Raw genomic sequence first — 57,671 nt, forward strand, 5'->3', positions numbered from 1 at the left:
ACCTGCTATAAATATGGCTGTAAGCTCGATCATTCCATGTGGTACGATAAATGCCCAAAACTCATACGATTTATCGTAATGAAAGAATATAGCAGCTAAGGCTCCGACCAAAATACCATTATAAATAAGGACGTATACAGTTATTAGCCCGAATGTGATACCCCCGGCAAAAGCGAGTATCCCTACTTGAATATTGTTTGTCATAATACTGGAAGACATTACAGAAGAATTCACTTCCATCTCATCGCCGCCAAGCTGATCGGGATTAACTCCTTGTGCTATTTCTGCAGGAAGTATCGAATACATCGTTTGAGGGTCGTTGAGAACAGCAAAGAAACTACCTAAAGTACCTAGTGTAAACAAAAGAAATGCGACAAGAATAAACTTCCATTGTTCTAAAAACAAACGAATAAATGTTGTACTTAAAAAATTACCAACTTGTTTCATGCTCGATATTTGGTCTTTATATAACAAATTATGTGATTTGGATACAAGTTCATTTAAGTACATCGTTACTTCTTCATTTGGAAAGTATGTTTGAGCGTAGGAAAGATTCTGAGCAGACTTTTGATAGAATTCATAAAACTGGTCAATTCTTTCACCTGTTAAATTGGATTTACCTTTATGCAATTCAGACCCTAGGTTTTCAAGTTTACTCCAATCTTCACGATGCAGTTTCACAAATTGATTGATGTTCATTTTTACACCTTCTTCATGTAGTATGAGTGCAATTTTACGTGTGTTCCGAATATACAGTATAGCAGATACTTAGAAATTTATGGATGAAACTACATATTGAAAGTGGTGAAATACTATGAATGACGAAAGAATTGGTATCAAAACACCAGAATTCGTAACTCTTCAGTTTCAGCTCGCAGGACTCGGTAGCAGAAGCGCGGCATTTATTATTGATCAACTAATTTTAATGGTTGTTAATATTTCAGTTCTCATTGTTTTGGCCATTCTTTTTACGAGAGATATAGATTTTTTCGCCTTTGCGGGAATGGACTCGCTTATATTAGGCCTTGCAATTCTTGGTCTTTTTATCGTCAACACAGGGTATTTTGTGATTATGGAGTACTTTTCGGGTGGGAAAACTATTGGTAAAAGAATTCTCGGGATTCGAGCAATCCAAGAAAATGGACATAGCTTAACACTACTATCAAGCTTTATCCGCAATTTTCTTAGAGTTATTGACTCTTTACCTGCTGGATATTTTTTGGGGATTGTGCTCGTTTTCTTTCATTCGAAACATAAAAGAATTGGAGATTTAGTTGCAGGAACGATTGTTGTACATGAACGACAAACAAAAAGACAAAACAAACAAACTCCTATTGAAAAAGAAATTGCTAGGAAGGGACTCGCAAAAGAGGATCTTGTTATTGAAGAATGGGTTTTAAGGTCAATTGGACAAAAAGATTGGAAACTTATTGAGACGTATAGTAATCGACTCACTCAATTGTCCGAAAACGAACGCTCTGAGCTTACGAAAAAAGTAGCAAATCTCTTACTTCCGAAATTTGGATTAGAAGTCTCAGGAAAAAGCAATTTAGAATTAGAAAATACGCTACTTGTTCTTTACTTAATTTTGAGTGAAGAATGGGCATATGAACTTTGATTTCAGCTATATTGTAGCCAATGAAATGTACCACTCGTGACATGTTTTTCACCACCAGGTGAGATAGAGTGTAACAGTGAGTGACAATACCTAACCACTTCATACCTTCAGGATAATCAATGTTAATAAATATACTTTTCAGAAATGTAAAATGCTAAACTTGCTCTATAATCTCGACTAATTCTTAATAAAGTCTTTATGCCGCAAACGGGCTAAACGATTGAGTTAAGAGTAATTGGAGAGGATCAGACGAAATGGATTTGTGGTAGATGATTAAAGAGCGTTCTGCATTCTTATCATTTTTTCTTATCATAATTTTACTGAGTGTTTTCCTGTTGGTAGCTACTTGGAAAAATCGTACCAACATACCTCAAAGTTTATCCGCAATTATAACTTTAATTTCTACAATTTTTATCGTTGCATCTTTGATAGCAATGATATTTATAATATCATTTGGCTATAACTCTTGAATTGAAATTGTTAAGCTAATGGTGGTAGTTGCGGAAAATGAACTGTTCCTGAAAAGGGCCATTTTGTTGTATGGCGTAAGATGAAATGGAGGTTAATCGTGCTTAAGATTATAAACTTTACTCTAGCAATAGTTGTAATCACATTATCGGGTTATAGCCTAATCACTAAAGACTTTTCGCTAATGTCTTACATGATGTTTGCATTGGGGTTGTTCATGCTTGTTATAGGAATTTCTGAGTTCCAAAGAAAGCAAAAGACGAATGCAATAATGAGTATAATTGCTTCTACATTTATTTTTTTCGTTTCAATCTATACTTTTTGACTTTTACCACAAATGGGAGCTGAATGAGGAATAACCTAAGCCATAAAGTTCTTACTTTATTTCATTGCTGCTGCGAGGATAAGTTGAGTTAAAAAAGAGAGGGGCAGATGCCTCCTCTTTTGATGTATAGTACTCAAGTTTAATTTTAGTCGTTAGTACAATTGAATAAGTTTACATTGTATAAGTAGGTATACAAACACCATGCAAGGTATTGGTACATAAAGTTTCGTCCTTGTCCTCCTGGGAAGTAATGAAAAGTGAAAACACCGAATCTGTAGACTGATAGCAGATTCGGTGTTTCTTCGTGTTCTAAAAAAGCTGCCTTTGTTAGACACAACTCCAGAACAACTCAGATTACTGTTCGAGTTGGTGAAGCACAGGTGGTAAGTATTCTTATTCATCTTCTAGCAGTTCAACTAATTTACCTTCGACTACTTTCAATACAGGCATTTTAAAGGCTGATCTCATAAATTCAAAGGACTCTTCCAATTCCTCGACTATATCATCAACTAATAGATTATGGCTTTCCCCCATGCGTAAGGATTGTTATTCTCGTCATAATGGACTTCGTGTATTTCGAAGTAGGGCTCGTCAAACGAATTGGTTAACTTCAATATTCTATAATTCCATTACTTTCTTAACTCATTCTTTTTAAAACATTAAGTATTATCAATTTTAGCCGGGGTGTCTGATTAAAAAACATTGTTCCATACGACCGCGTGTCGTCTGAATTGAAATGAGTCTATAAAATAAGCTGCCAAGTTAAAAATAGGTGTTTAAACATTCATGAAAGTTTCTTGCACAGACACCTAATACTTGTTATTCAACGTGCCCATAGAAAATAGATTGAAGATAGTTGGGCTCTCTTACTTCATCGTTGATTGCATGAGCAAAAAAAGAGGATAGGTTAGTGAAATAGTGAAAGCCTGCAAGAAGGAGTAAGTACATTTATCTCCTCGTTTTTCAATATTATTGTATGTTAAAAAAATACAATAATTAGGCGGGATGGCTGAAAATGAGACAAGAATTAATGTACGCTTAATCCATTACGCAAGAAGATGACAAGAACGTATGGCATCCCCGTAATAATAATGTGGTTCACTTCGCTGCTTATTGCGTTAAAATCTATTCCGAAAGAATGGTGTTTTCTTCAAAGTGATACACAGAGGGATGGCAATCAGCAAACCGACTGCGCTTTGAATAAGGTCACCTGGTATGGATGCCAGTGGTGCCGCCCAGTTGTTGTACATGATGGCTTGTCCGATGTAGTAAACGGCGAGCATGACGGGTGTGGAGGCGACGGCTGCGAGGATGTTGAGTTTGCTATTCTCTCCCCGGTGGCCATTCGACCATGCAATTTTCCCCACGATATAGCCTTGCAGAGCCCTCGCGATGATAGTCGTGGGCGCCCAGATGATCCAGCCGCCGAAGATATCGAATAAGCCCATGCCGATCGCTCCGGCAAGCGCTCCCTTTTTCGGGCCGAAAAGAATCGCGGCGGTGAACAGTGCGCCTGTGCCTAAATGGATGAGGCCACCTTGTCCAATCGGAAGCTTGATGTTAATGAAGACAGTGGACACTAATACGATGGTCGACAAAATGGCTGTCAGAACCAAATCCATAGTTTTTGTACGTAACTGAGTCGCTGCTTGTTGTTGTACCGTTTGCATACGGACATTCATCTCCTTGCTTTATAGAATGTTGATACTTTTTAGTTTACTGAATAGCTGACCATTGAAACAGTGCCAGTTTTATTAAATTGTTAGAGGTCAGTTATGAGTGGAAGAGATGGAGATTCTATATATTCTTGCTTTCCCTTTCTTATGGTACGATGGAAGAAGTGCAAGTACTGAAGAGTTAGGGGGGAGTTCTATTGAAAAAAGTTGCGATCATCCAAGATATGTCTTCATTTGGAAAGTGCTCGCTCACAGCAGCTATTCCGGTATTATCTGTCATGGGGGTACAGGCAGTCCCTCTGCCGACTGCCATTTTGACGTCTCAGACAGAATACCCCAGCTATTTTTGTGAAGATTTAACATCGAGGATGACTCATTTTACAGACGAGTGGAGCAAGATGGGCGTTGCATTTGATGGTATACATACAGGTTTCGTGACAGGAAAAGAGCAAATTGAAAATATCTTTTCTTTTTTACATACCTTCTACAAGGAAGAGACAATGCTTCTCGTGGACCCGGTCATGGGCGACAGGGGACAGCTATATGATGTGTTTACTAGAGAGTTGATTGGTTATATGAAGGAGCTGGTGAAGCGGGCAGATGTCATTACACCGAACGTGACAGAATGCTGTTTACTGACAGGTCTGTCGTATGACAAACTGCAAATGTACCAGACGAGTGAGGATTATGTTGCCGCCATTGAGGAGGCTGGCCGGCAGCTGCAGTCAGAAACGAACGCCAAGGTTATCATTACCGGTTTGAATCCGCCGGCCCTTTCAGAAACAAGATTTGTCGGCAATATGTATATGGATGACTCCCGCTCGTATCACAGTCTTCAAGAATATAACGGTAAGAGTTATTCCGGAACGGGTGATTTATTTGCCTCTGTCCTGATGGGCGGTATGATGCGTGGTCAAAATCCGGTAGAGATCTTGCAGCTCGCAGAAAAGTTTTTATCTGCCGCGATCCAGTCGACCTCAGAAGAGCGTATTCCAACAGTTGCCGGTGTAAACTTTGAATCTTATTTGCGGATGCTACTTTAACTTTTCCTCTTATAATGATGATTGTGTGAAAAAAAGTAGGTGCCTGTGCGCGGAACAATCATGAATGTTTAAACAAACATGAAAGTTTCTTGCACAGGCACCTAACACTTTCACAACAACGGTTGGAATTGTTTCGCAATCCCTGTCGTTATTGTGTCAGCCATTTCAAGGGCTTGCTTTTCTATTATATTAAATACAGCAATACTTGATTCAAAATCATTTTGTAGCATAAATACTGCTTCCTGTTTGGTAAGAGCTAGATGCTCAAACCACATTTTTTGGAATTCATCTCTTGAAATAAAAGGATTGATTGTATTTAGGAATTTGGCAACATCTTCCCCATTCTCGTACCATTTTCTCTCTAAGGCTGTTACTTCTTTCTGATTTCCAACTTTTGCTGCTTTGACAAGTTCGGCAGCAATTATCAGGTGCTCCCTTATTAAATTGCTGTACATGTCGGCTATTTTATTTCCATAGAAAGGTTTTAGTAAATCCCCCATATCTGTAGCATTTTGGAGCAGACGTTTTGTAGTAGAATTGACATCAGGTAAACTAAAAACCAAGCTTATGATCGTCATTCTCGTCCAGTATACATGTTGCTCCCAAACTAAACGCATAGAACTTTTTAAACTACCTTTCTGTTTCCTATCATGAAGGGGGGTTCCCCATCCCTCATGACATTGTTGACTATGATTACACTTACAAGTCTCCCCACATTGGCAATAAGGATTTAAACAAGCCAAGTTTGAACAATTACGTTGGTAATAAGGGGAATATCTCTGTTCATTTTGCCACACCTTTCATCCCTCCAAAAAAAATTAATATGAACTAATAATCATCATCGTGTGTAATACAATTGGTGGTTGTGAATGATTCTCGGAAGTTTGAAAAAAACTTCACGTAAAGAGTGGAGATATGAGGCTATATAAATTCTAACGGTTTCGATTAGTAAGGTTATGGTATATGTAAAATATTCGGTAGAAAAAATTTACATATTTCCTCTAGCCTTTCTAAAATCCTATTCAAAAAAGAGAAGAAGATCCTCCCCGCCTTTTTTCCTTTGTTTTATAGTTGCGAAAAGGTGGGTTTGATCAACTACCACGAAAAAGAATTACTAATTAAAAAAACTAAAAAGGTTTTATACAGAAAACCGATTGGGTACCTTTTTACTTATTTTTGTTATGTGATTGCTCATTTCAAAGCACTTGAAGTTAATGTGATTTTATTCAAGTAGATCGAGATCATAACCACATATGGAATATGCAGGGCGGAACGATTAGAGGAGCAACAGGTATACGACTATTGAACAAGAAAAAGAGTTTATTAAAAAGTATTATAAAACCAAGGAGTAACGTTAGATAATTGACGTTGCTTTTTTATTTGTGCAGTTGTCTATAAGTATATGTCAACGGGTAATTAGATGTTCAGAGTCATCTAAATGACAGGACTCTACATGAGTGATCAATAAAAAACAGCCCGAAGAACAATTAGAAAACATATCGTTCAAATAGATCTATAAATGCCCCTAAGCGTTCTCTATGGTCCAACATCTTTAGTGTTGGTTTTCAGTGAGATGATTTTTGCTTGTAAAATTTCTTGAATTAATGCCCATGATTTATGAAGATGCCTGCACAAACTCGGACGGTATTATAAAATGAATTAAATTTGTAATGTGCAGTGGCAGGGGGCTCATTCTTCACCCCCTTATTTCCGGAGAGATTTTAAAGAGACACCTAACACTAATATCACATGTATTTTGTGACAAATGAATGTGTATTTTTTATTCATCATGTTTGTTTGAGTGCCAGCATCTACGTGTGTAAACCTTAAGTATTGACGTACATTATATTTAAGGATACATTTGGATTATATGAGTATGTGTTCATATAAGCACTAATTGTTTTTCGGCTATGATACGGGTACGAGATACTTGTGCCACGTATATTATTGTTTTTTGGAGGTGAATGATTAATTGAGTGAAGAAAACAAAGACGAGAAGTCACTTGTTGAAGATATTCAACAGCTAGACGAAGAAACGTTATTTGTAGTATCACAAACATTCAAGGCGCTGGGTGATCCAACAAGAATTCGTATTTTAAACCTATTATGTAAGAAGGAACACTCCGTGAATGATATTGCAAATAATTTAAAGTTGAGCCAATCGACTGTATCTCACCAATTGCGTTTCTTAAAAAATTTAAGATTAGTCAAATTTAGAAGAGAGGGGACAACGTTGTATTACTCAGAAGACGACCATCACATTATGAATTTATTAATGCAAGCGATTGATCACGCCAAGCATAATTAGGTGGATTCCTGGTATCCCTCATTAGTAGGGGGTGAAGTCCCCTTTTAATGAGAGATTCGTTTTAAAATAAAATAACTTAGGAGGAATATATATGGGGCATGACCACGGACACGATCACACACATGGTGCAAATAAAAAAGTATTATTAATCTCGTTTTTTATGATTGCGAGTTATATGTTAGTAGAAGCGATAGGGGGCTACTTAACAAACAGTCTTGCCCTTATAGCAGATGCGGGGCATATGCTAAGTGATACGATTTCACTAGGGGTTGCATTACTTGCATTCAAATTTGGAGAAAAGTTAGCGAGTAAAAGTAAGACGTTTGGCTATAAGCGTTTTGAGATTTTAGTAGCCTTATTTAATGGGGTGACGCTAATCGTAATTGCTTTATTTATATTCTATGAAGCAGTCCAGCGTTTTGCAAATCCACCTGAAGTTGCCACTACAGGAATGCTGATTATCAGTAGTATTGGCCTAGCTGTGAATGTGCTTGTTGCGTGGATTATGATGCGTGGTGGGGATGTTGAAGAGAACTTAAATATGCGGGGGGCATATCTGCATGTCATTAGTGATATGCTGGGTTCTGTTGGTGCCATTGTTGCTGCACTACTGATAATGTTCTTAGGGTGGGGCTGGGCAGATCCCTTAGCGAGTGTTATCGTAGCTGGACTTGTTTTACGAAGTGGTTACTACGTCGCGAAAGCAGGACTTCATGTACTTATGGAAGGTACACCGCAAAATGTTGATATGGACGATGTGATTCAAACAATTCAAAAAACAAAAGGCGTTAAAAGTGTTCATGATTTACACGTTTGGTCGATTACAAGTGGTTTAAATGCACTTTCCTGTCATGTAGTCGTTGATGATAAAATGGCAGTTGCAGAAGGAGAGAAAATGCTACGTGTAATCGAACATGAACTTGAGCATAAGAGCATTCATCATATTACAGTTCAATTGGAAACATCTGCGCATAAGCACGACAATTCGATTTTATGTAATATGAAAACTGCAGAACCCGGTCCTCACGACCATCACCATCATTAATTTAAAAATAGCGGATTGAGACTGACTATGTGAAGCGTTTGAAAAATGAAATTGAAAGCATTATGAAATATTTTACATACTATAGAGGGGTATGGTATAGTCTTGTCTGGAGGGGAGGCTTGTTATCGGTAACGAGTCCAATTAACAGATGAAGAAGACGTTACTGAAGTGATTTTGTGGACGAATTGTTGTTCTTAAATGAATGATTGAGAAGGATTTATATTATTACGATGTAATAAAAGGTTAAGAAATAGTAGATGATACTATTAATGAACTTAGTTTGAAAAGTCAAAGTCAAAGACGGAAACGAATGACATTAGGCATCTATTTTTTATCTATATAATACCCCCTGGTTGTATTATATTGTAAAACGAACAAAATAAAAAATGGATTTCGATAAATAGATGAAAGGTGATGACTTATGAAGGAAGTTCAATTTGAGCTTTACACGAGACCGACTTGTTCAGATTGCCAAGAAGCAAAAGCGTTTCTAGCAAAAAACAATATACCCTACATCAGCTATGATTTGTCCAAAGATCCAGAGAAAGAACTAGAGCTCATCAAAATAGCTGGGTCAAGAATTGTACCAGCTTTTGTATTTAAAAATAAATCAATGCTAGGCTTGTTGAATAAACCAAAAGTTATCATTGGTTTTGAACAAAATTTCAATGAGATAAAAAATATATTGAAGATATGATGGATACTTATGAAGGCTTTCCCACAGTATCAATCAAGGTTGCAGAGGATTCATTCAATGGTGACCATCTCAATTCAACGTCTATTTTGTATTGAAAACTTATTAATTGACCTACTGAAAAAAAGTTGTTAGCATAGGGGGGCGGGGTATTCATGGACAATAAGGAGTGAGACATTTGTCAGAATCATCAAAGACTACAGTACAGCCAAATAAGCAACAGCTTCTTAACAGACTAAAACGTATAGAAGGGCAAGTAAGAGGCGTGCACCAGATGGTTGAGAATGATCGTTATTGTGTAGATATTTTACATCAAATTAGCGCGATTCAGTCGGCTATGAACAAGGTTTCTTTAGCCTTGTTAGAAGATCATACCCATCACTGTGTAGTGAGTGCCATTAAAGGTCAGAATGGTGATGCGGCCATTAAAGAATTAATGGACGTTATGAAAACAATGACGAAGTAAAAATGCACTCGATTTGACATACCTAACAGGGGTATAGTAAATTAAAGATAATAAAAAAACAGGAGGAGATTATTTTGAAAGAAATTATAAAAGTAGAAGGAATGTCTTGTAATCATTGTGTTAACTCAATCGAATCGAGTGTAGGGGAACTTGCAGGTGTTTCAACAGTTAAAGTCGATCTTGGGAATAATGAAGTAACTGTAGAATTTGATAATGAGAACACCTTTGCACAAATCAAAGAAACGATTGAAGAGCAGGGTTACGATATCGCTTAACGAATAGATAGTAGGCTGTCTGCTACACCGTATAGGGGTATATAGTAGTAGAAACGATTATACTTTATAGTATGATCCTTCTTTTTCAAAAAAATATACCCCTATACAGTATTGGAGGGGAAACAAATGGCAACTGAAGAAAAAACGTTACAAATTACGGGCATGACTTGTGCCGCATGTGCGAATCGCATTGAAAAAGGACTCTCAAAAATAGAGGGAGTTGAGAAAGCAAACGTCAACTTTGCTTTGGAACGCTCAACGATCGTCTATGACCCAGCTAAGACGAATGTTAATGAATTTAAGGCAAGAGTTGAAAAACTTGGTTACGGTGTCGTTCAAGAAAAAGTAGCTTTTGACATTTCAGGTATGACCTGTGCGGCATGTGCGACGAAAATTGAAAAACGAATTAGTAAGATGGATGGTGTCTCCAAAGCAAGTGTTAACTTTGCCCTTGAAACGATTGCGGTCGAATATGATAGTAAAAAAGTTGAAACAACCGAAATGATTACAGCGGTTAAGAAAATGGGCTATGAATTAATCCCTGAACAAGCTAGTAAAGACAAAATGGACCACAAGGAACAGGAAATCAAAAAACAAGAAAAAAAGTTCATCCTTTCATTGATTTTAACGATTCCATTACTATGGACGATGGTGGCACACTTTGAGTTTTTATCATTTATATACATGCCCCATATTCTAATGAACCCGTGGGTGCAGCTTGCATTTGCGACACCTGTTCAATTTATCGTTGGCGCTCAGTTTTATAAAGGTGCGTTTAATTCACTACGTAATAAGAGTGCCAACATGGACGTATTGGTAGCACTCGGTACAAGTGCGGCATACTTCTATAGCCTTTATTTATCCATTGAATGGATGAGTAATGGAAAAGTTGGAAGCCCTGAGTTATATTTTGAGGCCTCCGCTGTCATCCTTACATTAATCGTACTTGGTAAGTTATTTGAAGTTCGTGCAAAAGGAAAAACGAGTCAGGCGATTCAAAAGTTGTTAGGCTTACAAGCTAAAACTGCAAGAGTTCTAAGAGCCGGAGTTGAAATGGAACTACCGATTGAAGAAGTTATCGCGGGTGATACAGTTCTTGTGAAGCCGGGTGAAAAGATACCGGTGGATGGCGAAATTATTGAGGGACGTTCGGCCATCGACGAATCGATGGTTACAGGTGAAAGTATTCCAGTTGATAAGGTTGCGGGTGATAAGGTCATCGGTGCGACAATCAACAAGAATGGGTCATTGCAAATCAAAGCGACAAAAGTTGGGAAAGATACAGCATTAGCACAAATTGTAAAAGTGGTGGAGGAAGCGCAAGGATCGAAAGCTGACATCCAACGTTTAGCAGACAGAATTTCAGGTATCTTTGTACCGGTTGTTGTCGTTATTGCGGTTGCATCATTCCTAATATGGTTTTTCATTGTAACACCAGGCGATTTCCGTTCGGCATTGATTCCAACAATTTCGATTCTAGTTATTGCGTGTCCATGTGCGTTAGGTTTAGCAACGCCGACATCGATTATGGCCGGTTCAGGTAGAGCGGCTGAAATGGGCTTGCTATTTAAAGGCGGAGAACATTTGGAAAATACCCGTTCAATTGACACTGTCGTGTTGGATAAAACGGGAACAGTGACAAAAGGTCAACCTGCATTGACAGATATTTCAGTGACAGCAGGCTTTACAGAAGATGAAGTGCTGCAATTAGTGGCAACTGCTGAAAATCAATCCGAACATCCTTTGGCACAAGCAATTGTATTGGGCGTGAAAGAAAAAGGGCTGTCATTGCTTGACGTGACTGATTTTGAAGCGTTACCGGGCTATGGTATCCGAGCGCAGGTTAGTGGAAGAGAAGTGTTAGTAGGTACGAGAAAATTGATGAACGAGTATAAGGTTGCTATTTTAGACTCGAATACTGCTATGGAAAAGCTTGAAAGTGAAGGTAAAACAGCGATGCTGATTGCTGTTGATCATAACCTTGCGGGTGTCGTCGCAGTAGCGGATACAGTGAAGGAAACGTCAAAAGAGGCCATTGCTAGAATGCAGGCATTGGGTCTAGAAGTCATCATGCTGACAGGAGATAACCAACGAACTGCGGAAGCAATTGCTCGTCAAGTCGGACTTTCTCGTGTCATTGCAGAAGTGTTACCAGAACAAAAAAGTGAAGAGATAAAAAAATTGCAAGACCAAGGTAAGAAAGTGGCAATGGTTGGGGACGGTATTAATGATGCCCCGGCACTTGCAATGGCGAATATCGGAATGGCTGTTGGAACAGGTTCCGACATTGCAATTGAGACAGCAGATATTACACTGATGCGTGGAGACCTAAATAGTGTAGCTGATGCGATTATTATGAGTCGTAAAACGATGCGTAATATAAAGCAAAACCTATTTTTCGCATTTTTCTACAACACAATCGGAATCCCTATTGCAGCACTAGGTTTATTAGCACCATGGGTTGCGGGGGCGGCGATGGCATTTAGTTCGGTGTCTGTTGTGTTGAATGCGTTACGTCTTCAGAAAGTGAATTTAAAACATTAACGTAAAAAGAATAACAAAAAGAGCTTATTCCTTCTAAGTAAGAATAGGCTCTCAGACTGTAGACAAAAGGGATGGAAATCGACTTGATTTCCATCCCTTTTGTCTATTGGCATCGTTGATTCTGGAAAATATGGGTACCAGGACGTTTATCTCCGTTCCGAACGGCGCTTTCCGAGGGCTTGCCCTCAGCCTCCTCGTCGCTTCGAAAGCAAAGATGTGCTCCCAACGTTGCACTTATGCTCGCAAAAGCCGTTCTTCGTTACGGCTTTTTCTGTGGGGTCTTCGAAAACATGTGCTCCTAACGCTTCGCTTTTACTCGCAAAAGCTGTTCTTCGTGACAGCTTTCGCTGATCCTCAGGAGTCGCGGTCCTGCACTTCAATTAACTGAATGTCCCAGGACACATTCACATCATTCAGACAAACAATTCAATTTTGGACTACAAGTCGAGTTGGCAAGACTAACTTGGATCTACGTCAATATCTTGGACACAAAAAAGTTAAGTACGTATTAGAACCGCATCCATTCATGGAATGTCCTGTAACCAACGAAACCAGTCAATTGAAAGACCGCACTTGACAGCTTTCGCTGGATACAGGAAATACACCCCCTGGATGTCGTCATGAAAAAATGTGTAGGTAGGGTAAATCGGGTAGCCAAATTTACTCTTCTAATCAAGCAGCTTTTTTACGGCATAAATCTTTTTAATTGTTGTGGTGCTAAATAATTGATTGGCCAATATGAATCCGTTTTCGGTTGTACCACGATTCAATGTAGTGAAAAAGGGCAAAACGTAATGTTTCAAAGTCGATATTAGTAGTTTGATACACTTCTTCTTTTCTCAATATCGCATGAACTGACTCAATGCGGGCATAATGAAATAGGTGCGAGGAACAATCATGAATCTTTAAACAAACATGAAAGTTTCTTGCACAGGCACCTAATACTTAGAAGGCTCCTAATCCGTTCTTAAAAATAGTTACGTATTAGTTAGTTAAAATAGTTATCTGTTTTTATTGAGTATCTTCGTCGTTTTTGTACTCCAAAATATCTCCAGGCTGACATTCTAAAGCCTTACAAATCGACTCTAAAGTTGATAATCGAATCGCTTTTGCCTTTCCATTTTTCAATATAGAAAGGTTAGCCATTGTTATTCCAACACTCTCCGAAAGTGCTGTTACGCTCATTTTTCTTTTAGCTAGCATCACATCAATATTAATAATAATCGCCATGTTATTCACCTCAGACCGTCAAATCATTTTCTGATTTTATATTAATCGCTTCTTGAAGAAGCCTTTGAAGGATAGCAGCAAAAACGGCGATAACCAATGAAGCGAAAATTACGATGAATCCCATTATTCCAATGGGAGGGTCAACTTTCTTCGCTATAAAATGAAAGAGTGGCAAACCTAGTACATACAAACAACTGATTGTAATCGCACAAAATTTTATGTTCTTTAACGTGTTTACAGATGATTCTGAGAAGGCTGTGTTCTTGTCAATGTACCGTAAAAGATTGAAAGCCTGATAGAGGGCAAAGTAAAAGGGCACAGCCGCTCCATACATCACGATGAAAACGAGATATTTCATTGGGACAATATTTGGATACAATTTTGCTGCGAAACTCGCCATATGAGGTACTAAAAATATACATAAAGCAAGAACCGGTAGTCCTATAATAAAAACAGCTATTTTTAAAAACAATGTTGTGACTTCTCTCAAAATAGACACCTCACATTTTGACTTCATTTATTAAAAGGAGATTTTTAATGGGCTTTTGAAGAACAGTTACAAAAGTTGCAACAGTAATTGTTGCAAAAATACCCATTAGACTTAGGGAAATAGGACCTGCTGGGTCATCTCCTGTAATTTTAGCAAGTACCTTTAAGTTTACTATTCCTAAAAAAATAAAGAAAATGACTGTAAAAGCACACTTTTTTATAACTTCCAAAGATTTAAGAGATGATTCAGAAAAAGCATTGTTTTTTTCGATGTAGGTTAGTAGTTTAAATGCTTGATACAAAGCAACTGAAAACGTAATACAGAATCCATATGCACATACTAAAAAAGGGATTAGGAAATAAGCCGTATCTGGGTGTACTTTTGCATCACTAATGGCTATCCCAGGCAAACAAATACATATAGCAGTTATTGTAATTCCAGCCAGAAAAATAATTACCTTTAAGAAAGTGATTGAACCTTGTTTAACATTCATTTAAAACACCTCACATATTTAATGACAACATGATCTTAACAAATTATTTATCGATTTACAATAAATTAGTATTGTTCCTCGTTGAATTATTATCGTTTTAAAAACTGCTTTCGAATTTGGGCGAAAATAAAAAAGCATTTTTGATTAAAACAGGAATTTAAAATGCGATTTATTTTAGTCTAGATAATTGAGTTGACCTTTTTTTATTCTAGAATCGAGTGCGATTGTTGATTACGCATTCGGACCATAACATGTCGTAAAAACAACTGATATTAGGTGTTTTTTAAATACTCTAAAATGGGTTATTATGGTACGATGGAAGAAATACCGTTATTAAACTATCGGGCCATTATGCGGAATAAGGAGGGGATTAAAATACTTCTTTTTAAGCCAATTGATATACAAAAGCATCGTGACATAGTAATAAAATTTAGAAGGGATTCTTTTAAAGTGAGTTTCGGTGACAGTACGGGCTTTGGTGAAGATGAAGACTATCTTCACTGGCTAAGGAACAAAACCTGTAATCATCCGAAAGGTTTTGTTTTAATTGAGGAAGACGGTAAGGTGATAGGGCAACTTGAATTGTCTGTTAAAGAATTTCAAGGCAAAAGGATTGGCTATGTAAATCTGTATTATCTGATACCAGAAGAACGGGGGCTAGGTAAGGGCAAGGAATTACACAATTATGCCAAACAGTTCTTCAAGGATAATTTTGTTCAAGAATACCACCTGAGAGTGTCGCCTACTAATACAGCAGCAATTGGATTTTATCGAAATAATGGAATGGTTGAGGTTGGGCCAGAAGCTGATGGTAAGGTGATTAGGATGAAAGGAGAATTATATAATCCCTTTGTTATTTAAAACGAGGTTTTTTCCATAAAAGGGCGCAATTCAGGAACAAGGATTTGCTCTCGTTAAGCAATAGGGCCATTATGCAGAGTTTTTGAAGGGGAGGATTTTATGGACGGAGAAGTGAAGAAAAAGGGCGTCCAAGAAATTGATGGCATTCATATTATGATTATTCTAGTCATTGTCAGTGTAACTAGCCTCTTGCATCTATCAGACAATATTCAGTGGTTTTTACTAGTAGGATACGCTTTAGTTATGATCTTTTTACAGAAAAAAGTGAATCTAAAACGTTCTCTAGGTTTTATTGCAATTGGTTTTGGGCTTGTATTATTAAAAATGATTTACATGAAATTAAATATCTGAGAATTAAAATCTGAGTATTCTTAACTCGATATCGGGCGCAATAAATGAATAAGGGTTGTGCTTTAAACGAGCCAAAATGTGCGGTATTAATAGGGAGTTGCTTTACTTGAAGAGACCTTTTAGTACATGGTCAATTGTTTTTATAGTTTTTGGATTATTGGCATTCGCGGTCAATTGGATGGCAACTGAAATAATTAAGACTGTTGTTTTAGCGGGATATATCTTTTTAGTACTTGGTATTTTCTTAAGTTTTATCGCTTTTTTCAAAAGGGAAAATGGTGTAATGAAAATAATATCATTTGTGACCTTTTTCATTATTTTACTTTGGCTTGTATTAATTGAGCCATTTATGTTTGTCTATATATTAACTTGGTTAAAAATCATCTTATAGCAATCGGGCTCAATTCTGGCATAAGGTTTGTGCGGCAATCGGTCAATTTTGAAGCACTATGATAATTTAATAAAAAGGATTGATTAGAATGATGATTTTAGTACCTTTTCTAGTGGCTGTTATATCAGGAAGTATTGTATTGTTGATCACTTGGGGCTTAATCAAAAAGAATTTTTCTCTACCAATAAGAAATATCCCAGGAATCGTAACAGTTATAGCAGCTAATGTTTTATTTTACATTGGCTTTGTCATGGTTAGAGGATTTGAAGGGGTAGCCTATTTGTTTCTGGCTTTCTTTTTAGTCGGTTTTGCAGTCGTTTCATTTTTAATGGCAATCGTTATGGAAAAAAAGTTAGTTGGAACAAAATAGGGAACGACTCACACCTTCCTCGTTTAACGGGGGCGTTTACCGAACAAGGTTGTTCAAGAATAGGGCCATTTTGAATAACAATCGGAGGCCATCCATTTTAAGTTCAAAACCACTATTAAATAACAAGTATTGATTCTATCTGGAGGAGATTTTTTGAAAACGAGGCATCATTCTTGGAAAAGTTATGTTTTTTGAATGTTAGCGTAATAGTTACGATACTTATGTTTTTATTAGATCCAATTGGAGTAGCTACAAAAGAAAAGCTGACAGGGCTTATAATTCTTCTTATATTGGTAGGAAACGTCGTGTCTGTCTTAATGGGTATTTTAACATTTACATCCAAGTACGAACGGAAATTGATTCCTAGTATAGCTGCCATATTCACTTTCTGTAATGTAGGTGTGATGATTTTCTTTTTCTGGTTTGGTGCAAACTTTGCGTGAGTAAAAAAATATTCTTCAAACGGTGGCGATTGTGGGATAAGGATCATGCCGCAATAAGGCAAGTTAAAAAAAGTAGTAGAGAGAAGTGAGTACTTATGGTTGAAAGTAAAATTGAATACTATGAGAATGAGTCACAGCAATTTAAACCTATACAACATTTTAATTCACGTATAAAGGAAATGGAGAATGAATCGAAATATGGAGCGGAAGTTGCTTCAAAGTGGACTGAAATTGTCAACCTGCCCCTTAAAGATGAAATGTATCCAGTAGTCCATCCCATTGGTCAGGAGACGTTCTCCTTATATGCGGAATTTCCGACAGGAGTGTTTGAGTACGCTTTAGATATAGATGGTGCCACTTCACTTATAAAAGAAAAGAGTATCAAGCCGATAACTTTTGAACCTTCAAAAATTATAGCTTCTGTTGAAGAAGGTAATATAAATACAAATACAGGTAACATAAAAATAAATCATAAGAATCCTGTAATGGTACTTCAGAGTAAATTTCTGACGGACGATAAACCTTATTGTATCAATGGAAACCACAGAATATTTGAAGCTTATCGAAATAATGAAGAACAAATTGAAGTGTTTGTATTCAAAGATCTTGAATTCACTCCATTTTTTTACGATGTTTTGAGTAAAGCTATCTATTTCTTAGAAATGGATTACAACAATGTAATTAAAAATGTGAGAAATTTCCCAAAAGATAATCATACCGCGTATGCATATTTTTTATGATATATGGTGTTAGCTTGTGTCAGAATAGGGGCGCTAACCGAACAGGTTGTTCAAGAATAGAACCAGATTGTTTAACATCCAAGTTAATATCTAGGGGGAGTAGTTAAATGAAAAATAGCATAGAAGTATCATTGGAAAACAACGAAGAGTTTTCAACATTCTTAAATACTAAGATAAGGGAATTCAATAATGAACATTCAATCCATCATAAAAATGCAAGAAAAAAAGAATCAGTACAGCCAATAAATATCATCGTAACTAATGATGAAGGCAGATGGATTGGTGGAATTACTGCGGAAGTCTATTGGAATTGGCTTGAAGTCAATGACTTTTGGTTTGATAAAAATTTTCGTGGTAATGGGTTAGGCGATTCGTTATTGAGTACAACAGAAGAAATAGCTCTAGAAAAAGGAGCAACGAAGGTAATGTTAACGACGTTTGAATTCCAAGCTCGATCATTCTATGAATCACACGGTTATAAAGTTGTTGGAGAAGTGAAAGATTATCCTCCTGGAAGCAGTTATTACACGATGGTGAAGTCACTGCACCCAGAAAAGGAATAATCAATATGCCAGAATAGGGCGCGATTGCAGGATAAAGGAATTGTACGAATTCATCGAGAGAACCATTTCATTTAATTATTACTTAAATTACATAGTCGTTAAATGATAGTGAAGAAGAATATGCTGGAATAATGATAAAAAGGTGATAGCAAAATGACTATATTTCCAGAAGAAAACGACTTTCTTTCATTGTTTGAATGTGAACCAATGCTATTAGATAGCACTTCGAAAAACTTGCCATTTTATTATAATGAAGCAACATATCGATTTTCTAATGGTGAGGAAGACTTTATTGTTACAATTTCTCCCTCATATGGTGAAGTGAAAATACAAGTAACTCAACGTTCTTCAAACAGATTTTTATCACTTTTGAACCTAAAAAGAGTTGATAAATTTGAAATTACAGTAGATAAGAAAGACCATTCAAGTGTGTTATTAACAGTTGTTAATGACGACTCTCAACAAATGATTGAAGTTGATTTTAAGCCTTACTTTAAACAGATTTTTAAAGAACATTTTACTTTTTAAGGACAACTCATTCATATTCACCATTCGGGTGCAATATCGGCATAGAGGTGTTCTAGAATTGGGCCATTATCTAACAACCAAGTTGTTGCTTTGCACTCTAGACGGAACGCTTTCCGAGGGGCGTGGCTTGAGCCTCAATCGTGCACCCTGTGGGTCTCAAGACGCACGCTGATCCCTTCGGAGTCCTCCGTCTTCCGTTCCAAGCAACGCAGAGTAGGATTTATAAAGGATACATTCAAGAAACTGGCCAAAGAGGTGAATATTATGGGGAAATTAAAGTCTTTTATAATAGGGTTTTCTATACCGCTCTGTGCATTAGGAGTAATTATTGCAAAGGTAATTTTTGCAGTTAAAAGACAGGAAAAATTATTATTCCAATACGACTTTTATTTATTCTGCTTAATATTTATCATATCTATAATCTTCTCGATTAAGCGAAAGAAAACCAATGATATCTCTAGCGGTAGTTCTTATTAAATTAAAAACAATCGGGGGCGATTGTTGATTACGCATTCGGACCATAACATGTCGTAAAAACACCTGATATTAGGTGTTTTTTAAATACTCTAAATTGGTTTATTATGGTACTATGGAAGAAATACTGTTATTCAACTATCGGGCAATTTGGTTGAATTAAAGTTAAATGTAACTTTTATCTAAATACTACGTATGTATTAAAAAGAAGGGAGGGATATAAATGTGGATTTTCTGGGGTTTCTTCGTGGCTGTGATTGTAGGTGCCTATCTCGTGGATTTATTGACTGGACGAAAACGCAATTTTGAAGAACAGGAAAAGTCATTGAATCAGAACTCAGCAGAAAGCGATGCTTTACGGGAAGTGGGACGGATTGACCAAAACACTAGTCCTTTTTAATACTTCAACCATCGGGGGGTGATTGTTGAATATGTATTACTGAAGTCAACATACTAATTGTTGGCTTTTTTATGTCGCATCCGGACGATAAGGTTACTGACGGTCTTTTTAATGACGCACCCGGACCGTAATATGCAGTACCGAGACTATAAAAGTGATGTTCCGTTACATAGATGGTTATGGTATGAGTGTTTGTTTGCCTGTGAGACTAACAATCATAAATGTTTAAACAAACACGAAATTTTCATGTACAGAGACTTTCTCCTTGTACTTTATGTTTAGATTTTTACAGACTACTCTACTAGTCATCCGGATTGATGGGTTGGCGGTAAAGCAAACAGAGTAGTAAGATTATGAGAAATAGGAACTGAACCTTAAAATATGTTAGCAAACCAAGAGACTAGGGGGGGATATCTGGATGACGATTTTTACGAGAATCAAGGATAAATGTAAAGCTGTCATTGGAGGTTCGCCGAAGACTTGCTACTTCTGCAAGCGCAAGACTGCGGACATGCGAGCGTACCGAGACGCTCAGAACAGACAGATAAGTGTTTGTCCACTTTGCACCGAGTATGCCAATCGGCGGGCATTTCGTAAGTGAACATGGACAGTTCTGTATGTCAATACGGAAAGGGATGCCTCCTCTAATAAAAACCTTGCCTTTCCAGCAGTTAGCTAAGGAACACCGACAAGGTACAGCAGTAGAAAAAGAAGTCAAACAGAGCATGATGAAAGGCAACATCGTATCTGCTATTGGGATAATCTTGAAAGTGCTGATTCCTTTGTTTTTCTCACATCATCTTTGTAATCGGTGTTAGGATGTCAAAGACTCAAAAATGAAAGTAGGATTGACCGTGAAAAAAGTTATTTAGGTGCAGTGCTACTAGCAGCTATCATATTTATTTCTGTTCTGGTTTTTGATATGAGCGATGATACGAATCCTGATTCCGAGAAAACGTTCGAAAAATAGACTCTCTCAGGACCAGGCGAGATATCCGACTATACAGAACCGGCAGCTTTGACTGAACACCAAGTGGCAATAAATGCTTTTTATGTGAAGATCACTTACCGAAAAAAGTGATGTGAGGCTAATGAAAAGAACAACGGGCAAACACATCATCGTTGACATTACTGACAAAGAAACCGGTGAGTCGATTGGACAAGAGAAAGAAAAGTTGGTGTTTAGGGTAGTTCCGAAGAAAGAGGGGAAGTTGCGCCTGCAGATAGTAGTGGATATTGATCCTGATAGTTGGGTTATTAGTAAAGTCGTAGAAACAAAAGCAGTGTATGACCTGTAGCCAGAGAATGTTGAAACTGAAGTGATCGATACCAGTTCAAGGTCGGGGAATTTCCAGCCGAGAACGTTGAAGTCCTGGCGATTCATAATCTGATGTGGGGAAGGGAAAGTCAAGACTTGTACGAAGGCTATGAAATTGGCGTCATTGAAAAATGAAGGTTCAGTAGAATAGGTGCGTTTTTTAAGGACGAACTCAAATCTTTTTTTTAGATAGGAATTTTAGCAAGTTTTATCTAGTAAGCTTACATAGGATCAATTGTAGACAGAAGATAGACGAGCAGTATTAAGTAATTGCTTAAAAAGATTTACTTAATAATAGGGGGTGCTGCGTGTTAAATTTGAATCCAGATCAATTTATTTTGAAACCTGTATTTGCTACGATTCATTGTGAACCAACCTGGCAATGGAAAAAACGAGATAAAACCTTCCCTAATTATGGTGTATTTTATGTTTGGAGCGGGGAAGGAACATTGCTACTGAATGGTAAGCTGTATGATGTACAAAAAGGACACTGTTTTCTATTTAAACATGGAGAAGTCATATCAGCTACGCATACACCCCAATCCCCCCTAGTAATAACTTATATTCATTTTGATGTGACTGAAACACCACAAATAATCCCCACCGCCCATCGGGTATTTGCAAATCCGGTCAACCTTGAATCGCTCTTAACTCGATACGTTCGTTTGTTATTAGAGAAGCCATTTGGAATGGAAATCGAGGCAAAGCTCATTTTAAAGCAACTCATGATTCACCTATTGCGAGAAGCTGAAGAACAGGTAGAGCAAAGGAATGTTGCGAGTGATAGCTTGCTGGAAATTGTCCGGGGAATGGCCAACTATATACAGCAGCATCCCGGGGAACAACATTCGATAGAAAGTTTAGCAGCTCGTGCCCACCTTTCTCCAAGATATTTTTCTCGGATGTTTAAACAGATCATGGGCCATACAGTTAAAACCTATATTGTTCGTTCGCGAATTGAACGGGCGGAACATTTGCTTCGATATGCAGGGTTGACAGTGACAGAGACTGCGTGTGTCCTTGGCTATAGCGATGTCCATTTTTTTAGCAGACAATTTAAAAAGTACACAGGAAAAAATCCTTCTGAAATTCGTTGAACACGCCGGGCTCTCATGCCTGGCTATTTTTATTGTCACTTTTCAGTACTACCAAAAAGTTCAAATATTTAATCGGTTGGTCTAAATCAAATTCACCTTATTATTGATAGTATACAAGTAGAAAATGAATTTAAGCTGTCGAAGAGATTCCAAATTCAAAACATATACACAGTAAACAAAAGGCCTGTAAGATCCTTAGTTTGAGCAAGATGCTTGCAGACTGCGTAATTGGTAAAAATAATCTTACTCCAATTTTATCTGTAGACTACCGATTTAATCCGACTAAAAATACTGTTTTAGTCTGGGTATGGTTTAAGTAGCTAATATATTTACACAAAAACGATTGAAAAGCGGCATGCTCTTATGATGCAAGAAGTTCATCACGAACAAGATGGCTTGAAAAATTAGGAGGTACGGATATGTCAACTGATTATGTACAACGCCTGTTTGCAGACCGTATAGGGGGTCCGCAATTTGGTTTGAAGGAAGAAACCTATAAGTTCGAAAAAATAAGGAGAGCTAAAAAAGAGGCATTGCAAGCAAATCCTCATATGAAATTGATCGACCTTGGCGTTGGCGAGCCTGATGCAATGGCAAATGAAGCAGTTGTGAAAACATTGGCGGAAGAAGCAATGAAACCTGAAAATCGTATGTATGCAGATAATGGGATTATTGAGTTTAAGCAAGCTGCGGCAAATTATATGAAACATGTATTTGGTGTGGATGATCTCAATCCGGATACAGAGATCACCCATACGATCGGGGTAAAGACGGCACTCGCGCTGTTTCCTGCAGCCTTCATTAACCCTGGTGATATTACACTTATGCCTTCGCCAAGTTATCCTATTTTAGGTACTCATACAGAATACTACGGAGGAGAAGTTGTCCATCTGCCGCTATTGGAGGAAAATTCATTTCTGCCAAAACTAGATTCATTGGATGAAAGTATTCTAAAAAAAGCGAAGCTACTGTACTTGAATTATCCGAACAACCCGACAGGAGCTATAGCAACTGAGGAATTCTTTAAGGAAGTTGTTCAATTTGCAAAGAAAAACCAATTGATCGTTGTGCACGATGCCGCTTATGCTGCTCTTGTTTTCTATGATGAAAAGCCGCTAAGCTTTCTTTCTGTACCAGGGGCAAAGGATGTTGGAATCGAGCTTCACTCATTATCCAAATCATTCAATATGACAGGCTGGCGCATCGGTTTTCTAGCAGGAAATTGGAAGCTTATCAAAGCATTTATGAATGTAAAGGACAATAGTGACTCTGGCCAATTTATTGCCATACAAAAAGCAGCGGCATATGCCCTTGCTCATCCAGAAATTACAGAACAGATTGCCGTGAAGTATTCCCGTCGACTCGATCTGTTGGTTAAAGCATTACAGGAGTGCGGCTTCAAAGCTGAAAGACCAAAAGGTTCATTTTTCTTATATACAAAGATCCCAAAAGCGATCGCAAACGGCCCGCAATTTCAGTCAGCAGAAGAATTTAGCCAATATTTAATACGTGAACATTTAATATCCAGCGTTCCGTGGGATGATGCCGGCCACTATGTGCGATTTTCAGTTACGTTTCAAGCAGAAGGCGTTGAGGAGGAAGCGCGTGTAATCGATGAGATCAAAGTAAGGCTGAATTCATCCAAGTTCATCTTTTAAAAAAGGGGGGGAGAAGATGTTTACTAAAATGCATGGATTGGGGAACTCCTTTGTGATTTTCAACCAATTAGGTGTTGCAAAGGAGTATCAAGACTATAGTCAACTTGCTCAAATAGTCTCTAATGTAAGTTTCGGTATAGGGTCTGATGGCATCATTCTAATATGCTCTTCGGACATAGCGGATTTTCGAATGAGAATTTTTAACGAGGATGGATCGGAGGGTAGGAATTGTGGCAACGGTTTACGATGTGTAGCAAAGCTTCTATTTGATCAAAAGTACGCGACAACATCATCTTTTACCATTGAAACGTTGGGTGGGGTAATGAGTGTTGAGGTGGAGGAGGATAAAGAAAAGCAGGTTCAATATGTAACTGTCGATATGGGGGAGCCCAAATTAATTAAAAGTAAAATACCGATGCAAGGTGATCCATGCACGGTATCTGTGAACGAGCCACATTCCTTTGGAGACGATGTCTATCAATTGACTTGTGTATCCATGGGAAATCCACATGCCATCTTATTTGCAGATGATGTAAAAAAAGTACCGTTAGAAATTATAGGGCCCGTAATTGAATGCTCAGATTTATTTCCTGAACGAGTAAATGTCGGCTTTGTTACTGTGATAAACAGCCAAGAAATTGAGTATCGAGTGTGGGAACGGGGATCCGGAATTACGATGGCTTGCGGAACAGGGGCGTGTGCTGCGGTAGTGGCTGCTACATTAAACGGTATGTTGGAAAGGAATCTTCCGATAATAGTTCACCTTCCCGGAGGAGACTTGACAGTAAGATGGGATGAACATGGCCACGTGTGGAAAAGAGGAGAAGCAACATATATTTGCCACGGAGAATTGGTGACATACACCAATAGCTACAGTTCGATGATCAATGAAAGAGAAAAGTAAATAAAAAAATGGGGGAATTCATATGAACAGTCAATCGATTTTAGAAATGGCAAAGGAGCATTCTGTAAGGTACATTCGCCTACAATTTACAGACTTATTCGGAACAACTAAAAATGTTGAGATCCCAATCAGTCAGTTGCCAAAAGCACTCGATAACAAAATGATGTTTGATGGCTCATCAATTGGAGGGTTTGTAAGTATCGAAGAATCGGATATGTATTTATACCCGGATTTAGATACATTTATTGTCTTACCTTGGACAGCGGAAAAAGGAAAAGTTGCACGTCTCATCTGTGATATTCATCATCCAGATGGAACGCCATTTGCAGGTGATCCTCGCAGTAATCTAAAAAGAATTTTAAACGACATGAAAGAACTTGGGTTTACGGATTTTAATGTTGGACCGGAACCAGAATTCTTCCTATTTAAACTCAATGACAAGGGTGACCCATCACTGGAATTGAATGATCATGGCGGTTATTTTGATCTTTCACCAATTGACTTAGGGGAAAACTGCCGTCGTGATATCGTCTCGGAACTGGAAGAAATGGGGTATGAGATTGAGGCTTCCCACCATGAAGTAGCACCAGGTCAGCATGAAATTGACTTTAAATACCTTAGTGCCTTAAAAGCCTGTGATGATATTCAAACCTTTAAACTTGTAGTGAGAACCGTTGCCCATAAACATGGACTACACGCGACATTTATGCCTAAACCGGTATTTTGCATAAATGGATCTGGAATGCATTGTAACTTGAGCTTATTCAAACAAGACCAAAATACTTTTTATGATCCTGACGGTTCGCTAGAAATAAGTGATACTGCAAGACATTTTGTGGCAGGAATTCTGAAGCATGCACAGGCTTTTACTGCAATAACAAATCCTACGGTTAATTCTTACAAAAGGCTAGTTCCTGGGTATGAGGCTCCATGTTATGTGGCCTGGTCAGCAAGAAACAGAAGTGCATTAATTAGAATTCCTGCATCTCGTGGAATGAGTACACGTGTAGAAGTTCGTAGTGTGGATCCTTCCGCGAACCCATATTTGGCTATGGCTGCCCTATTAGCTGCGGGATTGGATGGTATAAAAAATAAGTTAACACCTCCTGAGGCGATCAACCAAAACATCTATGAGTTGTCAAAAGAACAACGTGAAAAGTGTGGAATTATTGATTTACCATCTAATTTAGATGAGTCACTCAAGAATTTGAAAGAGGACGAAGTGATTGCTCACTCCCTAGGTAGACATTTGTTGGAACGGTTTATTGAAGCAAAAGAAATCGAATGCGATAGGTATAGGATACAAGTACACGCATGGGAACGCGATCATTATTTGTAGTAGTACGAATGAATAAAAAAAGGTTGAAAAATTTAATATGAAGGAGAAAAGTTTATGTGTGGAATAACGGGTTGGATTGATTGGCATCAAGATTTGTCACAGCAAGGTTCCATTGTGGAAAAGATGACAAATACATTGGCGAAACGAGGTCCGGATGCTTCTAATATATGGAGTTCGCGTCATCTGTTATTTGGTCACAGGCGGCTTGTAGTTGTCGATCCTGCTGGAGGTGCACAGCCGATGGTAATAGAAAAAAACAATCATACTTTTACAATCGTATATAATGGCGAGCTCTATAATACAGAAGAAATAAGAAAGGAATTATTGAAGAGGGGGCACTCTTTTCAGTCTTATTCCGATACGGAAGTGTTATTAACGGCATATATCGAGTGGAGAGAAGATTGCGTAAAGCATCTAAATGGAATTTTTGCTTTCGCAGTTTGGGATCAACACCGAGAGCAGCTATTTATGGTAAGAGATCGCCTAGGTGTTAAACCTCTGTTCTACCGTGAAGAAAATGGATCGCTCATGTTTGGTTCAGAGATTAAAGCAATACTGGCACATCCTAAAGTGAAAACGGAGGTGGACCGGGATGGTTTGCAGGAAGTGTTTGGGTTAGGACCATCTCGAACGCCTGGTCATGGTATTTTTCGGGGCATTCATGAACTTCGCCCAGCCCACGCACTGACTTTTAATCGAAATGGCTTGAAAATTTGGCGTTATTGGAATGTAGAGAGCAGAAAGCATCATCATTCGTTAGAAGAGACGGCGGAACAAGTAAAAATCCTTGTTAAGGATGCCGTTGAGCGCCAGTTAGTTGCAGATGTACCTGTTTGTACATTCCTATCTGGAGGATTAGATTCGAGTGCGATTAGTTCATTTGCTTCGGACTTCTTCAAAAAAGAGGGACGCGATACCCTTCGCACGTATTCAATAGACTACGAGCAAAACAATCAACATTTCAAAGCGAGCTCCTTTCAGCCTGATCAAGATGAGCCATGGATACAGAAAATGCAACAACATTTGGGGTCTATTCATCACTCGGCTATTATAAAAAATGATCAGCTAGTAAATCTGTTGGAAGAAGCTGTAATGATGAGAGATTTACCTGGGATGGCCGACGTAGACTCCTCATTGTTATGGTTTTGCGAACAGATAAAACAAGATTATACCGTTGCTTTATCTGGGGAGTGTGCAGATGAAATCTTTGGCGGATATCCATGGTTCTATAAAGAAGAATCGCTACATGGAAAGGGGTTTCCGTGGATACGCTCCCAATCGGAGAGACAGCAGCTGTTGCTTCCGCATTGGCAAAAGAAACTCGATTTAGAAGGGTATGTGAGGGGACGTTATCATGAAACGATAAGGGAAGTGCCTCATCTAGGAGGGGAAACCCAAATAGAAATGCGGCGCCGGGAAATGTCATATTTAAATATGATTTGGTTTATGTCTACGCTTCTGGAGAGAAAAGATCGCATGAGTATGGGATCGAGTTTAGAAGTACGGGTTCCGTTCGCTGATCACCGTATCGTTGAATATGCCTGGAACATACCATGGGAAATGAAAATGTTGAACGGTCAAGAAAAGGGGATATTACGAAAGGCGTTAGACGGAGTACTACCAAATGAAATTCTTTATCGGAAAAAGAGTCCGTACCCTAAAACACATCATCACATCTATATGAAACTCGTTAAAACTAAGTTGACTAACATCCTAGAAAATAAGACATCCCCATTACTAGAACTCGTGTCTAAACAAAAAGTCAAAGACATACTCGATTCAGACGGGTCCTCATTTAAAGATCCTTGGTTCGGTCAACTTATGACCGGCCCCCAATTCATCGCTCACCTAGCCCAAATAAATATGTGGCTAGAAAATTACAACATAAACATTATTGATAACTAATCTTCAGTGGTTTTTGTAATAACACTAAGGCAGATCACCCACTTCTAAATAAAAGTGTAGGTGTTTTTCAGTAAAATATTTTTTTAGCATGCTCTGTTCCAATGCGTTCTGTTGAACAGATTGCGACTGGAATTTCACATTCTAAAGGTATTACACAAGCATTACAAAAAAACATGTCAAACCCTTTATAAATGGGGGATTGACGTGTTTTTTGCATTTTGGACAATGCGTTAGAAAATAAAACGATTCTACACATTGCACGTCCTTTTTTGAATAAATGATCAGTATTCGTCCTGTTCAGTTTCAACGTGTTATAGAGTACGAACGACGGTAAGTTTATCCTAAATTGTGGCCTTTGATTAAGCTGTAGAAATGTTATCAGGATATCCGATTTGTAGGAACCCAAATAGCTTTTCGTACGTGTCTAAAAATAAGAGGTACAGTATATTTTTTGAAAAAATCAAGCTAAATAAATTACCAAATATTACATCTATGTATATAAATGTTGAAATGGTATATTGATTACGTTGTTTACAAATTGATTACATTTTGTTTACACTTTGTTTCAATATTTTTTCAGTCTACTAGTTTTTGGCATGCACGGACGTCAACCCACTCCAAAAAGAAAGGATGTGAAAAAACACATGCTGAATCTGTACACGGTAAATCTTGCAGAGAATAAGGCAGGTAATTTAGTGGGGGAATGGATTTCGCTTCCAACAGAAAAAGAAACGATTGATGCTCACCTGAATGCAGTGCTGGGGATTAATAAGGGGATACTCATTCATGATTATGAAAGTTCCTTCCCTATTGAAGTTGGTGAGTACGATGACATCTATGAGTTGAATCGTATAATGCAGTATCTTGAAGGGGTTGCAGAATCAGAAAGACAAATAATCGCCCTAATAGCCAAAACGAAAAAATTGGAATTAGAACAGGTAATACAAGTACATCAAGATGGAAAGTACATGGCTTTTAATTGTCATAGTTTGAAAGAACTTGGGCACTACCTTAATGACGAAGGTTTTCTCTCTTATGAAATCCCTAAAGAAGTCTTGGATTTCGTTGATATGGAAAAACTTGCATTCAATTGGTTAAACACAGGTGAATACATAGACTTATCTGATATTGGTTATTACATCACATATTAAAGCTTTTACACCAACACACATACGCAGAATAGAGGAATTATAACATGACTAATAAACAATCAAATGCAAAAGCAAAAAAACCATTTTATAAAAAATGGTGGGTATGGATTCTTGCAATAATTGTTGTGATTGCAGTATCAACTAGCGGAGACGATGAAGCTAAAATTTCTGATACAAATCCCGTAAAAGAACAACCTGCAAAAGCTGAAACGCCAGAAAAGGCAAAGCCTGAAAAGAAAGAAGAAAAGGTTGCTGGAATAGGTGAAGTTGTCAAAGTAGGCAAGGTTGAATTCACAGTAAATAGCACATCAACGGCAAAGAATGTTGGTGGCGAATACGGACAAAATGCACAAGGTACGTACTTACTTGTTAATGTAACTGTTAAAAACATAGGTAATGAATCAATCACAACTGATACGTCATTCTTCCAAATTAAAGCTGGGGAAAAAACATATGATGCTGATAGTACTGCATCCATCTATGCGAACGAAGCAACTGATTTCTTCCTTCAGCAAGTAAACCCTGATTTATCAGCAACGGGCGTTGTAGTCTTTGATGTATCCGATGAATTAATTGCAAACCCTGAATTAATGTTACAGGTACAGACTGGATTCTTCGGTACTGAAACGGGACTCATTAAGATTGGTCAGTAAGTATTGATAATAAATAGATGGTGGTTTGTTAGGTCTAACCTTTCAAATCACCATTTTTTTTGTGCAATAATTCTTGAACTATTATTCGATAAGCTTCACCATCATATTTCATACTACTTTTCAGTGGGCTCTATTTTTACTTTCTACTTAATTTTGCATTCTATCTTGTTAACTTCTAATAACTAGCAGGCAAGGCGTTTTGTTGGTATCACTTTGGGAATCAGTACTTTGTGAATAAGCATCCATTATTTCATATGATACTGAATGGAAATATATTGAAGTGTGGAAAACATAATTTCGTCTTATCGTAGTTTATGGATAGATATGCAACTTTTTAAAGCTTTGTTATACTTGCGGTGTAATGATAGTTGAATATCGTTCGGACTATTTACTGGGGGTGGGTAAACATGACAAAGAAACAATCGTATAGTAATTATGATGCGAAGGGGTATCCCGAACTTCATCTGGGGTATGCAGATGTGATTTTACTCGGGCAATGGGATGGATTATCTAATGCGTTGTATTCGTTACACAAAGGAGAAAACTTATGGGTTCAGTTTAACGTAGATACAGATGTTGGAGTTGTTGAAAAGTATACGCTTTTAAACGGAACTGTTGAGATATTATATGAAGGAATACGTCGTGATTTTCAATTGGGAGAAACCATTGACGCATCACAGTATGAAAAAATTATATTATTTCACGCTTTGTCGGATGCGGAAATACTAATTAAAACCACTGTTGAAATTTTTGAACCTGATTTTTTTGAAACACAAGTTTTACAAGAAGAAGCGGATGCAATTGAAAAACTGGACGGTTATACTTATATGCATTGCAATCGAATCAAGAACTACTCTATTGAAGTATGGACGGAACTCGATATGCCAACAAGTCTTTTGCAGACGCTAAGATGGGGAGCGTATTTTCATGACATTGGAAAACTCATGGTGCCATTAGAAATACTTAACAAGCCAGGATCATTGACAGTTGAAGAATGGGATATTATGAAAGCTCATACAATTAAGGGTGCTAAAATGATGCGCAATCATAAAGTGGACATGCTAAGGAAATCAGCCTTCATTGTAGAACAACATCACGAACGATATGACGGTAAAGGGTATCCGTTTGGACTGAAGGGTGACGAGATATCACTTGAAGCATCGATTGTTAGCGTTGTCGATTCGTTTGACGCAATGACCACGGAACGTGCTTACAAAAAAGCATTACCCATCAAAGATGCCATACAAGAACTAGTTGCAGGGAGAGGGACGCAACTCAATCCAAAAGCTGTGGATGCATTCCTTGCTGTGCTGGAGAAAAAGCAAAATAGATGGAAGTAACCTCCGAAAGTATAAGAGCACGTTAAATTAAATCGGAGTCATCCAATACAAACTGGAGGATGAGTATGAAAACACATAATATGATAACACAACAAAATGTAGTCCAGCCTAACTACGATATTAGCGAGAGAGAAATTTCTTTTGACGTTTATATTAGTGCTGATCAACAAGTGTGTATCCTCGGAACGGTGGACAATAACTACATAAGCTGGTGTTCAATTACGACAATAGATGATATTGAAGAGAATGCTGCAATTTTTAATTTTGTCTCTATTCAGCCTATCAGCACCGTATCGAGCATGTACAAAGTACTTGGTGCTAACTATAAAGAAGTGTCCGAGTGGCACAGACTGCATATCGAAAAACGTCAGTACAACAATCAGAACTATTATTATTCCCCTGCTACTCCAATTTACTTTAAAGACAGCAAATCGTTCGCACATGAGATTAAACGATTTTACACACAAGAAAAATTGAAATGTGATTATAGATTACTCGACAACACCTATATCGTTCTTTTAGAAAAGTATAAACATCTGTTACATAAAGACCATCCGGATCCTCAATATTACATTGAAATGAAACCAGTAATTCACATCTTGGAGGATGAAAGTTACATCAAATTATGTACCGATTCGGAAGTCAGAAAGCTCTACGCTGACTGTATGGACGGTGCTCGAATTCTTTATAATCGATATATGAATGACGCCCATTAATCATTTAATGATTGGACTTTTAAAAACTCCATTAATAAATAATAGGCGTTGGACTATTACACGAGTCAAAAGCGTTATATTGGATAACACATATAATTACAGCACTCAGAAGCAGTTTCTCACCAATCACGAAAATTGTGTTCATGGGTACTATTTGTATGAATCCACCCGCTTTTCGCTCATTAAATCACTCACCGTACCTAGATGGATTCCTCTCTTTTTGATCCCTTCAATTATTGCAGCAAGCCCCTCAGCTGTTGGTTTTGTGGGATGCATAAGTACCATGGAGCCATTTTCAATCTTTGATAAAACTCGTGTGACCATCTCAGACGTTTCTGGTTTTTTCCAGTCGACCGTGTCCGTCGTCCAAAGGATGGTTTTCATCTTCAGTTCATGTGCAACGTCAATAGTCACCTGATTAAAACTCCCGCTTGGCGGTGCAAACCACTTCGGTTTTACGCCCAATGTCGCTTCAATGACCTCGTTTGTTTTCTCTAATTCAACCCATGTTTCTTCACGAGAACGATTGGCGAGATCAGGATGACTATAAGCGTGATTACCGATCTCATGTCCCTCAAGACTGATCATTGTTAAAATGTCGGGGTTCCGTTTCACCCAACTGCCATCAAAGAAAAAAGTAGCCTTTACATCAGACTCTTTTAACGTTTTTAACATATTTGGTATATGCTCCTCGCCCCATGCAACATTGATTAATAACGCGGCTAGCGGTTTTTCAGGATTGCCTTTATAAATAGGTGAAGGAGGAAGATCCTCTAGATGAACTTTTGGGGAAACCTCTTTAAAGACGAGATGTTCAGTATTGAAATTGTTGTTATCTAACATTTTTTGATAGGACTTCTCGATGTCGACAGTCAAACCGTTGTATCCTGGAATGGCCTTCCACACCCGGTCAATCTTCGCATCGATAGGCTTTATTTCATACTCCTTTGCATAGGATTGGATTGCTTTTGTAGAAACATCAGTTCCACCGTCTGTCGCCATCATGGTTTCTTTTAAAGCGGGATTTTTTTCATTGCCAACAATTATGATAGCTAAGCAAATTATTATTACAAACACCATTAGAACAAATTGTTTCATAATAACCTCCAGTATAGAAGTTGTAGTCAATCTATTCTGGTATGCCCGTAGTTTGACTATTAATACTGAAACTGAAAGTACATTTGTATTCCAAGGCTTTTTTGAATAAATGCTCATCGTCTACAATGATGGTTTTGGACGATTGAGTCATTTTGACGAGTTTTTCTAGATTGTAGGTATATAGAGAATACGAAAAGACCGAATCTGTTTGTTTTGACAGATTCGGCCAGACACATTGAAGCAAAATGGATCCTTGAAAAACGTTATTGACGATTTTCTTTCGATTCACTTTCTAGACGATTAAATTTTATTTCATGATCCGCGGTCTTATGATTCACGAACTTAATATCTGCTTCTATTCTTTTGAATCCTTCATGGGTCTCATTAAAACGCTGCGTCATTTCTTCTCGCGTGCCCCTCTGCCCACTTTGAATAAGTTGAAGAGCAGTCTTCGTTTCCGAACGAAACTCTTTTAGCTCAACTTCCAAACTACCAATACGTTGGTCCATCCTATCTAAACGATGATGTATAGGCTGGAGAGCGTCATCCAAGACGGATTTCAACGTGTTGATTAATTCCTTGTCCATGTTTTTCCTCCTCCCTTTTTTGCTGGTTAACTCACATATTTCCTATAAAATCCATTAGTATCCACCCGAGTGTATCCGATTTGTATTAGAACCAGAATACCACAGTTAGCGAATTTCCTACACCAAATTCAAACGTAAAGTTGCATTGGAATCTCAATGCCTAAAGATGCAACTTCCTTCATTAACAGCTACAATTAAAGTAGTTGGACACGCACCAGTTCGTAAAGGAGTGACACCATATGCAAAGTTACATAGTGATGCAAGGACGTACTTATCACGAAGAGAAAGAATTAGGAATTCTCTGGTCCTTGCAACAAGACAGTGCAGGAAATGTCCAGCATTTCTGGGAACGGATGAAAGAAGTCAATGTGGGAGATCGTATTTTCCATTATGTAAAAGGGGATATTGTCGCAATTAGTATAGCGAAAACCGGATACAGGGAAGAACGAAAGCCAACCCCAATTCATCTACCAGGCAATGAAAACGATAAAGGCTATCTAGTAGAGGCAGATTACTATGAATTTGATAAGCCATTAACCATCATAGATGTTTTCGATGAGATTCTCCCACTTCTGCCTGTAAAGTATTCACCGTTTCAAGAGAATGCCAATGGAAATCAGGGCTATCTCTATCCGTGCAACGATGAACTCACCATTAAACTAGTAGAGCTAATCAGCGACTTGAACATTTACGAAATCGATGAAGAGCAATTGGAATTTGTATTGGGAACCGTGCGAAAGACGGAACACGATTTCCTCACTCCAATCCTCGCTGAAACCGAAGCAGAAGCAAAAACGAAAGTCCGACTTGGCCACCAGCGATTCCGAAACGAACTCATGCCACTTTGGAACGATAAATGCGCACTCTGCGACATCGAGTTGCTCGAACTGCTTCAGGCAAGCTACGCAAAACCATGGAAAGACAGCAGCAACAACGAGCGTATTGATCCAAACAATGGAATCTTACTGTGTCGCAACCATGATGCTTTGTATAACAATGGTCTAATTGCATTTGATGGGCAAGGGAAGATTCATATTTCAGCGAGTATCCCTGAAGAGGATTACAACAAGTATGGTCTTCATGGAAAGTTGCGGGTGAGTAGAACCGAGGAGAATAAACCTTATTTGAAGTGGCATAAGAAGCATATATTTAAGGAATAATTTTTGTTTGAAACAGCTGAAGTATCTGAGTAGTGAAACAGTATAATTAATATTCAGAATAGAATTGGAATGCTTATTGGTCTCTTGTACAATGGCAGTAACATTAATCGGCAGAGAGTGAATTCGTGTGATTCGTTATATGGTATGAACAACATTATTGGGTTCCTTTTTAACGAGCAATACAACAAATAATAAGGAATCCAGGAGGAATCAGTATGAATATAGAAGCCATCTCAACTTATTTGGATGAAAAGCAAAAGGAACTCTCATTTTCCGGTGCCTTTTATGGTCGGAAAGGGGATAACATCATCACAGGTAGCCACGGATACGCAAACTGGTCAGACAAAATAGAAAATCAGCTTAACACACGTTTTTCAATTGCTTCCGGCTGCAAGATCTTCACAGCAACCGCAATTTGCATGCTTATTGAAGAAGGAAAGCTCACGTTCGACTCGAAACTAAGCGATTGCGTCGCTATTGAATTTCCTCATTTCAACAGCGAGATTACGATTCACCAGCTACTGACGCATACATCGGGTGTACCGGATTATTTCAACGAAGACGTCATGGAAGATTATGAGGAACTGTGGGAAAAACGTTCAGCATACAACGTGCGTTCACCAAAGGATTTCCTTCCGCTCTTTCAACATGAACCTATGCAAGCAGAACCTGGCCGCTCGTTTCAATACAACAATTCAGGCTACATCTTGCTAGGACTCATCATTGAGCATGTAGCTAAGATCCGCTTTACTGAATTTGTAGAAGATCGGATCTTCCGAAAAGCAGACATGCAAGACTCCGGATACTTCGAGATGGATCGATTGCCTGCACGAACAGCGCTCGGCTATATTGAAAATGCCACTGGCACTTGGAAGACCAATATCTACTCATTGCCAGCTAAAGGCGGTCCAGATGGTGGAGCATACACAACTGTTTCAGACATGGCGAAGTTCTGGGATGCTCTGACAACGAAGAAGTTGCTGTCTGAAGAAATGACCGCGAATCTAGTGAAACCTCGTGAAGTAGTAGATGAAGACAGGCTGATCTATTACGGATATGGCGGCTACATGAAAGTAGATCATCAGCACAACGTCGTCAAATATATTCAGATGGGTTACGACCCTGGCGTCAACTTCCGCGCTGCTTATGCACCTAAAGAAGAAGCGATGATTGTCGTGTGTTCCAATAAATCTGACGGTGCGTTTGCGATGTTGAAGGAAATTGAGGGAGTACTAGAGTTGAAAATATAATAAGAACGTACTTAGGGCTATTGGGGAAGTCATATTTACTTTTCCTGATAGCTTTTTACCGCTATAATACTGTTCAATTCCAAATCGTTTCTTATCGCGATTTGGAATTGTTTCAAAGCTGCCCAGTACACTTAAAGGATTTTATTGGTTCCGACTCTTTTGCCACTTTTTCTTCAGACGACTATCATAAAACGCCCAACCGGAAAACGCGCTGACAGCCAATAACATCGAGTAGAGGAGTATTTCCCAGGTCATGTTCATCTGGAAGAAGTCCTTGAAAGAAGTGGCCTGGACGAATACATCGTAAGGATTTGCATTGTTGAAAGTGATCGGCATTTTGTCTCCAATATCGTATTGTTGGTAAGTGTTCCGTGTGACATTTTTGATAACCTGGATATTGTGTCCATCCTGATCTTCGAAGGAAACGGTCAGTTCATAAATCGAGTCTTGGTATTTGCGGTAGGTGACATCCGAATATCGGTCAAAAATCATGGCATCTGTGTCCGTCTTTCCGAACGGCAGCAATTTTTGAACCAAGTTCCAACCAAAACGCCCTAAGAAGAATAGAAAAAACAGAAGTATAACACTTACTATCCCCCAGCCTTTTCCTTCTTTCTCCCGTTTCTCCCGTTTCTCCCGTTTCAACCGTTTTGGTTTCACGTTTCGCTTGTATGATCTATTTTGCTCCAACCGATCCAGTGCTGGAAAGGAAAGCACCGTCGCGACGAGGCAACAGAACGCAAAAAATCCTAGGGTGAGAATACCGGTCAGGTAAAAGATACTGTCTATGACAATATCGTGTATCGTCGAAAAATTAGACGGACCTGATGAGTATCCGGATAGTGAATCATCCTTCTCGATCTCCATCATCTGCCTTTTAGAAATCCGGTTGAGAATCTGTGATTCTTTACCGTTCGGCAGTATGACCCGCACGTAATATGAGGGCGGAGTGAATAAACCTTTCGCTCCTGTCTTTTCAGTAACCGTCACTGACGTCGGATCTGCTGAGAATAAATTGTATTCTTCCAGGTAGGACGACGTCAGCCCCCACGTCAGCAAGCTTAACAGTAGCGTGACGGCTGCGAGTCCAGCAATTTCTTTTATCCTCTCCATTTGCCACACTCCCGAATGCTTATTACCCTTATCGTAGCGGATTGCTTACCGGATGAACAGGACTCAAATTGTTTGAATGCTTAAAAATGTAACATTCCACCACCACCTCCGTCTAACTTGTCAAAGGAGACTGAACTATGAAAAATATGATCTTAATGGCTGGCATAACCATTGCATTATTGTTAGGTGGATGCGGAACAGCTGGGACTGACCGGGCAACAGACATCAGTTCCGTTAAGCAGGATGACGGGGGGACGATCAAAACCGTAAGCGGACGTGACATTATTGCAGAACTGAAACAGTCTGTCGAAGAGTCGCCTCAGCGCGATTTGATAGCTCAGGAGCAATTGACGAGTACGGATTACACGGATGGTTATTTCGGGAAGCCATCAAAGGAATTGGAAGAGGACGTGGCGGTCCAGGCGATTGAAGGTCCAGTTGCAATTAACGCAGTCGAAGAAGTTTACGGTGCCGATGGAGGATTTGATAAGGAGGGACTGCTCTTCTTTGAAAATCAGCACGATGGCGCTGCGCAGTCGGGGATTTGGATTGGGCTGAAAGACCCTGACACGCGATTGCAACAGGTTCTCGACATCTTGCAGCAGAAAGTCGATGCGGGAGAGATCTTGGCGGAACCGATTTATATTTTCCGCAGTCCGCATACGCAGCATGAATTATATGTTAAGCAAGATAAAGTTGCGAAAGCGGTGGATGAACTATTCGACGACCGTGGTTCCTATTCAGTTTCCGTAGATACGATTTCAGGAGCAATATCAATCGGTCACGACTTTTTGAAAACTGAACAGCAACAGGTACTGGAAAAACAATTCCCTGATTATGCGTTAAATTTTAAGCAGGAAGGTAGCATGGTTGCAGAGCCAGGACAGTCTTCGATTATCAAACCAAAAAAAATCGAAACTGAGACACCTGTGGAAGAAGGCGGATTTGTCTTAGAGACTTCAAACGGCAGTTTTTTGGTCGCAGGAGGAACAGAAGGTGCGGTGAGCTATTCATTCCCCGAAGCCGATCAGCTAACAGTCGGGCAGCGCGTAAAAGTGGAAGCGACCGGCGCAATTGCTGAGTCATATCCCGGGCAAGGTACAGCGAAGTTCGTCGAAATACTTCCTGATTATCGCCCTGCAGGTGCTATGATTTCGGAATCACAAGTCGTTGAGAAAGCGATTCAGGAGAATGCAAATGATTTTATTGTCATCGATAAAGTGAGCTTTGACACGGCACGCAGCGTTTGGACACTAACACTGAACGATGAGAGGGTGTTGGAGATTGAAGACAGGTGAATGAGGAATAGATAGCTTTACTTTGCATGACACAACTCAGGAAAGGTTCGGAATTTTTTCTGAAATGCATAGTACAGCCCTTTGATTTATAAAGCCTAAAAGCTGAAATTACTTAAGAATAAATAGTAATATCAGCTTTTTTAGTATATAACTATCTCAACACGCATAAATAATAGATAGGATACTACAAAAAAACTCATAAGTATTCTGATATTAAAAAACTATTACTCAATTATAAAAACTTGTGTTAAAATTAATCCTCAGTCAACTTTGATGAAAAATTTGCATATGTTTACTCAATAGAGAGGGACGATTGTACGTTTTTATCGGAGGGGTTTGAAAAAAGTTTAAGGGGGATAGCTATGAAGAATCTATTTGCTAAGTGGAATCAAATTAGTCTAGTAAAAAGAATTGGTATTGGTATTATTCTTGGTATTATTTTAGCCTTAACGGTGCCTGCTGCAAGTGGGATCACTATTTTTGGTTCATTATTCGTCGGTGCATTAAAAGCAGTAGCGCCAGTTCTAGTATTATTTTTAGTCATGTACGCACTTGCTGCGCATAAACGTGGAACGAAAACCAATATGAAAACGGTTCTTGCTCTATATGCAATTGGTACACTCCTCGCAGGGATTGTCGCTGTTGCAGTTAGTTTTATATTCCCAGTTACACTAACGTTGACTAAAGGAGCGGAAGGACTTACTCCTCCAGAAGGTATTGTCGAGGTTCTTCAAACATTACTCTTTAATATGGTATCCAATCCAGTCGATGCTTTACTGAATGCGAACTATCTAGGTATTTTAATGTGGGCAGTTGTTCTGGGTCTTGCACTAAAAAGTGCAAATCAAAACACGAAAGACATGTTAGGCAGTGTTTCAGATGCCATCACTAAAGTTGTACAATGGGTCATCAATCTAGCACCAATTGGTATTATGGGACTTGTATTTGATGCGATTGTAACAACGGGTCTATCTGCTTTACTCGTATACGGGAAACTCGTTTTAATTTTAGTGGGATGTATGTTGTTCATTGCACTTGTTGTGAATCCGTTAATCGTCTATATCTATATACGCAGAAATCCATATCCATTAGTGTTCAAAGTTTTAAAAGAAAGCGGTCTCACAGCATTCTTTACACGCAGTTCAGCTGCAAACATCCCTGTAAATATGAAATTGTGTGAAGAGCTTGGCTTGGATGAAGATACGTACGCAGTATCCATTCCTTTAGGGGCTACGATTAATATGGCGGGAGCAGCCGTTACGATTGCTGTACTCACGCTTGCAGCAGTCAACACGCTTGATATTCATGTTGACTTCATGACAGCGCTTTTGCTTTCTGTCATTGCAGCCGTTTCTGCAGCAGGTGCTTCAGGAGTTGCGGGGGGATCACTTCTATTGATCCCGCTGGCATGTAGTTTGTTTGGAGTACCGAATGAGATTGCTATGCAAGTCGTAGGTGTAGGCTTTATCATCGGGGTTGTTCAAGACTCGTGTGAAACTGCATTGAACTCGTCGACTGACGTGTTGTTCACGGCTACCGCTGAGTATGCTAAAGAGTATAAGGAGAGTAAAGTAGGTAACGCTGCTACTTTGAAGTCGTAAGGGATATAGGTATAAAAGAGACTACAATTACCGGAGATGATCTGGTGATTGTAGTCTCTTTTATTGTAGAGAGATAGTTTGCAGCATCGCCCGCTTTATTGAAAAAAAGTAAGCTGAATTATGAAAGTCCAGGTCTGTTTAGGAATAAACAGTTCTGTATTTTTTTGATGAAATGAAAAACTACATAGTTTTGTCGATTTATCAAGTATTGTGACAATTTTAGATTACTGGTAAGATGTGGATAGAACTAGAATCCTTCAGTAAGTTGGTGCGATATGATCATTTATGAATCGACGAAAGAACAATTCGTAGGAGATGTCGTCAATGAGCTCCTTGTGGATCGTCTTTACAACTCCTATCAACAGAAAATCGGACGGACAAATAAAGCGGAAATTCGATCTTGGGAAAACTCTCTTCAAAAGATGTCTAACGTTATGCAGGATGATGAGATACCAAAAAACGCAGCGGTTGCAATCGAGTTTAACATCCCCAATACATCGAAACGAGTGGATTTTTTAATTGCAGGAAATGACGGCGCTCAGGATCATGTTGTAATAGTTGAGTTAAAACAATGGGATGAGGTCGAGAAGGTTCCTACGCGCGATGGGGTCGTCCGGTCTTATGTAGGAAAAGGAATGCGCGAACTCGTCCATCCATCTTATCAGGCATGGTCTTATGCTGCATTAATTGAGGACTTTAACGAAAACGTCCTGCAACAGGAGATTCAATTGAAGCCTTGCGCTTACTTACATAATTACAGAAAAACAGAAAACGATCCGTTAACAGATGTTCACTATGCTCCTCACCTTGAAAAAGCGCCTGTTTTTGCAAAAGGAGAAATCCAAAAGCTTCGGTCTTTCATTAAAAAGTACATTCGTCTAGGTGATCAAAACCGTTTAATTTATCAAATTGAAAACGGAAGAATACGTCCATCGAAATCTCTTCAGGACACGTTGAACAACATGCTGAAAGGGAACGAAGAATTCATCATGATTGACGAGCAGAAAGTTTTCTATGAAGAGGCATTCCACTTAGCACTCAACAGTGTTCGAACTAACACGAAACAGGTCATGATTGTAGAAGGCGGTCCAGGAACAGGGAAATCCGTGCTGGCCATCAATCTTCTTGTCAAATTGATTGATCAGGAATTAGTGGCGATGTATGTCACTAAAAATGCAGCTCCACGAAATATCTATTCAACCAAGTTGAAAAAGGATTTCAGGAAGTCGCATATCGATAATCTATTTAAAGGCTCTGGCAGCTTTACAGAAGCTGAACTCAACGAATTCGATATCTTAATTGTTGATGAAGCTCATAGATTGAACGAGAAATCGGGGATGTTCAAGAACAAAGGGGAAAATCAAGTCAAAGAATTGATCAAAGGCTCCCATTTCACCATCTTTTTCATCGATGAACACCAAAAAGTAACACTGAGTGATATTGGCAGCACGGAAACAATCGAAAAATACGCTTCAGAATTCGGTGCAGAAGTTATTACTAGAAAACTCGTTTCTCAGTTCAGATGTGACGGATCAGATGGCTACATCTCATGGCTCGATGATGTATTAGAAATTAGAGATACTGCCAATACGAACGATATGGGAATGGACTACGATTTTCGGATTTTTGACGATCCAAACGCCATGTTAAATAATATTGAGAAGCTAAATGAAAATAATAACAAATCTCGTATGATGGCGGGCTACTGTTGGGAGTGGCCGAAGCCAAACCGACTCGACGTCGACCACTTTGACATCACTCTACCAGAACATGATTTTGGTATCAGTTGGAACATAGAAAACACATGGGCAATCGAAAATTCCTCGGTTCGTGAAGCAGGCTGCATTCATACAGCACAAGGACTCGAATTCGATTATGTCGGCGTTATTATAGGTGATGATTTAAGAATGGAAAATGGACAACTAGTCACGGACTTCACCAAAAGAGCGAAAACCGATCAATCACTAAAGGGAATTAAAAAGATTGCGAAAGAAGACCCGGAGAAGGCTCACGCACTGGCGGATCCAATTATTCGGAATACCTATCGGACGCTAATGACTCGGGGGCAGAAGGGGTGCTTTGTATACTGCACGAATCCTGAGCTGCAAGGGTATTTGAAAGAACGATTGGAGATGGTGACGATGTACCGGAGGAAGAGGGAGCAGGATTTGTATTTGGTGGATGAGAAGAGGGAGTATTGAATTTTTATAGTAGATACCGTTCGTGACTATGTGACTGTGCGCGGAATTATCGTAAATGTTCAAACAAAAATGAAAGTTTCTTGCACAGGCACCTATTACTATACATAAAAATCTCTTACTCAAAGTAAAATAGCAGTTTGAAAGGAAGTACTCATGAGCTACATTCCAGCGATAATAACAGCATCTGTAGCATTTTTAGCAGCAATAATAGCGCAAGTAGTTAATAATTACTTTGTGATATCTCGGGATAACAAAAATTATCATAAACAGATTCATAGTAATCTTATATCAAATTACTTAGCCAATATATTAAGGAACATTTACTTGTATAATAAACCTTTTGATGAAAAGAACAATATATTTCCTGACCTGCATAATACAATTCTATTAATGGAAAAGGATTTAAAATACTTTAATCCAAAACTACAATCCAGATATTCCATCTATACCGTAAATAGATTTTTATCTGATGCCAACTCTAATATAGAAAAAAGACTTGAGTTTGAAATAGCATTTTATTTTCTTCAATATGCAAAAGAGATATTTATAAAATCTAATATACAAACAGAGGAAGACTTTATAGAAATGCTGAATTATGCAGCGAAAAATTTCGCCTACCTAGCTATATGTACAGAACTTGAGGGTTATAACATAGCAAAAAATAATCTAATTTCAATAAACCAATTTTCTATTGATGTACTGGAAGTATATACAATTGAGGAATTATCTAATATTATGAATGACTATGAAAACCAGTTAGCAGAGATTTTAATTCTACAAGTTGAAAATGAAATAAAATCTGTGCTTGCGTAAAAAACGAAGCCTATTATATAAAATATATTGAGTTAAACACAAAGAAACCATGGTTTTTAAGTTATAGAGAAGTACAAATCACGAGATGCCATCCACAGATAGATGCCATCTTATGAATTAAGACGATAGCCTACTACTATTAGAACTTAGTACGGATCTTCGATGAAGAAGTTTGATTTCGTTGCCTATGTACGACACAACTCTGAAACAAATCCGAATAGTATTCGAGTTGTGTGGTGAATAGGCGAAGCTTCTTATTTTTTAGGTGTCTTGATTTCTTGGAGATGTATAAGTGTGACAACCATATTTATATGAAAAACTGGAGGTTGGAATAAATGCAAGCGAGTGATTATATTAATTGGTGGGAAGGTAATAAAGAAACAGGATTGGAGGATGTTAAGACAACTTTTATAGCCCTCTTCTCTAAAGCAGAACTTTTACCATCAATTTATCACCCAATTTTATATAAGTATATTAATAATTCACAAATAAAACATTGGAACAAAGAGATTTTTACTTTTTGTAAGGATAAAATTCAAGAATTTGAGGATCAAGTAGGAATGGAAGTCATGTCTTTGACCTTACTGTCGAATTTCCATCTCATAATCCATGCTTTTCAAAGCATATTAGATTTAGAAGAAAGAATTATGATAATGGAAAGGTTTAAAGGTAATGAAGAACTAAAAGCAAAGATTTTCAGTATTAATATTTATAATGATTTACTGAATACAGCGTTCAGTAACACATTGAAACTATTTATTGAATTTCAAAGTTTAACCGAAGGTAGTAATCTATTTCAAAAGAATTTAACAACACAAATTGAATGTTTAGCTAGCCCAAAAAAAGGATACCAAAAAGTTACAGATTTAGCAGATTCAAATATTCGAAATGCGATATCTCACGGCGGTGTAAAAGTAAGTGGAACAAAGATGTTGTTTTCTTTTACAAAAGGAGCGAAACACTTACAACACGAATCCACGGTATATGACTTCAAAGATTCTATTTTGAAGCTATACGACGGAATAACTGCCATTATATTAGCTTGGTTTGGTTATTTATGTGAAAAAAACATTTCTTATAATGAAGTATATGGAAATAACTTTGTTCACAAGGATACCTCGCTTTTTTTTGAGAGGCTATCTATGTCGACGTTGCATACGACATGTGATAAAATCATTCAACTAGAAGTTGAAAATAAAGAAGAAAAAAGAAATCATGTAAATGTCGAATTCATAGGCATAGATTTAGATATTGATTCAAGAATTTTTCTTGGGATGTGTGCTGCGGAGAGAATATTTCACCTTAGAAAGTTATCTATAAAAGATACTATTATGGTTTCGTTTCAATCTTCTAAAGTTGCAAGCTCTTTTTTTACAATCGATTGTTCTGTAGTTAGTGACTTAACAAATGGCACAATTGATATTGAAAATGCATGGAAACATGTAGTAGACGGCAAAAATGTATTGATGTTTCCAATCAATGACGAAGATAGAAATGAATTTGAAGATTCTTTTCGTTATTATCCAGATATAGAGACTAAGGATTATCGTTTAACAGAAATCGAAGATATTAGTTTAGAAGATAAGAAAAGATTTAAAGCAGTTGCGTATCTTAAAAGAGCAACTAGACCCCGTCATGTACGAGAAGTGGTTGAGGAAATAATTAATCATATTAAGTCTCTGGAGAACTATGGATTTTCCTCTCACAAAGTAAAGAGAGGGAAAATGGAAGCAGATATAATTTATTTGGTTCTATATAAAAAAGAGGTTCGTAGGGGAAATGATAGGTCCCTATTTCCAGGAAACAATAATTTTGTTGCACAAATTCAGTATGACATTGATATGAAATTTCCAATTCGCAACGGGTTAGTAGACTCTCATCTTAAATGTCGACGTGAAGAAGCGATAGAATATAATTGGAATCCCAATTTTTAGGATTTGTTATAGGGTATGTACCTGGATCACACACAATACATGAACCAATCAGATAATATTTTTAAAACCTAAGATAACCGGCTCTATAAAATATATAGAGCCGGTTTTTAGTTTAGGTATCTGAACCATCCATTATTATATGAGTAAAAGAGGCTAATTAATCAAACTCTTGGCAGCGTCAGCCATAAAGTGATCAAGGAAGCAAAATGTCCGGTGACGATCATTAAATAAGCGAGAACTCGTATATATATCTTTACTTCAGAAAACCCACCAGCAGATTTGCTATTGGGCTTTTTAGTGAGATTTTATGCTGAAGCAGCTACTTACACTTCCAGCCCTGCAATACCAAATCCTCCAGGACCGGAATGCGTTGAGATCATCGCTCCAGCCTCAATCCACATACTATTCTCGAATCCTTGTTCCATCGCGACTTCATCGATCCGTTGTTTGATCGTCTCACTGAGTCCAATCGAATAAATGAAATAAATCTGCTGTTTGTCGATGTTGTATTGCTGTAGATAATCATGAAACAGACTTTCAGTGACCTTCTCCATCTTACCGCGGTATTTCCTAGTCGACATAAGCTTACCGTCAACTAATTCAATACACGGCTTGATCTTCAGCAACGCCCCGCCAAGATACGCCATATTGCTGACCCGTCCGCCAGCCCGCAGAAAGTCCAAGCTGCCGGGAAGGAAGGCCAGTCGTGACTTCGGAACCTTAGCCTCAATCATCTCCACCAGACGTACAGGATCGATGTTAGGCTCTTCCTCGAGCAAGGCAGCCGCATACATCACAACTGCAGTCAATCCGCCCGTGACGTTCAACGCATCAAGTAAATAAATATCCTTTACATCTTCCGCAGCCGTCAACGCATTCTCATAGGAAACAGACGCTTTTGATGTATAGCCTATATGAATGATGACGCTTTCAGGAAACTCCGTCCGGATAGTTTTGAAAAACTCCTGGTACTCATGCATATTCGTAGCAGCAGTGGAAGGGATTTTTTTCGTGCGGTTATAATAATCAAAGATATCTGCTACAGGCAGATGACCGTCCAAATAGTCTTTACCGTCCATGATGACGTGCATCGGTACTACATGTATATTGTGGTACTTCGCTAGAGTTTTCGGCAGATCGGCACCGCTTTCGGTTGTTAGAATGATTCTTGCCATTTTGTGTCGCCTCCAGTTTGTATTGTGTGGGTTAGTGTATGTAGTTTCACTATACAGGATATGTGGGAGGGGGATGTTGGATTAATGAAATAAATGAAGTGTTCTCTCGAGTATTAAATACCGCTGTGTATGAAACATTCATGAATGCTTGAATAAACGCGAAAGTTTGTTACATTGACATCAAACAATTAGCTCGACGAGGTTATTAGGAGTATGGTTTTGCATTGCGGTCAGTGATATGATATAGACGCAGCGACATATAGCGGATGGGCGGTTGGCACTCCCTTGAGAAAGGGGGTGTTAATATGGTGACATACGAAGCAATGAACATGTTATTCCAATTTGGTATGTTCCTCGCAGCAATGGCAACAACCATTGTAGCGATGATTGCTTAATTCACCAACAGAAAAAAGTAACCACCCACCGCTAACGACCAAGTAAGCAGGGTGATTACTTTTAACACCTTTGTTCAACTGGCCAACCGTACTTCATGCGGGTGTCAGCTGCATTGACTGGGTGTTGACGCACTCAGTCCTTTTCAGTATAGCTTTAGTTTAGCACAAATATTCGAAAATAACACCTATCGCTCGTTATTGGGCTATACAATGGAGATGCAGGTATAAGAACTAATCACAAATGTTTAAACAAACACAATAGTTTCGTACATAGGCACCCCTAATCCGAGCAGGTATTATTATTCATACACACGTACGACCCCCCCTTGAAAGTTGAATCTCGCAACTTTCAAACAGCAACTTTCGTCAATTGTATGCTGACCATTACGACTAAAACTTCGCAGTAAAAAAAGCAGGAGAATCGATATGAAAAGATCCGAATATAAAGAACAACATAAAAAAACAATGAAAAAGAAAAGCAGCCTGAAGAAAAAGATCATTCGTTTCGTATGTTTCGGTGCATTGCTAGCCGTCCTTTGCGTATTACTTGTACTGAATCTCTTCATCACATTCAGCGATGTCAGTAAACTCGAGGAACCCGCACCCCGATCGACGGTTATTTATGATCCGAACGGAGAGGTGATCAGCAAGATTTCGAATTCGAAAATCGAAGGTGTTTCGATCGACCAGATTCCGGACACGCTGATTGACGCTGTCATTTCCGTGGAAGATCAACGCTTCTACGAACATCACGGTCTAAATTATTTGAGGATGGGGCGCGCCTTAATTGAGAATGCGTTCAAAGGAAAAATCGCCTCAGGCGGCAGTACGATTACGCAGCAGCTTGCGAAAAATGTGTTTTTGACGCAGGAGCGTACGTACTCTCGTAAGTTCAAGGAGATGATTCTCGCAAAGAAGATTGAACGGGTGTATTCGAAAGAGGAGATCATGGAACGGTACTTGAACCAAATCTATTTCGGCGACGGGGCATGGGGTGTCCAACGTGCGGCACAGACTTATTTCGGTAAAGATGTCAGCGAATTGACGTTAAGCGAATCTGCGACACTCGCAGGCGTCATTAAAGCTCCGTCGAATTTATCGCCTACGAAAAACATGGAAAAGTCGGTGAAGCGGCGCAATCTGGTGTTGTCGCTAATGCTGCGTGAACAGTATATTAGTCAGAAAGAATATGATGAAGCGATAGGCCAGAACCTGGCACTGTCCGAATCGACAGTGCCGCATAATGAAGAGCGCTATCCGTATTATATCGATCGTGTAGTAGACGAGGCGGTCAATACGTACCAGTTGACGAAGGATGAAGTACTGTCCGGCGGATTGCATATTACGACAGAAATCAATCCGGTCGTCCAGAATGCGCTCGAAGACGTGTATGCAGATGACAGAAATTTCCCAGATAGCACCCCGGATCAGCTTTTACAGAGTGCCTCTGTTTTCGTAAATCCTAAAACGGGTGGAATCCTCGCGTTAGTCGGTGGGAGAGGAGAGTATACGCAGGGACGCTTCAACAATGCGACCGATCTCATCCGGCAGCCTGGATCTGCGCTAAAGCCGCTTGCCGTCTATACTCCGGCACTTGAGAACGGGTACCATATGTCGGATTTGCTTGAGGATGAACCAATCGATATGGATGGGTACGCTCCGAAAAACATTGACCAGCAATATAGAGGGGAAGTGACCATGTACGAGGCGCTTGCGCAATCGTATAATATCCCTCCTGTCTGGCTGTTGGATCAGATCGGCGTTCAAGAGGGCGTGAATGCAGTGGAACGGTTTGGGATTTCGTTGACAAAAAACGACCGTACACTCGGATTGGCTCTTGGAGGTCTGGACAAAGGAACCTCTCCCTTACAGATGGCGCAAGCGTTTTCCGCGTTTGCGAATGATGGCGTGATGGAGGAAGCTCATGCGATTACAGAAATTAAAGATTCGGAAGGAAAAGTGCTTGGGAAGTGGCAGGGAGAGTCCGTGCAGGTGACGGATGCGGAAGTTGCAGAGCAAATGACTCATATGTTGCAAGGCGCTGTAGAGGAAGGAACTGGAAGAAAAGCACAGATTTCCGGTATGGACGTAGCGGGAAAGACGGGCACCACACAGCTCCCGTTTGAAGGAGTGAACGGTTCCAAAGATCATTGGTTCGTCGGCTATACACCTGACATTGCCGGTGCGGTCTGGCTCGGGTATGATCAAACAGACGCCGACCATTATTTAACCTCTACCAGCAGCTTTACCGCACCCCCCATCTTCGCGCAGGTTGTTTCACAATCAGCCAGTGAATTATCTACGAAGAACTTTGATTTGTCGTTAATTGATGATGAAATAAAAGAGTTGAATAAGCAGAAGAAAAAGACAAAGAAAGAAAGAGAAAAGAAAGAGGAGAAAAAAGTAAAGGACGAGAAGAGAAAAGAGTTTTGGAAGGGTATAGAAAAATGGGGACAGAAGTGGTTTAATGACTGAAAATAACGTAGCTAGACAACGTATAATTCTGAATAGTGTATGAATTGTATGCGGTCCAGGTATCGATTAGTGTGGACTACACACAATACTACAGGAACTAAAAACCTAAGATAACCGGCTCTATAAAATATATAGAGCCGGTTTTTAATTTAGGTATCTGAACCATCCATTATTATATGAGTAAAAGAGGCTAATTAATCAAACTCTTCATATTCGTTCGGATGCTGCCCCTCTACTCTTCCCGCTTCGCCTTTATCCAAGGAATCAATTGTTTTGATATCCTCTTCACTTAATTCAAAGTCAAAGACATCAAGATTTGCATTTTGATGTTTGTATGACGATGATTTTACGATCGGTAAGACTCCGTTTTGCAAGTTCCAGCGAATAATAATTTGCGCTGGCTCTTTGTTATACTTCTCAGCGATTGAAAGAATGGTATCATTTGTTAACACATCATTTATTTCGCGCCCTAAAGGACTCCAGGCTTCTGTTAGAATACCTCGGCTTTTATTGTACTCTACCAGTTCGTTATTGTTGAAATATGGATGGCGCTCAATTTGATTAGTTGCCGGCGTAACACCTGTTTTCTCAATGATTCGCTCTAGGTGTTCCGGTAAAAAATTCGATACGCCAATCGTCTTAATCAGTCCGAATTTCTGCGCATCGACTAAAGCCTGCCACGCATTTTCATATTTACCTTGCTTCGGAAGTGGCCAATGAATCAAATATTTATCAAAGTAGTCAAGTCCGATACGGTACAGTGATTCTTGGATCATGAGAATCGCTTTGTCGTAATCATGTGAATGGCCAGGGAGTTTTGAGCTGATTATCAGTTCTTCTCTTAGGACAGATGACCGCCGAACCGCTTCTCCTACCATTCCTTCGTTGTTATAGTTCGTCGAGGTATCAATGAGTTTATAACCGGCTTCGATGGCTGATAAAACAGAAGTTACTCCTTGTGCACCATTGATGTTCACCGTTCCAAAGCCAATTGACGGTAGGCTTGTACCGTCGTTTAATTGTTGTGATTGTATATTATTCATTTTTATCATACTCCTTTTACAATTATTTTATCTGATAGGTCTTTCTCTCATTTTCCCTTCATGAGAGCTGCCAAACCTCCTTGAAAGCTATGCCTGTGCGCTGCATAATCAAGGTGATATTCAGAATTGTTTTGGAGATGACTTTACACAACCAAAGTTTTTAGTTAATCCACCTCACCGAGCATCCACCTGTCGTTTCTTCCATTTCCCCTTCAGCCTGCTATCATAATAAGCCCAGATGACAAATCCGCTGACTGCCAGCATTGAGCCATAGACGAGCATCTCCCAGGTAAGCAGCAATTGAAACATGTCTTGAATGGAAGTACCACGGACAAAGACGTTATATGGATTAGTGGAATCATAGGTAATCGGCAGTCGGTCACCGATGTCGTAATCTGCATAGGTGTTCCTGGTCACATCTTTGATGACCTGTATGGTATTGCCATCCTGGTCATCAAATGCGACCGTGAATTCGCGTATGGAATCTTCGTGTTTCCGGTAGGTGATGTATGAATACGTGTCGAAGATCGTTGCTTCCGTTTCTGTCTTTCCGAAAGGCATCACTTTCCTGAATAGATTAAGGAGGAAACTGGACGCGAAGAAAAGGAAGAATAGGACGATGGCGCCGGCGATTCCCCAGCCGGTATCTTGCTGTTTCATCTTCTTGTTCTTTTTCCGCTTTTTTCGCTTCTTTTTTACATAACGCTTGTATGCGGACTTCTGTTCTGCCTGCTCAATTGCAGGAATGGAAAGAATAGTAGCGATCAGGCAGCAAAACGCTAAGAATCCGAGTACGCCGATGCCCGCCAGATAGAACATGCTGTCCATAAGGATATCCCGGCTCGTTGAAAAACCCGTCGGACCGGTTGCGTAGCCCTTTATTTCATCACCCCGGGTGAATTCCTCGGACTGTTTCTTCGAGATACGGTACAGTTCTTCAGATGGTGTACCGTCGGGCTGCTCGATTTTTACATTGTAAGCAGGAGGTCTGAACAGACTTTTGGTACCGACTATGCTCGCGACGGTCTCTGTCTTCGGCTCTGCGGACATTAAGTCATACTCTTCTAAGTATGATGATGTAAGACCCCACGTCAGCAGGCCGAAAAAAATCGTAATGACCGCCATTCCTATTAGTTCCTTGAACGTCTCCATTTGTGACACCCCTGTAGATTCATTGGTTCTATCATAGCGAAATGGACAATGAAAGAACAAGAGATATCGGAAACAGGACAATTTTAACTGGAAAATTTAAATGATAGGAAAGGTGGGTATGGCGTTTCGATTGCTAAACATTGTTCGTAAGTTGAAGTGCAGCGACGACAAACAAAAACTTCTGTAGTTTGTGATAGCAAAGAAAACATCAATGTAGATGCATGATTTACCTGAACCTCATACTTAACCGTAGGACTCAATCGATTTCACTAAAATTGGAACTTCAATTTCTTTTTGTTCCGACACAATTCGGAAGGATGTTAACTTGGACGATAGTTTTTTATCAATCGCAATTACGAAGTTTCTTGGTGACAGATCTGCTGTGCACACATCATCCAACGGTTCGAAAGTAATCGATATCTGACTCTTTTCTATGTTGGTCTTGAGTGAATCGAGGATATAAGGACAACTGTTGGATTCAGTCATTCCGACAAACAAAACGTCGTTCGTCTCGAAATCGATTTCTGGAATTGAACCTTCAAGTTGAAACTCTTTCCATGAATCTTCATACACATCCTGTGTTTCCACAAGCTCAGCTTGAATCCCATTTGGTTCTGATTAATTGCTAAGGCTTTCAAAATTGCTTGGCAATGTCTTTTCAGAAGCAAATAACTGAGCCATTTCCGAAGCAGTTTCTCCCTTATTACTTTTATCAGAAGTACAGCCCGCTATCACAAAGACAACACTCCTCATGAAAAACACAGTCAGCCTTTTCATATGCTCACTCCTTTGCCTACTAGAGGAACAGAAAACTGGAAAGTTACACGAATCGATTTGAGTGCCGTCCTCGAAAATATCAAGGATGTGTAAACGAACACGCGAGTTTGACATGTAGGCAGCCATCATGTGCAGGGAATTGACTATCCTATGAATGCGGAAGTCTCTTTTCTAAAGAATCTTGACGAACGATTCTAACAATATTAAGCTGATTAAAGAGTCAGATGCTGGAAATCAGGGAGCGGTATAGAGAAGAAATGTTTGAGTTTATTGACCATCACTGTTTAAAAACATACTAGTCGTATCTGTTGGCGGGAAGAACTTGATAGAAATAATTCCATTATTTTCAGTGATTGTCCCATAGTTAATAAGGAACGATCAATGCTGTCAATTTCTTCTTACGTTCAATAAAATAAATCTGAATAATGAAGGTGCAGCTAATATTTGAAATGAAAGTGGGAATGAGCGTGAAGAAAAGTTATATAGTTGCTGTGCTCCTAGCGGCGGTCATCTTTATTTCTGTGCTAGTCATCGATAGTGGTCACGAACCGAATCCTGATCCTGAAAGAACGATCGAACATGAGGCGCCATCGGGTCCAGGCGTGGTATCTGACTATATAGATTCACCGACCTTGACGGACCACCAAGTTGCACTGAACGATCTTTACGTGAAGATCCCTTACCAAAAAAGAGACATCGTGCTAACAAAAAGAACAACGGACAAATACATCATCGTTGATATTACTTCTCAAGATACCGGCGAGTTGTTATACACATATGGTGAGACAGTGGACAATGGTAAAGAGAAATTGGTGTTCAGAGAGGTTCCGACGAAAGAGGGAAAGGCTCGACTGCAGATGGTCGTGGATATTGATTCTGAGGCTGGGCTAATTAGAAAAGTCGTAGAAACAAAAGTAGTGTATGACCCGCAACCCGATAAAGTTGGAAACGAAACGATCTCTGCTATTTCGCGGTCTGGAGAGTTTCCAGCTGAGAATGTCGAAGTCTTGGCGAGTCTCTATTTGAATTGGGGAAACGAAAGTCAGGATTTGTATGAAGGTTATGAAATTGGCATTATTGAAAAATGAACATTGAAACACCCGCCAGCTAATATAGAAAGGAGTAGCTTTGCCAATGGCCATTCTGACAAAGGATACACAATACATACGAAGTCTTTATTTGAAGAGAGACCAAATCAACTCCTTTGCCCGCTATCCGCTCAATCTTCCGTTCATCCGCGGCTTGGAGGAGTTGGCATTCCATCCGAATGTCACCTATATCATCGGGGAAAATGGGATGGGGAAATCTACGCTGCTGGAAGCAATCGCAATTAGCCTTGGTTTCAATCCTGAAGGAGGCACGCGGAATTTCAATTTTTCGAGCTATGACTCGCATTCCAATCTGGATAAATATCTTCGAATCGTCAAAGGTGTTCAACGGGCGAATGATTCGTTTTTCTTTCGTGCGGAGACGTTTTATAATGTCGCTACCCACATAGAAGAATTGGATTCAGAACCTTTGGGGGGAAGAAGAATCATTGATTCCTTCGGTGGCAAGTCTCTCCATGAGCAATCGCATGGGGAATCATTTTTCGCAGCGTTCATCGAGCGTTTTCAGGGTAACGGTCTGTACATACTGGATGAGCCAGAAGCAGCACTGTCTCCAACCAGGCAACTCGCGATGCTCGCAAGGATCCACGAGCTCGTGACTGAAGGTTCGCAGTTCATCATTTCTACCCATTCACCGATCTTGATGGCGTATCCAAAAGCTATAATTTATCAGTTGGAAGACAAAGGCATGAGAGAGGTCGAATTGGAGGACACCCCACACTTTTCGATCATGAATCAGTTTTTCACTGACCGGGACCGGCTGCTGCATCATCTATTTAACTGATGAAAGAATAATATATGTAGATGAATTTTAACTATAGGAGAAATAGGTGCTCGAAACAATCATGAATGTTTAAACAAACATAATTGTTTCGCGCACTGGCGCCGTTATAATTATGTCACTTGCCGTACACAATGCGAGTGGCTTTTTGACAATTATGAAAAGAGTGGAAAAAGAGTTCACTCCAGTTTCCAAACAAGGTATGATGAAATGACAGATAGTTCATACAATAAGATGAATCTTATAACCTGACGTTAAGAATAAAAAAGGACCAGGAACAAATTGATTTGAAACGACGAGTTTGGAACATTGATTAGGTTGGTCATCACTTGCCGAAAAAAATAGGGCATGGTCAGACATGCTTTAAACCTACTAACGCGAAATGTGACTTTCCATTAGACTGTCAAAATCGAGCTTGTTAATTTAATGAATGGAGTTTGTAACCATCCGAAAACTTCAGGAGGAATGATGGGATGACAAAGAAGTGGTTACTGGCCATGATTTTTTCCATGTCTTTACTGAGTGCGGGCTGTTCAGTCTGGGATGGAATCCGGGGATGTCCCGACGGTCAAATCGATTGGGCAGATGTCCTCATGATAAATGACATTAAATATGGAAGTGACATTATTCATGAACAGGAGAATACACATCCGGAAACTGGAGATAGCCTTGGTAAGGTAACGTATATGCTAGACGGTCACGCTTGCTTCAACCATAAACTGAAAAACGATGAGGCAACTTATGTGTCAGCAGGAACACCTGTGTACGAAGTAATAGGCTATAAACCGGAATTTCGTGTTTTTGCGGATGGTCGTGTGTTTCAAGTGATCGACAATCCAAATGCAGAATCGCTCGGGGACCTCGCTGACATACAAGGGAAAGTGACCAAAATCAGTATCAGAAGTGATGAAGATGATACCCTCCTTGGTGAATTGGATACAGAACAGACCGAGGCATTTCTCAAAGAATACCTGGCGCTTGCTTATAAAGGAAATATAGACCCGGAAAACGAAAGTGATAGGGATAACCGGGTCTTTATTTACTTTCAACTGGAAGACGGTTCTACTTTCCATACAATCTACGTGATAGATGAAAATATATTTGGTTATGATGCATATGGTAACGAGAAAACGAAGGGGATAATTGAAGAAGTCGTGAAGGAGTGACGTCATGAGAGGACATGAAGAGTGCAAACTTAGAGGTGATCAGTTATGAAAGTAGTATGGAATATTATTTTCCTATTAGTATTGGTTTTCGTTACCACCGCATGTTCCGAACAATCTGTAGAAAAGGAAAAAGGACGACTCGTCCGGATTGACGTGCAACAGGTTGATGAGCACGGCAATAAAGGAGAAGAAAAGATACTTGTGGAAAACGATGACTTGGAAGCGGCACAAAAAGCATTCGTTAATACGGAGTGGCAGTCAAATACCAAAGCGGATATGGCAAGGGCAGAAGACGTGTTGGCAACTTTCTTCTATGACAAAGACAAAAACATGCCCGAGTCACTTGTCCAATATCGGATTTGGTTCGAAGAAGACGACTCTGCAACTATCATCAGCAACAATGAAGATGAAAGCTATGGCAGGATGAATGCTGAAAACGCTCAGATCCTGAAAAACCTGTTCCTTAAAAATTAACTGTAAAGTTGCAGAAACCGGTGTGTTATAACGAAACCTGGAATTATATTGTCGCTTTGCACGACGCAACTCTGGGACGGTTCTTAATAGTGTTCAAGTTGTGCGGTGTAAAGGCAGCGGTTACTATAGCACTTTGCCCAGCTGCTCCCGGTACAAAACCTGGAGCAGCTGGGCATTTTTCTATTTGCATTCCTATCCGCCACACACGGCCAATGAAATAATTTTCTATTCTAGCGTTACCAAATTCAAAATTTGGTGTCTAAGTATATAGAAGAGAGGTGAAATGATGTCCGCAGAACAATGGTTTGAGGATTATGCCAGTGCTGTGTACAGCTATATCTTCATGCAAGTGCGGAACCGGCACACAGCAGAAGAGCTGACACAGGAAACGTTCGTGAAAGTCGTGGAAAAGGCGCATCAGTTCGACGGTCGTGCCGCGGTGAAGACATGGATTTTCCGAATCGCCTACACGACAATATTGAACCACTTCAGAAAAAAACATCCTCTGACTCACTTTTTCGATAAGGACTTCCATGTGTTCGGTAGCCATCCGTCCTCCGAAGAAACGGCCGAACTCAACGCGCAGGAGACCGAATTTTATGAAGCGCTCCACTGTCTCAATAAGAGTCAGAAGCAAGTCATCCTGCTACGGCATATCCAGGGGTTTTCCACGAAAGATACAGCTGAAATTCTTGGGAGCTCTGAAGGTAAAGTGAAGATGAGCCTGAAACGCGCGTTGGACGCATTCAAAAAAGAACTCGAGAAAGGAGGCATGTCTCATGAAACCCTATACCGACGATGAACTGACTAAAAAACTCGAAGCCCTTAAAGAGCCTTTTCAGCCCACGGAGGGACAAAAAAGGACCATGCACCAATCGGTCTTCCACGGGGAAAGTGTACAGTATAGGTATCGAAAGTTTCATTGGAAGCCTGCAATTATTTCTTTGCTATTGCTCGTTTCAATCGCCTTCACCGTGACAATCCTGATCGGCAAACCGAACTCGCTTAGTTCCGGATTTTTCGCTAAAGATGTAACGGCTTCTTGGGAAGGCACCATTATGAAACAGCAGGATTCGTTTGAAGTGACAAATTACTATATTGCTTTCGATGGGAAAACAATGTACATTCAAAACAATTTTATGGGAGATTCTTTCATGGGGACAGAACAGAGTGAATCGGAAATCAGGGCAGCGTCTGAGAACTATCAAGCAAAGCTGGCCAAAATGAAGCTGCAAGAGGGCGACTACAAACACTATACCGTTAAAAAGAGAAAAGATTTGTATACCATCACCGTCCCCGGCGAAAATAACTTCTCTTACACTTTGGAGAAAACCGCACCACGACAATATGTTGGGGAAGACGGAATTCGTTACAGCGTGAACAACTATATCGACTAAATCGCAGCAAACCGAAAAATCGCTAACTGTTTACCACGCAATTTGGATGTACCACTGTGTACGAAACAAATATGAATGTTTAAACAAACACGAAAGTTTCTTACACATGCACTCTCTTTTAATGTGGGATTTTTGGGGCAGAAATGATTACTTATTACGCTGCGCAGATTCTCCTTGCTGCGAGCATCGGAAGCCAGATTCATGAACCCGAATCTTGACAAGGTGTTTTGGTGTAATGAAATAAAAAAAGTACCTGTGAGAGAAACGCTCATGAATGTTGGTACAAACATGAAATTTCGGTGCACAGGTACCTTTCATTAAATTATCTCTTCAATCCTGGAACGTCCTTCCTGACGACATCAAACAAACCGGCGCCAATAATTTCAAGTGCAGATTGCATTCTACCCTCAGAAATATTGTCTTCAAGTGTGTCTTGTGGTGTGTGATAAACTTTTTCGATGTGATACACTAACGGATCCCAATTGTCGATGCCCATCCAAATGAATAACGCAGATGGAATACCTGCATTATGGAATGGCACATGGTCACTTGACCCGAATTTACCAGGCAAGATATCTGAATTTCCAAGTCGTGCACCTGCAGCTGTTGTCGAATCTGTTATAATATTTGTGTTGCCGTCTACGGTCATGGCATAGAGGTTTTTTGCGAGATCGTAGTTCGTCGCTACCATATCAGGATTGAATACTGCAGCTATATTATCCCGTTCCGCTTGTGACAATTGATCAACGTAGTACCTGGACCCTAACAAACCACGTTCCTCTGAACCGAAGGCGA

General features: G+C 39.3%; 61 protein-coding genes (2 of these 61 cut by a window edge). 45 read left to right on the forward strand and 16 right to left on the reverse strand.

What is annotated here, in order from left to right; translation table 11 throughout:
* Positions 1–699, reverse strand: the 5' portion of a protein-coding gene (locus N693_RS0102990) for a stage II sporulation protein M (protein WP_025783298.1). Its footprint begins 282 nt before the window's first position; 699 of the gene's 981 nt are visible here — the first part of the coding sequence; the start codon lies at positions 697–699; the stop codon falls past the left edge of the window.
* A 115-nt stretch (positions 700–814) separates the two neighbouring features.
* Here N693_RS0102990 and N693_RS0102995 point away from each other — a divergent pair, with 115 nt between their 5' ends.
* Together N693_RS0102995 and N693_RS20510 are read left to right on the forward strand one after the other, a co-directional pair.
* The gene (locus N693_RS0102995) at positions 815–1,618 is read left to right on the forward strand and encodes an RDD family protein (protein WP_025783299.1); all 804 of its coding nucleotides are present in this window, start codon (positions 815–817) and stop codon (positions 1,616–1,618) included.
* Positions 1,619–2,282: 664 nt separating this feature from the next.
* Entirely contained in the window at positions 2,283–2,411 is a 129-nt protein-coding gene (locus N693_RS20510; protein ID WP_256378125.1) for a DUF3953 domain-containing protein, read from the forward strand.
* 1,118 nt (positions 2,412–3,529) lie between these two features.
* On the opposite strand, the gene N693_RS0103010 is transcribed toward N693_RS20510, so the two are convergent.
* Positions 3,530–4,081 carry an ECF transporter S component gene (locus N693_RS0103010; RefSeq protein ID WP_025783300.1) on the reverse strand — a complete coding sequence of 184 codons (552 nt, stop codon included), beginning with the start codon at positions 4,079–4,081 and terminating at the stop codon, positions 3,530–3,532.
* Between the two features lie 203 nt (positions 4,082–4,284).
* Here N693_RS0103010 and N693_RS0103015 point away from each other — a divergent pair, with 203 nt between their 5' ends.
* Positions 4,285–5,130, forward strand: a complete 846-nt coding sequence (locus N693_RS0103015; RefSeq protein WP_025783301.1) for a pyridoxamine kinase — start codon at positions 4,285–4,287, stop codon at positions 5,128–5,130.
* Between the two features lie 110 nt (positions 5,131–5,240).
* Here the strand turns inward: N693_RS0103015 and N693_RS0103020 are convergent, their stop codons facing one another.
* On the reverse strand, positions 5,241–5,927 hold the full coding sequence (locus N693_RS0103020) for a hypothetical protein (protein WP_025783302.1): 687 nt from the start codon (positions 5,925–5,927) through the stop codon (positions 5,241–5,243).
* A gap of 463 nt (positions 5,928–6,390) precedes the next feature.
* Here N693_RS0103020 and N693_RS20785 point away from each other — a divergent pair, with 463 nt between their 5' ends.
* From N693_RS20785 to N693_RS0103050, 7 genes are all read left to right on the forward strand, one after another.
* On the forward strand, positions 6,391–6,492 hold the full coding sequence (locus N693_RS20785; RefSeq protein WP_371257544.1) for a hypothetical protein: 102 nt from the start codon (positions 6,391–6,393) through the stop codon (positions 6,490–6,492).
* 610 nt (positions 6,493–7,102) lie between these two features.
* The gene (locus N693_RS0103025) at positions 7,103–7,438 is read left to right on the forward strand and encodes a metalloregulator ArsR/SmtB family transcription factor (RefSeq protein WP_025783303.1); all 336 of its coding nucleotides are present in this window, start codon (positions 7,103–7,105) and stop codon (positions 7,436–7,438) included.
* A 91-nt stretch (positions 7,439–7,529) separates the two neighbouring features.
* Positions 7,530–8,483, forward strand: a complete 954-nt coding sequence (locus tag N693_RS0103030; protein ID WP_025783304.1) for a cation diffusion facilitator family transporter — start codon at positions 7,530–7,532, stop codon at positions 8,481–8,483.
* Positions 8,484–8,904: 421 nt separating this feature from the next.
* Positions 8,905–9,180, forward strand: coding sequence for a glutaredoxin family protein (locus N693_RS0103035; protein WP_025783305.1), 276 nt, complete (start codon positions 8,905–8,907; stop codon positions 9,178–9,180).
* Between the two features lie 175 nt (positions 9,181–9,355).
* Positions 9,356–9,643 carry a metal-sensitive transcriptional regulator gene (locus N693_RS0103040; protein ID WP_025783306.1) on the forward strand — a complete coding sequence of 96 codons (288 nt, stop codon included), beginning with the start codon at positions 9,356–9,358 and terminating at the stop codon, positions 9,641–9,643.
* A 74-nt stretch (positions 9,644–9,717) separates the two neighbouring features.
* Positions 9,718–9,918 (forward strand): copper chaperone CopZ, encoded by a 201-nt coding sequence (copZ, locus tag N693_RS0103045; protein ID WP_081760029.1) that lies wholly within the window; start codon positions 9,718–9,720, stop codon positions 9,916–9,918.
* Positions 9,919–10,044: 126 nt separating this feature from the next.
* The gene (locus tag N693_RS0103050; protein ID WP_025783308.1) at positions 10,045–12,462 is read left to right on the forward strand and encodes a heavy metal translocating P-type ATPase; all 2,418 of its coding nucleotides are present in this window, start codon (positions 10,045–10,047) and stop codon (positions 12,460–12,462) included.
* Between the two features lie 717 nt (positions 12,463–13,179).
* On the opposite strand, the gene N693_RS20360 is transcribed toward N693_RS0103050, so the two are convergent.
* From N693_RS20360 to N693_RS0103065, 4 genes are all read right to left on the reverse strand, one after another.
* On the reverse strand, positions 13,180–13,365 hold the full coding sequence (locus N693_RS20360) for an IS3 family transposase (protein ID WP_081760031.1): 186 nt from the start codon (positions 13,363–13,365) through the stop codon (positions 13,180–13,182).
* A 108-nt stretch (positions 13,366–13,473) separates the two neighbouring features.
* Entirely contained in the window at positions 13,474–13,692 is a 219-nt protein-coding gene (locus tag N693_RS0103055) for a helix-turn-helix transcriptional regulator (RefSeq protein WP_025783309.1), read from the reverse strand.
* 10 nt (positions 13,693–13,702) lie between these two features.
* Positions 13,703–14,209, reverse strand: a complete 507-nt coding sequence (locus tag N693_RS0103060; protein WP_081760034.1) for a DUF2975 domain-containing protein — start codon at positions 14,207–14,209, stop codon at positions 13,703–13,705.
* Positions 14,193–14,675 (reverse strand): DUF2975 domain-containing protein, encoded by a 483-nt coding sequence (locus N693_RS0103065; RefSeq protein WP_025783311.1) that lies wholly within the window; start codon positions 14,673–14,675, stop codon positions 14,193–14,195. The genes N693_RS0103060 and N693_RS0103065 overlap by 17 nt, the downstream gene beginning before the upstream one ends.
* A 315-nt stretch (positions 14,676–14,990) precedes the next feature.
* Here N693_RS0103065 and N693_RS0103070 point away from each other — a divergent pair, with 315 nt between their 5' ends.
* The 19 genes from N693_RS0103070 (at position 14,991) to N693_RS0103170 (ending at position 31,877) form a co-directional block, all read left to right on the forward strand.
* Positions 14,991–15,536, forward strand: coding sequence for a GNAT family N-acetyltransferase (locus N693_RS0103070; RefSeq protein WP_253271149.1), 546 nt, complete (start codon positions 14,991–14,993; stop codon positions 15,534–15,536).
* A gap of 99 nt (positions 15,537–15,635) precedes the next feature.
* On the forward strand, positions 15,636–15,887 hold the full coding sequence (locus tag N693_RS0103075) for a hypothetical protein (RefSeq protein WP_025783313.1): 252 nt from the start codon (positions 15,636–15,638) through the stop codon (positions 15,885–15,887).
* Positions 15,888–15,993: 106 nt separating this feature from the next.
* Positions 15,994–16,278 (forward strand): hypothetical protein, encoded by a 285-nt coding sequence (locus tag N693_RS0103080; RefSeq protein WP_025783314.1) that lies wholly within the window; start codon positions 15,994–15,996, stop codon positions 16,276–16,278.
* Positions 16,279–16,366: 88 nt separating this feature from the next.
* Entirely contained in the window at positions 16,367–16,648 is a 282-nt protein-coding gene (locus N693_RS0103085) for a hypothetical protein (RefSeq protein WP_025783315.1), read from the forward strand.
* A 173-nt stretch (positions 16,649–16,821) separates the two neighbouring features.
* A complete protein-coding gene (locus tag N693_RS0103090) occupies positions 16,822–17,091 on the forward strand; it encodes a hypothetical protein (RefSeq protein WP_025783316.1) in 270 nt (89 codons plus the stop codon).
* Between the two features lie 95 nt (positions 17,092–17,186).
* On the forward strand, positions 17,187–17,831 hold the full coding sequence (locus N693_RS0103095) for a hypothetical protein (RefSeq protein WP_025783317.1): 645 nt from the start codon (positions 17,187–17,189) through the stop codon (positions 17,829–17,831).
* Positions 17,832–17,938: 107 nt separating this feature from the next.
* Positions 17,939–18,394, forward strand: coding sequence for an N-acetyltransferase (locus tag N693_RS0103100; RefSeq protein WP_025783318.1), 456 nt, complete (start codon positions 17,939–17,941; stop codon positions 18,392–18,394).
* Positions 18,395–18,547: 153 nt separating this feature from the next.
* A complete protein-coding gene (locus tag N693_RS0103105) occupies positions 18,548–18,922 on the forward strand; it encodes a hypothetical protein (RefSeq protein ID WP_025783319.1) in 375 nt (124 codons plus the stop codon).
* Positions 18,923–19,619: 697 nt separating this feature from the next.
* The gene (locus N693_RS20130; protein ID WP_156028856.1) at positions 19,620–19,796 is read left to right on the forward strand and encodes a hypothetical protein; all 177 of its coding nucleotides are present in this window, start codon (positions 19,620–19,622) and stop codon (positions 19,794–19,796) included.
* Positions 19,797–20,887: 1,091 nt separating this feature from the next.
* Positions 20,888–21,094, forward strand: coding sequence for a hypothetical protein (locus N693_RS0103125; RefSeq protein WP_025783322.1), 207 nt, complete (start codon positions 20,888–20,890; stop codon positions 21,092–21,094).
* 328 nt (positions 21,095–21,422) lie between these two features.
* Positions 21,423–22,211, forward strand: coding sequence for an AraC family transcriptional regulator (locus N693_RS0103130; RefSeq protein WP_025783323.1), 789 nt, complete (start codon positions 21,423–21,425; stop codon positions 22,209–22,211).
* 419 nt (positions 22,212–22,630) lie between these two features.
* Positions 22,631–23,869 carry an LL-diaminopimelate aminotransferase gene (locus N693_RS0103135; protein ID WP_025783324.1) on the forward strand — a complete coding sequence of 413 codons (1,239 nt, stop codon included), beginning with the start codon at positions 22,631–22,633 and terminating at the stop codon, positions 23,867–23,869.
* 16 nt (positions 23,870–23,885) lie between these two features.
* On the forward strand, positions 23,886–24,773 hold the full coding sequence (gene dapF / locus N693_RS0103140; RefSeq protein WP_025783325.1) for a diaminopimelate epimerase: 888 nt from the start codon (positions 23,886–23,888) through the stop codon (positions 24,771–24,773).
* Between the two features lie 22 nt (positions 24,774–24,795).
* Entirely contained in the window at positions 24,796–26,112 is a 1,317-nt protein-coding gene (glnA, locus tag N693_RS0103145; protein WP_025783326.1) for a type I glutamate--ammonia ligase, read from the forward strand.
* A gap of 54 nt (positions 26,113–26,166) precedes the next feature.
* A complete protein-coding gene (gene asnB, locus N693_RS0103150; protein WP_025783327.1) occupies positions 26,167–28,017 on the forward strand; it encodes an asparagine synthase (glutamine-hydrolyzing) in 1,851 nt (616 codons plus the stop codon).
* A 596-nt stretch (positions 28,018–28,613) separates the two neighbouring features.
* Positions 28,614–29,168, forward strand: a complete 555-nt coding sequence (locus N693_RS19580; protein ID WP_081760037.1) for an antirestriction protein ArdA — start codon at positions 28,614–28,616, stop codon at positions 29,166–29,168.
* A gap of 44 nt (positions 29,169–29,212) precedes the next feature.
* A complete protein-coding gene (locus tag N693_RS0103160; protein WP_025783329.1) occupies positions 29,213–29,821 on the forward strand; it encodes a DUF4352 domain-containing protein in 609 nt (202 codons plus the stop codon).
* Positions 29,822–30,228: 407 nt separating this feature from the next.
* Positions 30,229–31,161: an HD-GYP domain-containing protein gene (locus tag N693_RS0103165; protein ID WP_025783330.1), complete on the forward strand. Its 933-nt coding sequence runs from the start codon at positions 30,229–30,231 to the stop codon at positions 31,159–31,161.
* A gap of 65 nt (positions 31,162–31,226) precedes the next feature.
* Entirely contained in the window at positions 31,227–31,877 is a 651-nt protein-coding gene (locus tag N693_RS0103170) for a hypothetical protein (protein WP_025783331.1), read from the forward strand.
* 150 nt (positions 31,878–32,027) lie between these two features.
* Here N693_RS0103170 and N693_RS0103175 read toward each other — a convergent pair whose 3' ends face one another.
* Both N693_RS0103175 and N693_RS0103180 read right to left on the reverse strand, forming a co-directional pair.
* Positions 32,028–32,978 (reverse strand): polysaccharide deacetylase family protein, encoded by a 951-nt coding sequence (locus N693_RS0103175; protein ID WP_081760070.1) that lies wholly within the window; start codon positions 32,976–32,978, stop codon positions 32,028–32,030.
* A gap of 260 nt (positions 32,979–33,238) precedes the next feature.
* The gene (locus tag N693_RS0103180; RefSeq protein ID WP_025783333.1) at positions 33,239–33,562 is read right to left on the reverse strand and encodes a hypothetical protein; all 324 of its coding nucleotides are present in this window, start codon (positions 33,560–33,562) and stop codon (positions 33,239–33,241) included.
* 239 nt (positions 33,563–33,801) lie between these two features.
* On the opposite strand from N693_RS0103180, the gene N693_RS0103185 reads away from it, so the two are divergent.
* Together N693_RS0103185 and N693_RS0103190 are read left to right on the forward strand one after the other, a co-directional pair.
* Positions 33,802–34,722: an HNH endonuclease gene (locus tag N693_RS0103185; RefSeq protein ID WP_025783334.1), complete on the forward strand. Its 921-nt coding sequence runs from the start codon at positions 33,802–33,804 to the stop codon at positions 34,720–34,722.
* Positions 34,723–34,937: 215 nt separating this feature from the next.
* A complete protein-coding gene (locus tag N693_RS0103190; RefSeq protein ID WP_025783335.1) occupies positions 34,938–35,972 on the forward strand; it encodes a serine hydrolase in 1,035 nt (344 codons plus the stop codon).
* 141 nt (positions 35,973–36,113) lie between these two features.
* On the opposite strand, the gene N693_RS0103195 is transcribed toward N693_RS0103190, so the two are convergent.
* Positions 36,114–37,085, reverse strand: a complete 972-nt coding sequence (locus N693_RS0103195) for a hypothetical protein (RefSeq protein WP_025783336.1) — start codon at positions 37,083–37,085, stop codon at positions 36,114–36,116.
* A 137-nt stretch (positions 37,086–37,222) separates the two neighbouring features.
* On the opposite strand from N693_RS0103195, the gene N693_RS0103200 reads away from it, so the two are divergent.
* The 6 genes from N693_RS0103200 to N693_RS20790 all read left to right on the forward strand — a co-directional run bounded on the left by N693_RS0103200 (position 37,223) and on the right by N693_RS20790 (position 45,163).
* Entirely contained in the window at positions 37,223–38,383 is a 1,161-nt protein-coding gene (locus N693_RS0103200; protein ID WP_025783337.1) for a DUF3221 domain-containing protein, read from the forward strand.
* A gap of 362 nt (positions 38,384–38,745) precedes the next feature.
* Entirely contained in the window at positions 38,746–39,984 is a 1,239-nt protein-coding gene (gene sstT, locus N693_RS0103205) for a serine/threonine transporter SstT (RefSeq protein WP_025783338.1), read from the forward strand.
* A gap of 275 nt (positions 39,985–40,259) precedes the next feature.
* Entirely contained in the window at positions 40,260–42,185 is a 1,926-nt protein-coding gene (locus N693_RS0103210) for a DUF2075 domain-containing protein (protein ID WP_025783339.1), read from the forward strand.
* Positions 42,186–42,338: 153 nt separating this feature from the next.
* Positions 42,339–42,998, forward strand: coding sequence for a hypothetical protein (locus tag N693_RS0103215; RefSeq protein ID WP_025783340.1), 660 nt, complete (start codon positions 42,339–42,341; stop codon positions 42,996–42,998).
* A gap of 335 nt (positions 42,999–43,333) precedes the next feature.
* Positions 43,334–44,932, forward strand: coding sequence for a hypothetical protein (locus N693_RS0103220; protein WP_025783341.1), 1,599 nt, complete (start codon positions 43,334–43,336; stop codon positions 44,930–44,932).
* Positions 44,933–45,088: 156 nt separating this feature from the next.
* On the forward strand, positions 45,089–45,163 hold the full coding sequence (locus N693_RS20790; RefSeq protein ID WP_081760072.1) for a universal stress protein: 75 nt from the start codon (positions 45,089–45,091) through the stop codon (positions 45,161–45,163).
* Positions 45,164–45,255: 92 nt separating this feature from the next.
* On the opposite strand, the gene N693_RS0103225 is transcribed toward N693_RS20790, so the two are convergent.
* On the reverse strand, positions 45,256–46,107 hold the full coding sequence (locus N693_RS0103225; RefSeq protein ID WP_025783342.1) for a DegV family protein: 852 nt from the start codon (positions 46,105–46,107) through the stop codon (positions 45,256–45,258).
* Positions 46,108–46,412: 305 nt separating this feature from the next.
* On the opposite strand from N693_RS0103225, the gene N693_RS20515 reads away from it, so the two are divergent.
* Positions 46,413–46,502: a putative holin-like toxin gene (locus tag N693_RS20515; protein WP_253271150.1), complete on the forward strand. Its 90-nt coding sequence runs from the start codon at positions 46,413–46,415 to the stop codon at positions 46,500–46,502.
* A gap of 426 nt (positions 46,503–46,928) precedes the next feature.
* A complete protein-coding gene (locus tag N693_RS0103235; protein WP_025783343.1) occupies positions 46,929–48,977 on the forward strand; it encodes a transglycosylase domain-containing protein in 2,049 nt (682 codons plus the stop codon).
* Positions 48,978–49,171: 194 nt separating this feature from the next.
* Here N693_RS0103235 and N693_RS0103240 read toward each other — a convergent pair whose 3' ends face one another.
* From N693_RS0103240 to N693_RS20135, 4 genes are all read right to left on the reverse strand, one after another.
* Positions 49,172–50,020 carry an aldo/keto reductase gene (locus tag N693_RS0103240; protein WP_025783344.1) on the reverse strand — a complete coding sequence of 283 codons (849 nt, stop codon included), beginning with the start codon at positions 50,018–50,020 and terminating at the stop codon, positions 49,172–49,174.
* Positions 50,021–50,194: 174 nt separating this feature from the next.
* Positions 50,195–51,172: a hypothetical protein gene (locus tag N693_RS0103245; RefSeq protein WP_025783345.1), complete on the reverse strand. Its 978-nt coding sequence runs from the start codon at positions 51,170–51,172 to the stop codon at positions 50,195–50,197.
* Positions 51,173–51,415: 243 nt separating this feature from the next.
* A complete protein-coding gene (locus tag N693_RS0103250) occupies positions 51,416–51,760 on the reverse strand; it encodes a hypothetical protein (RefSeq protein WP_156028857.1) in 345 nt (114 codons plus the stop codon).
* Positions 51,761–51,790: 30 nt separating this feature from the next.
* On the reverse strand, positions 51,791–51,949 hold the full coding sequence (locus tag N693_RS20135) for a hypothetical protein (RefSeq protein WP_156028858.1): 159 nt from the start codon (positions 51,947–51,949) through the stop codon (positions 51,791–51,793).
* A gap of 467 nt (positions 51,950–52,416) precedes the next feature.
* Between N693_RS20135 and N693_RS0103260 the strand changes: the two genes are divergently transcribed.
* The 6 genes from N693_RS0103260 (at position 52,417) to N693_RS0103285 (ending at position 56,876) form a co-directional block, all read left to right on the forward strand.
* Positions 52,417–53,037, forward strand: coding sequence for a hypothetical protein (locus N693_RS0103260; protein WP_025783347.1), 621 nt, complete (start codon positions 52,417–52,419; stop codon positions 53,035–53,037).
* Between the two features lie 46 nt (positions 53,038–53,083).
* The gene (locus tag N693_RS0103265; RefSeq protein ID WP_025783348.1) at positions 53,084–53,842 is read left to right on the forward strand and encodes an AAA family ATPase; all 759 of its coding nucleotides are present in this window, start codon (positions 53,084–53,086) and stop codon (positions 53,840–53,842) included.
* A gap of 470 nt (positions 53,843–54,312) precedes the next feature.
* Positions 54,313–55,005 (forward strand): hypothetical protein, encoded by a 693-nt coding sequence (locus N693_RS0103270; protein ID WP_025783349.1) that lies wholly within the window; start codon positions 54,313–54,315, stop codon positions 55,003–55,005.
* A gap of 45 nt (positions 55,006–55,050) precedes the next feature.
* Positions 55,051–55,479, forward strand: coding sequence for a hypothetical protein (locus N693_RS0103275; protein WP_025783350.1), 429 nt, complete (start codon positions 55,051–55,053; stop codon positions 55,477–55,479).
* Positions 55,480–55,762: 283 nt separating this feature from the next.
* Complete coding sequence (locus N693_RS0103280) at positions 55,763–56,281, forward strand: RNA polymerase sigma factor (protein ID WP_081760039.1); 519 nt, start codon at positions 55,763–55,765, stop codon at positions 56,279–56,281.
* Positions 56,259–56,876 (forward strand): hypothetical protein, encoded by a 618-nt coding sequence (locus N693_RS0103285; protein ID WP_025783352.1) that lies wholly within the window; start codon positions 56,259–56,261, stop codon positions 56,874–56,876. Before N693_RS0103280 ends, N693_RS0103285 begins: the two co-directional genes overlap by 23 nt.
* Before the next feature lie 322 nt (positions 56,877–57,198).
* Here N693_RS0103285 and N693_RS0103290 read toward each other — a convergent pair whose 3' ends face one another.
* Positions 57,199–57,671 carry the final stretch of a M28 family metallopeptidase gene (locus N693_RS0103290; RefSeq protein WP_025783353.1) on the reverse strand. 973 nt of this gene lie beyond the right edge of the window, so 473 of the gene's 1,446 nt are visible here — the last part of the coding sequence; its start codon lies off the right edge, out of view — the gene reads right to left on this strand; its stop codon occupies positions 57,199–57,201.

This window comes from Sporosarcina sp. D27 (assembly GCF_000586555.1).
Taxonomy (GTDB): Bacteria; Bacillota; Bacilli; order Bacillales_A; family Planococcaceae; genus Sporosarcina.

Coding starts and splice junctions, on each gene's coding strand:
- asnB (WP_025783327.1), top strand. CDS start 26,167: ATGTGTGGAATAACGGGTTGGATTGATTGGCATCAAGATTTGTCACAG.
- N693_RS0103180 (WP_025783333.1), bottom strand. CDS start 33,562: ATGGACAAGGAATTAATCAACACGTTGAAATCCGTCTTGGATGACGCT.
- N693_RS0103085 (WP_025783315.1), top strand. CDS start 16,367: ATGATGATTTTAGTACCTTTTCTAGTGGCTGTTATATCAGGAAGTATT.
- N693_RS0103285 (WP_025783352.1), top strand. CDS start 56,259: ATGAAACCCTATACCGACGATGAACTGACTAAAAAACTCGAAGCCCTT.
- N693_RS20135 (WP_156028858.1), bottom strand. CDS start 51,949: ATGAAAAGGCTGACTGTGTTTTTCATGAGGAGTGTTGTCTTTGTGATA.
- N693_RS0103195 (WP_025783336.1), bottom strand. CDS start 37,085: ATGGAGAGGATAAAAGAAATTGCTGGACTCGCAGCCGTCACGCTACTG.
- N693_RS0103030 (WP_025783304.1), top strand. CDS start 7,530: ATGGGGCATGACCACGGACACGATCACACACATGGTGCAAATAAAAAA.
- N693_RS20510 (WP_256378125.1), top strand. CDS start 2,283: ATGTTTGCATTGGGGTTGTTCATGCTTGTTATAGGAATTTCTGAGTTC.
- N693_RS20130 (WP_156028856.1), top strand. CDS start 19,620: ATGTGGATTTTCTGGGGTTTCTTCGTGGCTGTGATTGTAGGTGCCTAT.
- N693_RS0103270 (WP_025783349.1), top strand. CDS start 54,313: ATGACAAAGAAGTGGTTACTGGCCATGATTTTTTCCATGTCTTTACTG.
- N693_RS0103275 (WP_025783350.1), top strand. CDS start 55,051: ATGAAAGTAGTATGGAATATTATTTTCCTATTAGTATTGGTTTTCGTT.
- N693_RS0103010 (WP_025783300.1), bottom strand. CDS start 4,081: ATGCAAACGGTACAACAACAAGCAGCGACTCAGTTACGTACAAAAACT.
- N693_RS0103065 (WP_025783311.1), bottom strand. CDS start 14,675: ATGAATGTTAAACAAGGTTCAATCACTTTCTTAAAGGTAATTATTTTT.
- N693_RS0103070 (WP_253271149.1), top strand. CDS start 14,991: ATGGAAGAAATACCGTTATTAAACTATCGGGCCATTATGCGGAATAAG.
- N693_RS0103170 (WP_025783331.1), top strand. CDS start 31,227: ATGAAAACACATAATATGATAACACAACAAAATGTAGTCCAGCCTAAC.
- N693_RS0103055 (WP_025783309.1), bottom strand. CDS start 13,692: ATGGCGATTATTATTAATATTGATGTGATGCTAGCTAAAAGAAAAATG.
- N693_RS0103240 (WP_025783344.1), bottom strand. CDS start 50,020: ATGAATAATATACAATCACAACAATTAAACGACGGTACAAGCCTACCG.
- dapF (WP_025783325.1), top strand. CDS start 23,886: ATGTTTACTAAAATGCATGGATTGGGGAACTCCTTTGTGATTTTCAAC.
- N693_RS0103215 (WP_025783340.1), top strand. CDS start 42,339: ATGAGCTACATTCCAGCGATAATAACAGCATCTGTAGCATTTTTAGCA.
- N693_RS0103095 (WP_025783317.1), top strand. CDS start 17,187: ATGGTTGAAAGTAAAATTGAATACTATGAGAATGAGTCACAGCAATTT.
- N693_RS0103060 (WP_081760034.1), bottom strand. CDS start 14,209: ATGAAGTCAAAATGTGAGGTGTCTATTTTGAGAGAAGTCACAACATTG.
- N693_RS0103225 (WP_025783342.1), bottom strand. CDS start 46,107: ATGGCAAGAATCATTCTAACAACCGAAAGCGGTGCCGATCTGCCGAAA.
- N693_RS0103190 (WP_025783335.1), top strand. CDS start 34,938: ATGAATATAGAAGCCATCTCAACTTATTTGGATGAAAAGCAAAAGGAA.
- N693_RS0103235 (WP_025783343.1), top strand. CDS start 46,929: ATGAAAAGATCCGAATATAAAGAACAACATAAAAAAACAATGAAAAAG.
- N693_RS0103200 (WP_025783337.1), top strand. CDS start 37,223: ATGAAAAATATGATCTTAATGGCTGGCATAACCATTGCATTATTGTTA.
- N693_RS0103185 (WP_025783334.1), top strand. CDS start 33,802: ATGCAAAGTTACATAGTGATGCAAGGACGTACTTATCACGAAGAGAAA.
- N693_RS20785 (WP_371257544.1), top strand. CDS start 6,391: ATGCAGGGCGGAACGATTAGAGGAGCAACAGGTATACGACTATTGAAC.
- sstT (WP_025783338.1), top strand. CDS start 38,746: ATGAAGAATCTATTTGCTAAGTGGAATCAAATTAGTCTAGTAAAAAGA.
- N693_RS0103280 (WP_081760039.1), top strand. CDS start 55,763: ATGATGTCCGCAGAACAATGGTTTGAGGATTATGCCAGTGCTGTGTAC.
- glnA (WP_025783326.1), top strand. CDS start 24,796: ATGAACAGTCAATCGATTTTAGAAATGGCAAAGGAGCATTCTGTAAGG.
- N693_RS0103035 (WP_025783305.1), top strand. CDS start 8,905: ATGAAGGAAGTTCAATTTGAGCTTTACACGAGACCGACTTGTTCAGAT.
- N693_RS19580 (WP_081760037.1), top strand. CDS start 28,614: ATGCACGGACGTCAACCCACTCCAAAAAGAAAGGATGTGAAAAAACAC.
- N693_RS0103220 (WP_025783341.1), top strand. CDS start 43,334: ATGCAAGCGAGTGATTATATTAATTGGTGGGAAGGTAATAAAGAAACA.
- N693_RS0102995 (WP_025783299.1), top strand. CDS start 815: ATGAATGACGAAAGAATTGGTATCAAAACACCAGAATTCGTAACTCTT.
- N693_RS0103050 (WP_025783308.1), top strand. CDS start 10,045: ATGGCAACTGAAGAAAAAACGTTACAAATTACGGGCATGACTTGTGCC.
- N693_RS20515 (WP_253271150.1), top strand. CDS start 46,413: ATGGTGACATACGAAGCAATGAACATGTTATTCCAATTTGGTATGTTC.
- N693_RS0103210 (WP_025783339.1), top strand. CDS start 40,260: ATGATCATTTATGAATCGACGAAAGAACAATTCGTAGGAGATGTCGTC.
- N693_RS0103245 (WP_025783345.1), bottom strand. CDS start 51,172: ATGGAGACGTTCAAGGAACTAATAGGAATGGCGGTCATTACGATTTTT.
- N693_RS0103100 (WP_025783318.1), top strand. CDS start 17,939: ATGAAAAATAGCATAGAAGTATCATTGGAAAACAACGAAGAGTTTTCA.
- N693_RS0103165 (WP_025783330.1), top strand. CDS start 30,229: ATGACAAAGAAACAATCGTATAGTAATTATGATGCGAAGGGGTATCCC.
- N693_RS0103125 (WP_025783322.1), top strand. CDS start 20,888: ATGAAAAGAACAACGGGCAAACACATCATCGTTGACATTACTGACAAA.
- N693_RS0103265 (WP_025783348.1), top strand. CDS start 53,084: ATGGCCATTCTGACAAAGGATACACAATACATACGAAGTCTTTATTTG.
- N693_RS0103075 (WP_025783313.1), top strand. CDS start 15,636: ATGGACGGAGAAGTGAAGAAAAAGGGCGTCCAAGAAATTGATGGCATT.
- N693_RS0103105 (WP_025783319.1), top strand. CDS start 18,548: ATGACTATATTTCCAGAAGAAAACGACTTTCTTTCATTGTTTGAATGT.
- N693_RS0103160 (WP_025783329.1), top strand. CDS start 29,213: ATGACTAATAAACAATCAAATGCAAAAGCAAAAAAACCATTTTATAAA.
- N693_RS0103135 (WP_025783324.1), top strand. CDS start 22,631: ATGTCAACTGATTATGTACAACGCCTGTTTGCAGACCGTATAGGGGGT.